We start from the raw sequence: 57,671 nt of genomic DNA on the forward strand, positions 1-57,671 counted from the left end.
GCCCGCAGCCTGAAGGCTGCGGGCGCTGTCTGTCAAACAGGCCTTGAGGCCTAGTTCGTGTAGCCGCCGACGAGCGTCGTGGTGGCATTACGGTTGATCGCCCAGCACTGCTCGTTGGACTGCGTGCAGGTCGGGTTTTCCTTGCCGTAGGACGTGGTGGAGATGCGCGAGGCATCCACGCCCTGGCTGATCAGATAGTCACGGGCCGCATTGGCGCGACGGGCGCCCAGGGCCAGATTGTATTCCCGCGTGCCGCGTTCGTCGCAATTGCCGGCGACGAGGATGCGGGCACCCGGATAGCTGGCCAGCCAGGCAGCCTGACGGCGCAGGGTGGCACGGGCTTCCGGTGTCAGGTCGTGACGGTCGAGGCCGTAGAAGACGCGGTCGCCAGCGGTGGCGACGAAGTGTTCCGGAGAACCGGCCGTCGGGCCTGCAGGCGTCGTGTCGACAACGTCATTGCCATGATCGGTGACCGGCGGCTCAATCGGCACTTCGGTGTCATCGGCCGGCGGCGTCGAGGCACAAGCGGTTGCAAAGGCACCGATAACCGCAACGGCAAACAGTTTGAATTTCATGATGTTACACCCTCATCCAGCCGCAGCCGTGACGGCTACTGGCATACTCCCAATCACGACTCGCGTGACGCAACTGAATAAACGACCCCCCCAATGGTGCCGCATTCCTGCGAAACGTTACGCAGAAATCCGTCACTCAATCAAGGGCGACCATGCCGGGTCGGATGCCATTCCACCCGTCGCCAACCGCCTCAGGTTGAAGCCGGCCAGATCGATGCTCCAGATTTCGTAACGCGTACCATCCGAACGCGGTTCGCCGCGCGTGAAGAGCAGAACCCGCCCATTCGGGGACCAGGCCGGCGTGTCGACGAAATAGCCCTCATAGAGAATACGTTCGATGCCCGAGCCGTCCGCCCGCACCACGCCTAGGGAAAACAGCCCCCCGCTCTGCTTGGTGAAAGCGATCAGATCGCCGCGCGGCGACCAGACCGGCGTGGTGTAGAGGCCTTCGCCGAAGGTGATCCGCTGCACGTCGGAACCATCCCGGTTCATCGTGTAGAGCTGGGAACCACCCCCGCGCGCGGACGAGAACACAATGCGTTCACCATCCGGAGAGAAAGAGGGTTCCACATCATCAGCCGGGTGCTGGGTCAGGCGCTGGAGGGCGCGTGTGCGCAGGTCGAACAAGTGGATGTCATGGCCGGAGCGGGTCTCGATCGACACGGCCAGCTGGCTGCCATCCGGCGTGAAACGCGCTGACAGGCTCTGCCCGTTCGGGTCCAGACCGGCTTCGCGCATGGCCTGGGTGAAGAGCGCTTCCTGGCGGCCGGTTTCCAGATTGTAGAGATAGGTCGTCGCCTGCCCGTTGAGGAAGGAGACATAGGTGATCTCCTGGGAGTTGGGCGAATAATTCGGCAGCAGCGCCATGTAGGAGCGATCGGTCAGGAAGGACGGATTGGCACCGTCCTGATCCATGATGGCCAGCTGACGCAGGGGTTCACCCTCAATGCCGCGGCCTTCGGCGACATAGACGATGCGCGTGTTGAAATAGCCGCTTTCACCGGTGAGACGCTGATAGACTTCATCGGCCACACGGTGAGCCACGCGGCGCCAGTTTTCCGGGGCGGTGCGGTATTGCAGGCCCAGAAGCTGTTCTTCCAGCCGGGTATCCCAGAGGCGGAAGGCCACGACGAGCCGGCCATCATCCTGGATATGGACACTGCCGACCAGCAGGGCCGAGGACCCGATCACGCGCCAGTCGGAGAAGCGCGGGCGCAGATCGATATTCTCGATGTCCTCGATATAGGCGTCCTGGTCGATCGGCGCGAACAGGCCGGACGAGGCCAGGTCATTGGTGACGACGCGCGTGATATCGGAGCCGCGCGACAGGGCTTCCTCGCTGGTGCCGACAAAGTCCGGCAGGGCGACGGGAAGCGGATCCAGATTGCCGCGGGTCACATCGACGCGGAGCGGTTCCTGGGCCTGGGCCATGGTGGTGACCATCAGTCCGGCTAGCAGGGCCGTGAAGACGGCAAGCAATCGGTTCATGCGGGAAACTCCGGCGGCAAACATCAGCGGTTATAAAGTTCCGGCGAAAAATTGACCTCAATTTGACGCCACTGGGAATAGGCTTCAGGCGGCAGCGGATACGGCGCGCATTCCACGGCCGCACGCATCGCCCGCTCTCCGGCTATCCGCAGATAGGGATTGGGGGAATTGAGAATGCGGCCCTGGTCGACCAGACGCGGCGGCGACGACAATTCACCATTCCGGCTCAATTGCAGCTGCAGGGTGACACCCAGCTCGTCCGGCTCCGGCGCGTCCAGCGAATTTCGCCAGCAGCGGGCCAGATGGCTGGAGACCATGTCCTGCAGCGTCGCCGTCGTGGCGCTGCCATCCCCGGCGGAACGGCGGATATCCCCCGTCTCCGGCGTGCCCGTGTCGCGGCGCACTTCGGCAACCTGGCGCTCGATATTGCCGAGCATGTCTTCCAGCGAGGGTTCGGCCGGGCGTTCTGGCTCGCGCTGCGGCGGTGTGCGGGGTTCGGGACGCTGCGGTTCGGGTTCCGGCTCAGGCTCGGGCTCCGGTTCGACCGGTTCCGGCTCGGGCTCCGGGGTGACCGGATCAGGATCGATAAGCTCCGGCTCGGGTTCCGGTGCGACGGGCTCGGGCTCCGGCGCGGGGGCCGGTTCCTCGATGGCATCCTCAACCGTCTCTTCCAGCGGCTCTTCCGGTTCCGGCTCAGGCTCCGGCGCGGCCGCACGCACATTCGTGCGCTCGGACAGTGCAACGAGCTGTACCGGCACGATCGGCGTGTCCTCCAGAATCGACGAGGCCTTGGGCAGATAGATCAGCCCGGCCGCGATGATCCCGGCATGGATGAGAAGAGAGACGAAAAGCGCACGCACAAGCCGGCCTCGCTATCGTTCGATCGGATCGGTCACAAGGCCCAGATTGGTGAAACCGGCGGCGTTGATATTCGCCATCACGCGCGCGACATCGCCGTAGGCGGCGCCATCATCGGCCCGAATGTAGATGCGGGCGTCGTATCCGGTTCCGGCAATCGCCACGAGACGCGGTGCCAGCTCGGCCAATTCGACTTCGGTTTCCTGCAGGAAGATCATCCCGTCGGCCGTGATTGTGATGGTCAGCGGTTCCTCATCACCCGGCAAATTGCGGGCCTCGGTCTCCGGCAGGTCGACCGGTACACCGGGGTTCAGAAGGGGCGCAGTGATCATGAAGACGATCAGCAGGACCAGCATCACGTCCACGAAGGGCGTGACATTGATCTCGGCCTTGGGCTTCCAGCGGGCCCGGCCGCGGCCACGGCCGCCGCTATCGAGGGAAACAGCCATGGCTAGAACGCATCCCGGTCGGCCAGGGCGGAGAGCTCATCAACAAACCCGTCCAGCTTGGAGCCGTATTTGGCGAGATTGGCGGACAGGGCGTTGAAGAAGATCACGGCCGGGATGGCTGCCAGCAGGCCCAGAGCCGTGGCAAAGAGGGCTTCGGCGATACCCGGGGCCACGACGGCCAGATTGGTATTCTGCGAGGCGGCGATGGCGCGGAAGGCATTCATGATGCCCCAGACCGTACCGAACAGGCCGACAAAAGGCGCCGCGGATGCGATGGTGGCCAGGATGCCCAGGCCCCCTTCGCAATTGGTCATCTGGCGGCCCGCTTCGGCCCCGGCGGCCTTGGAGACACGCCCGCCGGCATTCTCGCCTTCCCATTCGCGCAAGCCCGCTGCGAACACTTTGGAGAACGGCTCCTTGGCATTGCGCGTCAGCTTGTCGGCGAGATCTTCGAGCGGCTGGCCGGACCAGAATTCACGTTCGAAATGGCGGCCCTTGGCGTGCAGGCCCCGCAGATGGAAAACCTTGTCGATGGCGATGGCCCAGGACCAGATCGACATGAAGGCCAGGATGCCCATCACGCCCTTCACAACCCAGTCAGCCCGCATGAACAGATCGTAGAAGGAGAAACCTTCGACCGCCTGTGCGACTTCAACGACACTCGATTCCATGAAGCTGGCCCTCTGCTTCAAGCGCGCACACCGGTGCGGCCCATTTCACTACACACGCCCAATATCATGCATGAGCAATGCCTGAACCCCAGGCGATCACCCGTGATGGCACTCATGCATGGTGATTACGGCAAATTTGCGGGGGATGAGATAACAGTTGGGGCGCACATTCAAGCTTCATCATTGTGCGCCACGGTATGCGCCGCGACCGGTTCGACCACATCCCAATGCTCGACAATCTTGCCTTCGGCGAGCCGGAACAGGTCACAGGTGCGGGCATGTTGCCCGTCAAGGTCGTAAGCGGAGAAGACCGCAACGAAACTGCCCTCCCCGACCAGGTCATCAACACCGTGATAACGAAGGCCACTGCGCGGGCTGCGGCGGGAGGCATAATCATCCAGACGGTCAGGATCGATACAGCCGCCGGGTGTGTGGGACACGAAGACCGAGCGGTCGATGAAATCGTCCAACCGGTCCAGCCCGTCACTATTGGTGACCGCGTCGATGAATTCCCGAACCCGCTCCTTGTTGGCCGGCGTCTCCTCCGGAGATCCGTTGGGCAGGGCGCAGGCCGCCAGGGAGGAGCACAGGCAGTCCTGCTGGACATAGCGCGCGGAAATCTGGCGACGGACCGACATCATGCCGCGCTCATCGGCCCGGATCAGGCTCATCGTCAGCCAGGAGGCACCGCCGCCATCGGATTCGTTCACCGCTTTGATGAACATCGAATCCCCGTCCTGCAGGACGCGCGTGACGGAAAAGCCAAAGTTCGGGGGCCGGTCCGGCTCTGCCGGATTCCCAGGGTCAGTGCTCTGACGGGTTTGGCGCGGTGTGTCCAAACAGGCCCCCTTCCTGCCTACAGGGTAAGCGTGCAGGCAGGGCGTCGGCAAGCGGAATGACCGGCCAGTCCACAGTACCGTCCAGACGGTCTAGTCTGTTTCAATCACATAAGGCTGCCACAGGGCGGCCATTTCGCGCGGCGGTCGTTTGGCCCGTCCGGCAGCATCAATACACACAGCCTGGACGTCCACTTCGGCAATGAGTTCATCGCCCCGCAGGATGCGTTGCCCGATCATCAACCGGGCCCCTTTCTGGGGTTTGTAGAAGGTTTCCACCATCAGGATGTCATCAACCCGTGCCGCCCGGACAAATTCCACATTCATGCGCCGCACCGCGAAGGCCAGCGCATCCTCCTGTGCAGCCAGTTCGGAGTGGTGAATGCCCAGCGCCCGCAGGCTTTCCGTACGCCCGCGCTCGAAGAAGTGCAGATAGCGCGCATGGTAGACAATGCCGGAGAAATCCGTGTCCTCGTAATAGACCCGCACGGGCAGACGATGGATGCGGTCGGCCTGGAATTCGCCGGAAGCGGGCTGAAGAGTCTGGGTCATGTTAATCCAAAATCAGAGTCTGACGTTTATACGCAACTTTAGGGGATGAGTTCGGGGAGCGAACATGGGGTCACCCATGAAAGGCTTGAAAGCGTACATATGGCCTGCAGTCGAGGATGGCGACCATCTTCGCGCGGCGCAATTGCGCATTATCGGCGTCATCGCGCTGACCGTCGTGGTCTGCGGCGGCCTGGCAGGTGCCCTGAATTTCGTGGCCAATTACGAACGCTTTCCGCCCCAGGCCTGGATCGGACTGGTGACGCCACTGACGCTCGGCGCCCTGCCGGCCCTGGCCCGATCAAGGCTGAGCCTGCGGACGACCGGCCTGCTCACGGTGAGTTTTCTCTATGTCGTGCTGACGGGACAGGCTGCGAGCATGGGCGGCATGGCCTATCCGGTTGTCATCTATCTGCCCGGCCTGCCGATCCTGGCGGCCTTTCTGGTCGGCCCGCGTGCCGGCCTTGGCTTCGGCGTACTGGTCGGGGCCAGCATGGGCGGGCTTTTCCTGTTCCGCGACTGGGTGCCCACACCGGCCGACTGGGACATCAATTACTATTTGCTGGGCTGGATCACGATCACCCTGATCCTGCTCACCCTGGCCGCCAGCGCCGTCTGCGCGATCTTCGCGCATCAGATGGCGGCCGCCGGTGCGGCGCTGGAAGAGGCCCGCAAACGGTCCGATGCGGCCAATCAGGCCAAAACCGCCTTCCTGACCAATATCAGCCACGAGATCCGCACGCCCATGAATGCGATGCTGGGCATGGCGCAAGCCCTGCAGCAGGATGCTCTGGGTCCGGACCAGCGTGACAAGCTGGAGATGATGACCCGGTCCGGCGATGCGCTTTTGCGCCTCGTCAATGAGGTTCTGGACATGGCGCGGATCGAGGCCGGCCGGCTGGAAATCGTGCCGCAGAATTTCCGGCTGACCGACACGGTCGCCATGCTGGAAGGCCTGTTTGCCGCCCAAGCCCTGGAGAAGGGGCTGGATTTCTCCATCCGGCTGACCGGGGATGGCGAGCGCGTCTTTGTAGGGGATCCGGTGCGGATCGGCCAGATCCTCGCCAATCTGACGGCCAATGCGATCAAATTCACCCAGGCCGGCCATGTTCAGGTCAGCCTGCACGCCCACGCCCCCGATGATGAGGGCCAAGCCCGGATCACGATGCGAGTCGCTGACAGCGGGATCGGCATTGCGCCCGAGGACGCCAAGGGCCTGTTCCGGCCGTTCGCGCAGGCTGGTTCGGCGGAAATGCGGGCCTATGGCGGAACCGGCCTGGGTCTCGCGATCTGCCGGCAATTGTGCGAGCTGATGGACGGGGAAATCAGCCTTCAGAGCACGCCCGGCCAGGGCAGTACCTTCACAGCCAGCATCGCGGTCCGCGCCGCTGCGCCCGACTTGGTCATGGCCCGTCCGGAGCCGCAGCAACGAGACCTGTCGGCCTTGCAGCGCCTGCGCGTGCTGGCGGCTGATGACAGCCAGACCAACCGCCTCGTCCTGCGTGCCCTGTTGGACAGTCTCGTCGGCACGCTCTGCCTGGTGGAGAACGGACAGGAAGCGCTGGACCTGCTGGACGCGGAGAGTTTCGACATCGTCCTGCTGGACAGCCGAATGCCGGTGATGGACGGACTGTCGGCCACCCGCGAGATCCGCCGGCGCGAAGCCGGTTCCGGCCAACCCTCATTGCCGGTGTATGCGCTGACAGCGAACGTCATGCCGGAACAGGTCGCGGAATACGAGGCTGCCGGAATGGATGGCGTGCTGGCCAAACCCATTTCCCGCGACGCGCTGATTTCAACCCTGATGAGCCACGCCCTGCATGTCCCGGAAGACCGGGATGACCGCCCGGCCCGTTATCTGGCGGAATAGGCTATTTCCCGAACAAGCCGCCCTGCCCGCTGCCCGGCTGACCGGCCTGGCTTTGCGGCGGGGTCAGGCCGAGATGATCCCAGGCGCGCGGCGCCGCGACGCGGCCGCGCGGTGTGCGCATGATGAAGCCCTGCTGGATGAGGAAGGGCTCGACCACATCCTCAAGCGCATCGCGGGCTTCGGCCAGAGCGGCCGCCAGGGTTTCCACCCCGACCGGCCCGCCGGCAAAGCTTTGCACCAGCGCCTTGAGATAGCGGCGGTCCAGACTGTCCAGCCCCAGCGCGTCGACTTCCAGCCGCTTCAGGGCCCGGTCGGCGACCTCGGCAGAAATCACACTGGCCCCTTCAGCTTCGGCGAAATCACGCACACGGCGCAGCAAGCGTCCGGCGACGCGCGGCGTGCCGCGGGCGCGGCGGGCGATCTCGTGGGCGCCATCGGGTGAGGCATCGATCCCGAATTTGCGGGCTGCACGGGTGACGATGAAGCCCAGTTCGTCCTCGTCATAGAATTCCAGGCGGACAGGCACGCCAAACCGGTCACGCAAGGGCGTGGCCAAGAGGCCGGCCCGCGTGGTGGCGCCTACCAGGGTGAAAGGCGGCAGATCGATCCGCACGGTGCGGGCCGCCGGGCCTTCCCCGATTACCAGGTCGAGACAGAAATCTTCCATCGCGGGATAGAGGATTTCCTCGACGGCCGGAGCCAGACGGTGGATTTCGTCGATGAAGAGGACATCGCGCGGTTCCAGATTGGTCAGGATGGCGGCGAGATCGCCGGCCTTGGCGATCACCGGTCCGGATGTTGCCCGGAAACCCACGCCCATTTCGCGCGCCACGATCTGCGCCAATGTCGTCTTGCCCAGGCCCGGCGGGCCGGACAGGAGGACGTGGTCCAGCGCCTCTTCACGGCGGCGCGCAGCCTCGACAAAGACTTTGAGATTGGCGATCGCAGCCTTCTGGCCGACAAAGTCGGAGAATTGTTCCGGACGCAGGGCCCGGTCACGGCCGTCCCCGGCCTGTTGCTCACGGTCCACGAGGCGGTCTTCGCCGGAAGGATCAAAGGCGTCGGTCATCTCTCTTCCGCGTTTATCGTGATCCGCTCGCCGGCGTCCACGAGGACATGCCCTTCACCGAAATGGGCAACAGCGTCTTCACGGCTGACCGATGCGGGAATGTGCAGGGCAATGTGGATCGCATCTGCCCAGTCTCCATTCAGCTTGGCCTGCCCGCGCTCTGACTGGTCCCACCAGATCGGATACATGACGACATCAATATCGGTATCATCCCACACCGAAAGATCGGCTTCATCCGGGTTTGTATCGCCCAGGTGCAGCAGCGTGATCTCGCCGAAACTGACCGCATAGGTGAGGTTGTCGATACCGTTCATGTGGAACATGGGGCGGCTGTCCAGATCGAACCCATAGCGCTGGCGCTGCGCGGCGGTGAACGTCCCGCCAACCGGTTCCGTCTGCGCCTCCGGGTCACCATTTGCGTGCATCGCCAGCACATCAGCCGGCCCGATAATCCGGCCACCGCCTTGTTGCCCGGTCGCCATGCGAACCAGGTCTGCGTCGAAATGGTCGCCATGGCTGTGGGTGAACAACATCAGCGTGCCACGCGGGAACTCGCCGCTACCCTCGATCATGGCCAGGCGGTCAGCCTCGACCGGTATTCGGAAGCGTCCCTCATAGGCATCGGTGAACAGCGCATCGATCATCACCCGGTTCTCGCCCCGGGAGATCAGGACGCCCATATTGGCGATCATGCGGATTTCGACCGGTTCGGGGTCATTCGCCCGGCAACCCGGCGCCAGGCTCAGAGCGGCGGCGAGAATCAGGGCGAGACGGTTCACGGGGCCAACTCCTTCAGGGACAGGCGGATCAGATCGTTCAGGCCAGGTGCGTCGCCGTCCTGGCGCAGCACAGTAGCGACGGCCTGGCGAGCATGGGTCTCGTGATAACCCAGGTTCAGCAAAGCCGAAACGGCGTCCTCCCGAAGGCCGGACGATGTGTCCGAAGGCGCCGGAGCCGAGGCCGGCACGGCGGCTGCGGCGGATGGCGTTCCGGTCTCGTGGACCGGCAATCCGATCGAGAAACTGCGCCCCTGGGGCGGTGCCTTGTCCTTGAGCTCGGTGGCAATGCGGGCCGCAAGTTTGGGGCCGACCCCCTTGGCGCGCGAGAAGGTGGCCTTGTCGCCCAGTGCGGCCGCATTGGCGATCTCGCTGACCGGGCTGGTATCGAGGATGGCGAAGGCCGCCTTGGCGCCGACACCCTGGACGTTCTGCAGATGCACGAACCAGGCGCGCTCCACATCATCCAGAAAGCCGAACAGTTTGAACGCGTCCTCCCGGACATAGGTCTCGATGTGCAGGGTGACACTCTGTCCCGGCTCCAACCGGGAGAGCGTGCCGGAGCCGACGCCGACCAGATAGCCGACCCCGTTCACATCCAGCACGATCCCGTCAGGACCGAGCGCAGCGACTATGCCCTTGAGCATTCCGATCATGCGACACTCCCCAGACTGGCCGAACGGCGATGATGGGCATGGCAGATCGCCACAGCCAGTGCATCCGCCTCGTCGGCCTTTGCCTTCGTGCCCGGCAGGAGCACGCTGATCATGGCGGCGACCTGGTCCTTGTCGGCCCCGCCGGTACCGACCACGGATTTCTTGACCAGGCGGGCCGCGTATTCTGCCACTGGCAGACCCGCCCGCGCCGGCGCCAGAAGGGCGGCCGCCCGGGCATGGCCCAGCTTCAGGGCAGAGGCGGCATTGGCCGCCATGAAGGCTTCCTCGATCGCCGCTTCGTCGGGCCGGTATTGCGTGACAAGATCGGTAACCGCCTGGAAAATATGATCCAGCCGGATCGAGAGCGCGGCATTGACGGGCGGCGTGACCACGCCATGCCCGACGGCCGACAGGCGTGTACCGTCGATACGGATCATGCCCCAACCCATTCGCCGCAGGCCCGGATCAATACCGAGAATCGTGACCGGTGCTGTCATCTCGCCCCCTTGTTGTTTCCAGTGTTAGCACCAGGACGGGCAGCAGAACAAGGCGTGAACACAAGCCGTAGCCAGTTGCAACTCAGTGTCAGAAACAATGCCAGTTGCGACCCGCTCGCATCATGTATGCGAGGCAGTCTCATCTTTGCCCGCAACCCCTTGTTTTTGAAGAAAAGAATATTTTGAGAATAGGTTTGATCGGCTCAGGGCTGAATCATAAACTCTTGATGCATCTTCAAAAACTGGCCTGAGCCGATTTTGGGAGAGCAGAGGGACATGCCGAATCCTTGGGGAAGGGTTCGTGCCATCACATGGGAGGTCCGGATGGCCAAGAAGGGGACGCTCAGCCGTCGCTCATTTCTGACTCGGGTTGCTGGCGCCACGGTTGCGACCGGCGCAGGTGCCGTAATCACGGGTGCCAGTGAAGCCCAGAACTACACAGGACAAACCGATGCCGACACCGGCTCCTATGCCGACCGTGTCGGCTATGGCCGCACCGGCATCACCGACAGCGACTCCGGCGGCAATGCCGACCGCGTCGGCTATGGCCGCGGCGGTGGCCGCACCAGCGGCATCACGGACAGCGACACCGGCGCCTATGCCGATGCCGTCGGCAATGGTCGCGGTGGCCGCACCTCGGGTCTGACAGACAGCGATACCGGTTCCTATGCGGACCCGGTGGGCAATGGCCGCGGCGGCCGCACCAGCGGCATCACAGACAGCGATACCGGCTCCTATGCGGACCCGGTCGGCAATGGCCGTGGCCGTTCCAACTATACCGACAGCGACAGTGGTGGCTGTTCGGACCCGGGTGGACGTGGACGCGGTCCGGTGCGTCCGGGCACGACCGACAGCGATACCGGCGGATGTTCCGACCCTGTGGGTCGCGGCCGTCCGGGCTATTGATCCGCTGGAGGGCTAGACCATGGCGAAACGCGGCAAGCTTTCCCGGCGCTCTTTCCTGACGCGGGTGGCCGGTGCGGCGCTGACCACAGGTGCCGCCGGCACAGTCGCGGGCTGCGCAACCACCGGCTATACGGACAGCGATCCCTATGACCCGGTCGGTGGCGGCCGCGGTGGCGGCGGTTATACCGACAGCGACCCCTATGACCCGGTTGGCCGGGGCCGTGGACCGCGCGGCAATACCGGTGTGACTGACAGCGATACCGGCCGTTATGCGGACCCGGTAGGCAATGGCCGAGGCGGCGGAATCACCGACCGCGACACCGGCGCCTATGCGGACCCGGTCGGCGGCGGTCGTGGCGGTGGCGTCACGGACAGCGATACCGGCTCCTATGCCGACCCGGTCGGTCGCGGACGCGGCAGCTCCGGTGTCACCGACAGCGATACCGGCTCCTATGCAGACCCGGTGGGTCGTGGTCGGGGCGGCGGCTATCGCTCCGGCGTGACCGACAGTGATAGTGGCCGCTATGCGGACCCGGTCGGCAATGGCCGCGGTGGCAATCGCGGTTCCGGCATCACGGACAATGACCCCTATGATCCGGTCGGCAATGGCCGCGGCGGACGCCGGGGTTCCTGCACCGACAGCGATACCGGCTCCTATGCCGATCCAGTCGGACGCGGACGCCGTTGCTGATTTCCTGATCCAGGCGGGCCGGGCATCGGATGTGTCCGGTCTCCGGCCCGCCTCTTTCCTTCCTGTTGACCCTGCGTGACGGCCCGCTCCCCGCGTGCCCGAACCCTCCCCGTTTCGAGACCTGCCGACATGACCGAACCGCTCTGGCTGACCGACCCGATGCGCTGCCTCATCGACCCGATCGATGCGAAGACCTTCTTCGACGACTATCATGAGAAGAAAGCGCTGATTGTTCACCGGGAGGATCCGGGCCGGTATCTGGACCTGCTCAGCATCGAGCGGATCGACGACATCGTCGCCAATCGCGATTTGCGCTCCGGACAGCTGGACATGGCGCGCTCGGAACCGCCCGTCTCGCCGGAGCAATACACGTTCGAGACCGGCTATATCGATCGCGGCGGCGTGGCCGAACAATACCGCCAAGGCGCGACCATCATCCTGCCGCAACTCCACATGAATGATGCCGTGCTGGGCGAGTTCTGCCGCAATATGGAGAACCTGCTCTCCTGCCAGGTGCAGACCAATATCTACCTCACCCCGCCGCACAATCAGGGCTTCCGCACGCATTATGACGATCACGACGTCTTCGTGCTGCAGGTTTCCGGCGAGAAATACTGGCGGCTCTATGACACGCCGGTGGAGAACCCCTATCGCGGCGAAGGCTTCCGCCCGGAAGACCATGCCGTGGGCGAACCGGTGGAGGAATTCGTCCTGAAGGCCGGCGAATGCGCCTATGTACCCCGCGGCCTGATGCATGACGCCTCGACGCATGGCGAGGAAGCCTCCCTGCACATCACGCTGGGCCTGATCGTGAAGACCTGGGCGGACCTCATGCTTGAAGCCGTGTCCGAAGTGGCGCTCAATCACTCCGCCTTCCGCCGCGCCCTCCCCGTGGGCTTTGCCCGTCCGGACTTCGAGCGCGACCAGGCCGAGACCCAATTCAAGGAATTGCTGGGTGTGATCGCCAAGGAGGCCGAACTTGAATCCTCCATGGACCTTTTCGTCGACACCTTCATCCGGTCGCGCATGCCCGCCACGGCCGGCACAATCGCGGACTTCAATCTCCCCAAACGCGAGGGGCAAGCCTTCAAACTGCGCCGTTTTGCGCCCTGGCGTCTGGCCGGAACCGACAAATCCGTGGTGATCATCACGGCCGGTGGAGAGGTCCATTTCCCGCTGGCGGCCGAGCCCGCCCTGCACACCCTGCTGGATGGCGGCGTGGTTTCGAAGGCGGACTTCACGGAGATTTCCGACGAGGAAGCCAACGAGGTCATAGGCAAGCTCTATGCCTTCGGTCTCATCGTTCCGGCCGACTGACAATTACAAGTAGTTATAATTCAAAACCGGGCGATGCCTTGCGAGCCGCCGCCCGGAAGGCCTACATCCGCGTTTGAAGCCAGCCGGACTCTCCGGCAGGCAGGGAATCTTTTGCTCCCGACGCGAGATCTGATGCTGTTACGCGCCCTGACATTCTGTTTCGGCCTGGTGGCCGTTTTCGGCCTGTTCTGGGTCATGTGGCCATCCTCGATCCAGCCGGCCTACTGGAACGAGCCGAGACCGCCGGCCATGACCGGCGTGCTGGCCCGCAATGGCGTTCTGGATCAGGCCCGCCGATATGCGATCGGAGAACCGGGGACGGCGACCGGCCTCACCCTGGCCGCTGATGGCAGCGTCTATTTCGGTACACCGGACGGCCATATCCACCGCTTCATTCCGGGGCGTCCGGAGAACCCGGTCCAGGAAATTGCCCGTATCACCGACACGCCGATCTATGGATTGGGCTGGGCGGAACCCCATGTGCTGGCCATCGCCTCGCAATCCGGCCTCTACGCCCTCGATCTGGTCAATGGCAGTGTTGATCGCCTGAGCATAGGCGTCGCCGCCCACCCGTTCGGCTTCGTCAACGATCTGACCGTCGCAGCAGACGGCACCATTTTCTTCACCGACAGCTCGGCGCGCTGGCAGTTGATGGACCGCGAGTCCCGCTATTTCCGGGAAATGCTCGAGAACCGGCCGACGGGTTCCATCTATGCCTGGAATCCCGCGCTGGACCAGACCGTCCTGGTCCGGGACCAGCTGCACTATCCCAATGGCATCGTCATGGCCCCCGGTGGGGATTCGCTTCTGTTCTCGGAGACCTTCCGGCATCGGATCATGCGCTTATGGCTGCACGGCCCGGATGCCGGAATGATGGAAGTCGTGGCCTCCAACCTGCCCGGCTATCCCGACAGCCTGACCCTCGATCCGCAAGGCCGGCTTGTCGTGTCGATGCTGACGACGCGGGATCCGGCGCTGCGCACACTGCACCGCCACCCGGCCCTGGCCAGCCTCTACACCAAGCTTCCCGCCTGGCTCCGCCCGAACCTGCGGCCAGCGGAGGGTTTCATCCTGGTCCTGGATCCGCGGACCGGTGCCATGCTGGACTCCCTGCATGCCAGCGATGACCGGTTTTGCCTTCTGTCCGATGCCGAAATCGGCCCGGTGGGAGGCGTCTGGATCGGGTCGATCAATTGCGGCTATATCGGCCGCCTGCCCGGGCTGGACCGGCCTCATGCCGACCACCCGGACAATCGCGACCGCATCGCCCCGATAGCCGGGGTCGACGCGGATATCCCGAACTAGGCTTTTACCCGCTCGCGAGCCGCATCGGCCACAGCCTTCGCCGTGATGCCGAAATGCTCGTAGAGTTCCGGGGCCGGTGCACTGGCCCCGAAACCGGTCATGCCGACAAAGCCACCCTCAACACCGATCAGAGCGTCCCAGCCAAAACGCAGGGCGGCCTCAACGGCGACGCGCGGCGTACCGGCCGGCAGGACGCTTTCACGGTAGCCGGCATCCTGGGCAGCAAAGCGTTCCAGGCACGGTGCGGACACGACGCGGGCGGCGATACCGTCCTTGGCCAGCATCTCAGCCGCCTCGACAGCCAGGCTGGTTTCCGTACCCGTGCCGATCAGGACGACATCCGGCGTGCTTTCCGTATCAACGAGCGTATAGGCGCCCTTCTCGGACCGGTTGTCGCGGCCATCATCATCGCGCAGGTGCGGCACTTTCTGACGGGACAGGGCCAGCACGGTCGGGCCGTCCAGGCGCTTCAGCGCCAATTCCCAGGCCTCTGCCGTCTCCAGCGCGTCGGCCGGACGATAGACGTCTACATTCGGGATGGCGCGCAGTGACGCCAGCGTCTCCACCGGCTGGTGCGTCGGACCGTCTTCGCCCAAACCGATGGAGTCGTGGGTCATTACATAGATGACCGGCTGTTCCATCAGGGCGGAGAGACGGATGGACGGGCGGCAGTAATCGGCAAAGACCAGGAAGGTCGCCACGTGCGGGCGGAAGCCGCCATGCAGGGACATGCCGTTGGCGCAGGCCGCCATGCCATGTTCGCGGATACCGAAATGGATGTACTGCCCGGCATAATCGCCGGCTTTGACGATGCCGACATCCTTGGTCTTGGTCAGGTTGGAGCCCGCCAGGTCCGCGGAACCACCGGCCAGGGTCGGCCAGTCCTGGATGATCGCGTTGAGCGTCTCGCCAGAGGAAGCACGCGTCGCCAGGGCCGGCTTGTCCTCGGCCACTTTCTGGCGCCAGGCTTCCAGCGCGGTCAGCTCGCCCTGGCCCGGTTCACCGGACAGCATGGCGACGAGGTCATCGGACTTGTCAGAAGCCGCCAGGCGCTCGGTCCAGGCCGCATGTTCGTCGGCAGAACCGCTGGCACGCCAGGCCTCGATGATATCGGCCGGGATTTCAAACGGCGGGGAGGTCCAGCCCAGCGCCTTGCGGGCACCGGCGATTTCCTCTTCGCCCAAGGGCGCGCCATGGCTGGAGGATTTGCCGGCCTTGGTCGGCGCGCCAAAACCGATGGTCGTCTTGCAGGCGATCAGGACCGGCTTGTCGCTGGACTTGGCAGCCTCGAGCGCGGCATCGATGGCGTCATAATCATGACCATCAATGCGCGACACGGCCCAGCCGGCAGCGTCGAAACGCTTCAGCACATCAGTGGATTCAGCCAGATCGGTCGGTCCATCGATGGAGATGTCATTATCATCCCACAGCACAACGAGGCGGTTGAGCTTGAGGTGACCGGCCAGCGAGATCGCTTCATGGCTGATGCCCTCTTGCAGATCACCATCCGAGGCGATCACCCAGGTGCGGTGGTCGACGAGGTCGTCACCGAAGCGGGCATTCAGCATGCGTTCGGCCAGCGCCATGCCGACGGCCATGGAAATGCCCTGCCCCAGCGGACCGGTGGTGGCTTCCACGCCGGGCGTGTGACCGTATTCCGGGTGACCGGCGGTGAGCGAACCGAGCTGACGGAAGCGCTTGATCTCGTCCATCGTCATGTCCTCGAACCCGGTCAGGTGGAGGAGGGAATAGATCAGCATGGAACCGTGACCGGCGGAGAGGACGAAACGGTCGCGATCCGCCCAGCCCGGCGCGGCCGGGTCGAACTTCATGTGGCGCGACCACAGCACCGTGGCGACGTCGGCCATGCCCATCGGCATGCCGGGGTGGCCGGAATTGGCCGCCTGGACGGCGTCCATGGACAGAGCCCGGATGGCATTGGCCATCGCGGACAGCTCGGTTCCGTTCGGTGCTTTCATTCGGCGATCTCCTGCGCATTGCCGAGGCCCGGCGCGCGGGCGGGCATCAGCCCCCGATCAGTCCCGTTCGCGCCAGCAATTGCTTTGTGGAGGCGTCATACTCGGTAATCTCGCCATCCAAAATCCCCTTGGTCAGAACTTTTCCAAGTTCGACGCCCCATTGGTCAAAGGGATTGATGCCATACATCACGCTTTCGACAAAAACCTTGTGTTCTTGCAAGGCGATAAGCGCGCCAAGCGTTGACGGCGTCAGATCATCAAGAATGAGCGTTGCCGAAGGCCGACCACCCGGCATGGACTTGTGCGCGGCCAGTTCCGGCTCTTTTGCCGGGTCGACTCGCCGTCCATCAAGCAGGGCCGCGCCCTGGGCCGCCATATTGGCCGCCAGCGCCCGTTCGCGCGGATCCGCGCTGGCGAAATGCCGTCCGATCCCGATGAAATCGACAGGCACGATATCCTTGCCCTGGTGCAGCCACTGGAAAAAGGAGTGCTGGATTTCGGTGCCGCTGCCTCCCCAGACGAGGGCCCCGCCCGGTGTCTGGCCCGGCTGCCCGCTGGTGGTCACGGACTTGCCGAGGGATTCCATTTCCAGCTGCTGGAAATAGTCGGCCAGCTTGCCCAGCCGTGCCGAATAGGCGGCCACGCAACGGCTGGGATAGCGCAGGGCGACGCGATTCCAGACATCGATCAGCCCTTTGAGGATGGGCAAATTCTGTTCGATCGGCGCTTCCGCGAAATGCTTGTCCATCGCCTGGGCGCCATCGCGGAAAGCGGCGAACACGTCCGGCCCGAGCCCGATCTCCAGCGACAGGCCCACAGCCGACCAGACGGAATAACGCCCGCCCACCCAATCGGGGAAATCGAAGACGCGTTCCGGATCAATCCCGAAGGCCTTGGCCTTGTCCGGTGCCGCCGAAGCGGCGGCGAAATGCTCGCCCGCCTTGTCGGCGCCGATCTCGCCGGCCAGCCAGTCCCGGGCGGCTTCGCCCGACATCAGGGTTTCCTGAGTGGAGAAGGATTTGGAGGCGATGATGAAGAGCACGGCTTGCGGGTCGCAGCCGGCCACGGCGTGTTTCAGGTCAGACGGGTCCAGGCTGGCGACAAAGCGCATCTCCGGCCCGCCTTCGGCATGATCAGCCAGCGCGTCGGCAATCAGGCGCGGACCAAGATCCGATCCGCCAATGCCGATATTGACGACACGGGTGATCGTCTTGCCGGAAGGCTGGAAAGCGCCGCTGCGAACGGCTTCCGCAAAGGCACGGGTCTGGGCCTGGGTCCGGTCGACCAGTTCGGCTTCCGGCGAGCCGGGAATATTCGCGCCATGCCGGTAAGCCATGTGCAGGGCCGGACGGTGCTCGGTCCCGTTCACGATTCCGCCCGACAAGAGCGTGTCGCGCTTCTCTTCCAGGCCGGCATCGCGGGCCGCACCGATCAGCGCATCCAGCGCCGCCACATCCAGGCGCTGTTTGGTGGCATCGAACTCGATCCCCGCCACAGAGTGGATCAGGCGGTCAGAGCGGGCCTTGCCCGCATCCGCCAGCGTCCGCAGGCTTTCGGATTTCAAACGTTCGGCGTGATTGAGATTTTCAGTCGTCAGCACAGTGTCACCCAGCGCAAATCATTGGTAGCAGGAGCGTAAAGTTAGCGCTCCCACATGACAATCGCTCTACACCGTAGAAGTAGGCTTCTCTTCGGCGCCCACAGGCCCACACGACACTTCACCGGACATATCCGTACTGTGCAGCCCTGCCAGTTCGATCAAGCTGCCGACAAGATGATAGAGCGTACTTCCCGGCATGTTCGCTGATCGGCTCATCCCCTCGCTGTCAATTGCATCAGCCCATCCGCCCGCAACCGCTGGACCCAAATGGTGTTTGAGCAACCCTTCACAGGACAGCTCGAGCAACTCAGCCGCCAACGGGTTTCCTCGCTTCAGTTCAACAGAGGCTGCCCGCACCCATTCTGTCTGCATCCAAGTCCTGGAGCCCGCGTCGATTGGTTGCCCCGACGTATCCATAGACGTGTAGAGAAGTCCGGTCCTTGAATTTCGACCTCGTGCCATCGCATTGGCAAAAAGGGCTGCCCCAGCCTCGCCTGCCGACCAACCTGTCAAGCGCTCACACTCGGCCAACAACCAGACCCATTCGCAAAAATGCCCCGGCTCAAGAACATGTCCTTGTTGGGGATGAGGTAGCCAATCGTCGGTAAAAAACTCCAAAAGTTGGCCGCAATCGGATTGATAAAAAGTCCCATCGAACAGATTTCTCAGCCCGGCGATACGCGGCAAGAGATCTGGATCGTCAGTCGTTTCGTACAGCGCCATAAGCGCTTCCAGCAAATGCATGTGCGGATTCTGTCGGCGCGGTTGGAGAGGAGCGCCGATCCCCTCGATGAAACCACCTTGCTCGGACGCCATCTTCGTCTCAACAAAATCGAGGGTTTCAAAAGCAAGGTCACGGTAAGTAGAATCGCCACTCGCCTTGAACACCCAGGCGCAGGCGAGAATGATAAAGGCGTGATCATACAAATCCCGCCGCGCATCAATTACCTGCCCCTGATCATCCAGAAGGTGAGACCATCCGCCCATACCCCCTGCCTGCCAAGCATGTGCCTTGAGACGCTCCAGGCCTTCGACGGCTTGTTCAGTTTCATTCACCCAGCCCGCCAAGGTGCAGCGCGCAAAGACATAGCTCTGTCGGGCCTGCGCCCGGACCCGGCGCGGAATTCCGTTCAGCCCCCGTCCTGACATGTCCAGCGCTTCGAAAAAGCCACCATTCCGCGCGTCCCAGGCTCTCTCGGCCCAGAAAGGCACAACCTGGCACACCCCGTTTTCCAAAAGCTGCCTTGAGTTTTGCATCCTCTCCCCCGACAGGCTGCAGGCGCGGAAAGCTAGCCTAGGGCAGCCATGTCCTCATCGGAAACATCGAAGTTCGCGTAGACATTCTGGACGTCGTCGCAATCTTCCAGGGTTTCCATCATCTTCATCAGCGTGGCGACCTTGTCGCCGGTGACTTCGATGAGGTTCTGCGGACGCCAGATCAGTTTCGCAGACGCTGGGTCTTCGAACTGTTCAGCCAGCGCACCGACAACATCCATCAGGTCCTCGCGGGCCGTGAAGATGACGTGTTCGCCTTCATTGTCCTCATCGCCCTCTTCGGAGGCCACATCCTCGGCACCGGCCTCGATGGCAGCTTCCATCATCGTGTCTTCATCCGCCTTGGAGAGCGGGTAGCGGATCTCGCCGACATTATCGAACATGAAGGCGACCGAACCAGTTTCACCCATATTGCCGCCATTCTTGGCGAAGGCCGTGCGCACTTCGGCAGCCGCGCGATTGCGATTGTCGGTGGACACTTCGACGATCACGCCGACGCCGGCCGGGCCGAAGCCTTCATAGCGGATGTCCTCATAAGCCTCGCCATCACCGCCAGATGCCTTGTCGATGGCCCGCTGGATATTGTCCTTGGGCATGGACTGGCCCTTGGCGTTGGCGATCGCCAGACGCAGGCGCGGGTTCGCATCAGGGTCGGGACCACCCATTTTCGCGGCAATGGAAATTTCCTTGGACAGGCGCGAAAACAGTTTCGAGCGCAGCTTGTCCTGGCGCCCCTTACGGTGCTGGATATTGGCCCATTTGGAGTGTCCGGCCATGGTCGGGATCCCTCTTCCTGCGGATTCAAGGCGCCTTCAATACCCAGAATGCCCGCCCAAGGCCACTGGGCAAGGCAGATCGGCGACTGCGATCAGAGCAAGTCGAGACGACCATCATCCTTGAGGCGATTAACGATAGTCTTCACGTCCTGGCATTGCTGACGGTGTGTGACGAGAACAGAATCTTCTGTCGCCACGATCACCAAGTCTTCGACACCAATCACACCGACTTTCTGGCCGGATGAGAACACGTAGGAATTGTGCGCGTCGACAAGCTCGACATCACCACGCACGACATTCCCGTCCGAGTCCTTCTCTCCAATTTCCCAGAGCGCACCCCATGCGCCCACATCGGACCAACCAATATCTGCCGGAACAACAGCGGCCTGTTCGGTGGACTCCATAACGGCGTAGTCGAATGAAATAGACGGGCACGCTTCGAACGAAGCTGCGTCGAGCACCACCTGACGATCTTCCGTCACAGCCTTTTCCAGAGCTGCGCGACAGGCTTTGGCCACGCGTGGGCAGTGAATCTCCATTTCCCGACGAACGCTTGACGCCCCGAACAGGAAAATCCCGGCATTCCAGTAGTAACGACCGTCATCTAGGAATCCTTGCGCGGTTTCCCGATCGGGCTTTTCGGTGAAAGCCGATACCGTGAAACCGCCGCCAAGTGACTCTCCGCGACGAATATAGCCATAGCCCGTTTCCGGCCCATCAGGCATGATCCCGAAAGTTACAATATGTCCGCCCGCGGCCAGCTTGGCGGCTTCAGCGATAGCGTCATGGAAGGCTTCGACATTGCGAATATGGTGGTCCGCTGGCAGGAGCAGTATAAGGGCGTCATCCCCGTATTCCCGGACAACCAACTCAGCGGCGACGGCGGCAACTGGGGCAGTGTTCCGCCCCATCGGCTCGACAACGAAATGTGAGGGCATCACGCCCAGCGCCTCGAGCTGAAGCCGGGCCAGATCATGCTGAGTCTCGTTCAGCACGACCATGGATTCAGCAAAATCGAACGCGCCCGCCGAACCCGTCACACGAGCGACGGTTTCCTGCACCATACTCTGCTCAGTCACAAGCGCATGTAACTGTTTTGGATGCGTCTTCCGGGAGAGCGGCCACAGTCGCGTTCCAGATCCGCCCGACATGACTACAGGAACGATTTTGGTCACGGATTCCCCCTTAAAAACTTGTCAGGATTGTCCGAGGAGAGTCCGGGCAAATCAAGCGATCCCAGCACCAGCGCTTCGACTCATCCGCATGGGGATCATTGTCCTGCTCGCCACCTGCCGTAGCCAAAACTACATCTGGAGCGCGAAATATTGAGGCTCGTTCCGCGGCATCGGCGGAAACCCCCGCAGCGTGAGGAAAGACAGAAAGCTGCCGAGCAATTCGGCACTATCCGTTTGCACGATCCGAATGAAAGTCTGCTCTTCCTGCAGATGGGCGGTAAACACGCATGCTTTCGGCTCACTGATCGTGCCTTCGTCGCACAATCTGAGAAAATCGATCATGTGCTGATCAAACACCAGGGCTTCCTGCTCGTTCTCGAACCGAATGGTTTGCTTGAACATGCTTCCCCCAATCAGATTCCCGGAACCGGAAAACATACACCCCTAAAAGCCGCCTCGCGTCCTCCTGATTGAACGCAGAGCACGAACGTGCGGCGCCCATTCATCGAGCACCCAAGACCAAGAGCGGCGACAATCCTCGACCGCCACGCGATGTTAAACGAAACGTTAAACCCAGTTTGGGGTCGATCAAGCGATCAGGCACCGCGCCTTGACGGAATCATGACGCACCGCAACATTTTTGCCACATCTGGTCTTGATTTGATGTCAGGCGGGGATGGTTTCAGACAATTGGCCGCCGATCCGGATCGGCTCGGCCCGTACCGCCAGACCGGTCCGGTCGTCGGTTTCCACGAAAACACCGCTGAGTGTCGCCTCGCCCGTGGCCGGTTCGAAGCGGCCGGACCGCATGCGCGTGGTGAAGCGGCGCAGGGGCTCTTCCTTGTCCATGCCGATGACACTGTCATAGTCGCCACACATGCCGGCATCGGTCTGGTAGGCGGTACCGCCCGGCAGGACACGGGTATCGGACGTGGGGACATGGGTATGCGTGCCGACGACCAGGCTGGCCCGTCCGTCACAGAATACGCCCATCGCCATCTTTTCGCTGGTCGCCTCGCCGTGGAAATCGAGGATCACGGCATCAGCCACCTCGCCCAGCGGGGCCGAGCCCAGCTCGCGCTCGACCGCCGCGAAGGGGTCGTCCAGCGTCTCCATGAAGAGATTGCCCATGGCATTGATCACCAGAACCCGGCGGCCATCCGGCGTGTCGTAGAGATTGGCGCCCGCACCCGGCGTCGAGCCGACCGGGTAATTGGCCGGACGCAAGAGGCGTGGTTCGCGATCGATATAGGACAGGGCCTCGCGCTGGTCCCAGGCGTGATTGCCCAGGGTGAGCACATCCACGCCGACATCGAAGAGCTGGTTGCAGATCTTGGATGTGACGCCGAAACCGGCAGCGGCGTTCTCCGCATTGACCACCACAAAATCCAGCGACAGGCGTTTGCGCAGGTCCGGCAGATGGTTCTCGACGGCAGTCCGTCCGGTCTTGCCGACAATGTCTCCGAAAAAGGCCAGGCGCATGAGGCGTCAACTCCAAACTCACGAACCGGTGGATATGGCCCATCCGCCCCGCAAAGTCCAAGTCATAGCTGATAAGGCCGCCGCTCAGTCCGCACCGGGTGTGTAGTCGAGAATGGGTGCCAAGGCCCGTTCCGCCTCCGCCAGGGTCCAGCCCTTGCGGTCCGCGTAGTCTGCGACCTGATCCTTCAAGATGCGGCCGACCGCGAAATAAACGCTGTCTGGATGCGACAGATAGAGACCCGAGACAGACGAGGCCGGCGTCATGGCAAAGGAATTGGTCAGGCCAATCCCGGTCCGCTGGGTTGCCTCGAGCAGGTTGAACAGGGTGCGTTTTTCGGTGTGATCCGGCTGGGAGGGATAGCCCGGCGCCGGACGGATACCGGCATAGGCTTCCTCGATGAGTTCCTGATTGGAGAGGGCCTCGCCCGGCGCATAACCCCAGTATTCGCGGCGCACCTTTTCATGCAGCCATTCCGCGGCAGCCTCGGCGAGACGGTCGGAGAGGGCCTTGAACAGGATGGAGTTGTAGTCGTCCTTCTCGGCCTCGAAGCGGGCCAGAATGTCCGGATTATCCCCTGCCGTGACCGCAAACCCGCCGATCCAGTCCTCCACACCTTGTGGTGCCAGGAAGTCAAACTGGTTGAGATGCGGGTTGTCATTCGATTTGGCGGCCTGCTGGCGCAGACCATGGAAGGTCTCACGGATCGTCGTGCGGGTGTCATCGGTATAGAGGACCGCATCATCACCGACACGATTGGCCGGCCAGAAGCCAAACACGGCGCGCGGCTCCAGCCATTTTTCCTCAACGATGCGCGCCAGCATGGCCTGGGCATCGTCAAACAGGGACTTCGCCGCCGCGCCACGATGAGGGTCATCAAAAATGGCGGGATAGCTGCCCTTCAGCTCCCAGGTGAAGAAGAAGGGGGTCCAATCGATATAATCAACCAGGGTTTCCAAAGACGGGCGCAGATCCTGAACACCCAGCTGTGCCGGCCGCTTGGGTGTATAGGCCGACCAGTCGCAATCCCAAGCCTTTTTGCGGGCATCCTCCAGCGACAGACGGTTCTTGGCCGCTCGTGCCGCCAGCCGCCGCTCCCGGATCCTGGCCAGATCGGCTTTCACATCGGCAGCATAGGCATCGCGCTGATCGGAGAGGAGTTTGGACACCACACCAACGGCTCGGCTGGCATCGAGCACGTGGACAACGGGGGCCACGGAAATGGCTGGATCGATCTTCACAGCGGTATGAGCCGGCGACGTGGTCGCCCCGCCGATCAGAAGCGGGATATCGACCTGTTTGCGCTCCATTTCCGAAGCGACAAACACCATCTCATCCAGCGAGGGCGTAATCAGGCCGGACAGGCCGATAATGTCGGCCTTTTCCTTGCGCGCCGTCTCCAGAATGGTCTCACACGGCACCATCACGCCCAGATCGATGACTTCATAGCCATTACACTGCAGCACCACGCCGACGATATTCTTGCCGATATCGTGGACATCGCCCTTCACCGTCGCCATCACGACCTTGCCCGCAGAGGAATGGGTCTGGCCGGCCGCTTCCTTCTCTTCCTCCATGAAGGGGATGAGATGGGCGACAGCCTGTTTCATCACCCGGGCCGATTTGACGACCTGGGGCAGGAACATTTTGCCATCGCCGAACAGGTCGCCGACGACATTCATCCCGTCCATCAGCGGACCTTCGATGACATGAAGCGGCCGCTCGAAGGACTGACGCGCCTCTTCGGTATCCTCGACGATGAATTCATTGATGCCATGGACGAGGGCGTGGCGGATGCGATCGGCCACCGGCGCCTCGCGCCATTTCAGATCACGCTCCTTGGCCTTGCCGCCCCCCTGGCCGCGCCAGGCTTCGGCGGCTTCCAGCAGGCGGTCGGTCGCATCATCGCGGCGATTGAGGATGACGTCCTCGACCAGTTCGCGCAGTTCCGGCTCGATATCGTCATAGATGTCCAGCTGGCCCGCATTGACGATCCCCATATCCATGCCCGCCTTGATGGCGTGATAGAGGAAGACCGAGTGCATGGCCCGCCGAACCGGTTCATTGCCGCGGAAGGAGAAGGAGATGTTCGAGAGCCCGCCGGAGACGTGACAGCCCGGCAAGTTCTGACGGATGCGGCGCGTCGCCTCGATGAAGTCGACGGCGTAATTATTGTGCTCCTCGATCCCGGTCGCCACGGCGAAAATATTGGGATCGAAGATGATGTCTTCCGGCGGGAAACCGATCTCGTTGACGAGGATTTTGTAGGCCCGCTCGCAGATCTCGTATTTGCGATCCGCCGTATCCGCCTGCCCGGTCTCGTCAAAGGCCATCACGATCACCGCTGCGCCATAGGACAGACAGGCCTCAGCCTGCTGGCGGAAGATGGCTTCGCCTTCCTTCAGGCTGATCGAATTGACCACGGCCTTGCCCTGGACATTTTGCAGGCCGGCCTCGATCACCTCCCATTTGGAACTGTCGATCATGACCGGAACGCGCGCGACATCCGGCTCACCGGCAATCATGCGCAGGAAGGTGGTCATGGCCTCGACGCTGTCGAGCAGGCCCTCATCCATGTTCACATCGATGATCTGGGCACCATTCTCAACCTGTTGCCGGGCAACGGACACGGCCTCGGCATAATCACCCTCAGTGATGAGTTTGCGGAAACGGGCCGAGCCCGTGACATTCGTCCGCTCGCCGACATTGACGAAACTGGGTACCGATTGGGTCATGAAGTCCGGATCTCAGGCTGAGAGCTCAAAAGGTTCCAGGCCGGACAGGCGCATGGCGCGGTTCCGGCTGGCGGGGCGTCGCGGCTGCACGCCGGTCACGGATTGCGCAATGGCCCGGATATGGGCCGGCGTCGTGCCACAGCATCCACCAAGAATGTTCACCAGACCGTGCTCGGCCCATTCCGACACGAAGCCGGCGGTCTGGCCGGGCTGTTCGTCATACTCGCCCATATCATTGGGCAGGCCGGCATTGGGATAGGCGATGATGCGCGTGTCCGCCAGCCGGGCAATCTCGGCGATATAGGGCCGCATCTCCTCAGCCCCCAGCGCACAATTGAGACCGACAGCCCAGGGACGGGCATGGCGGACCGAATACCAGAAAGCCTCGGCCGTCTGGCCCGACAGGGTGCGGCCGGACCGGTCCGTGATCGTGCCGGAAATCATCACCGGGATGGTCTCTCCCGTCGCAGCCCGCAGATCCAGCAGCGCCTTGATCGCCGCCTTGGCATTGAGCGTGTCGAACACGGTTTCGATCAGGAAGAAATCGACAAACTCCGCCATTGCCGCAGCCTGGTCGTAATAGGCTTGGCGGACGGCCGCGAAATCAATGTCGCGGAAGCCCGGATCATTGACGTCCGGGGAGATGGACAAGGTCTTGTTGGTCGGGCCGATCGCGCCAGCCACCGCCCTCGGCGTGCCGGTCTTGGCTTCGAATTCGTCAGCCGCTTCACGCGCCAGGCGCGCGCCTTCACGCGCGATCTCGGCGGCCAGGTCCTGCATGTCGTAATCAGCCTGGGCGATCGTCGTCGCGGAGAAGGTATTGGTCTCGACAATGTCCGACCCGGCTTCGAAATAGGCCGTATGGATCGCCTTCACCGCATCGGGCGCAGTGAGATTGAGAATGTCGTTATTACCCTTGATGGGAGAGGGCCAGTCGGCAAATCGAGCGCCGCGATAGCCGTCCTCATCCAGTTTGAGATCCTGGATCTGGGTGCCCATCGCCCCGTCGAGGATGAGGACACGGTCCTGCGCCAAGGCTTCGAGAGCCGCAATTCGTTCCTGCCGGACCATGATCAGGCCGCCCGCGCGGTCTTCGGCTTGGCACCGAGAAGATGGCAGGTGGAAAGCGCCAGACCGGCGCGGTTGAGCGTGTAGAAGTGGAATTCGCGCACGCCCTGATCCGCCAGTTTCTGGCACAGTTCCGCGGCGACATTCGCGGTGATGAGCTCGCGGGTCTCCGCATCCTCGTCCAGGCCTTCATACAGATCGTGCAGCCAGGCCGGCAGGGTGGCACCGCACAGGCCCACAATCTTTGTCAGACCCTTAAAATTGGGCTGGAGCATGATGCCCGGCACGATCGGGATGGTGACCCCGCCAGCCCGCGCGCGTTCCAGGAAGGCGAAATAGATCTCCGGTTCGAAGAAGAATTGCGTGATCGCGCGGTCGGCTCCGGCATCCTGCTTGGCCTTGAGATAGCTGATCTCGGCGTCCCAGCCCTGGCTCTCCGGATGAAGTTCCGGATAGCAGGACACGGAGACCTCGAAACACTTGCCCAGTTCCGGACGGTGTGCCCGCAAACCGGCGACCAATTCCACTGAATTGCGGAAGCCGCCCGGATGGGGCTCAAAACGCGCGCCCATGCCTTCGGGCGGATCGCCACGCAGGGCGACGATGTGCTTCACACCGGCCTGCCAGTAATCCTCAGCCACGGCGAGGACTTCCTCCTTCGTGGCGGACACGCAGGTCAGATGGCCGGCCGGACGCAAATTGGTCTCCTGGGCAATCCGTTTGACCGTGTCGTGCGTACGTTCCCGTGTGGAGCCGCCGGCTCCGTAGGTGACAGAAACAAAGGCCGGGTCGATCGGCTCGAGGCGTTGCACGGTTTCCCAGAGACGCTCTTCCATCTTCTCCGACTTGGGCGGGAAGAATTCGAAGGAAACGGTCAGTCCGTTTTCATGGTCAAAGGTCTGGTCAACGGCACTCATGGCGCAATCCGGTGGCTTGTTTTCAAAAGGCTCTGCTCGAACCCGAGATAAACATTAAGACATAAAGATATCTTTATGTCATCGAAATTCCCAGTCCCGTCAATGCATTTTGGCTGCGCCTCTCGGGCGAAAGCCGAAGACGCTTGCATCTGAGCCGCGTATCTGGTCTACCCGGGCCACGATATAAAGCGATCTTTATATGAGGTTACGCCTGTGAGCAGACCATCTTATATCTTCACCTCTGAAAGCGTTTCCGAGGGCCATCCGGACAAGGTATGCGACCGTGTCTCCGACACGATTGTCGATCTCTTCCTGTCCAAGGACCCCGAAGCGCGTGTGGCCTGCGAAACGCTGACCACGACGAACCAGATCGTGCTGGCCGGTGAAGTGCGTTGTGCCGCCGAGATCAATGATGACGAGATCGAGCAGGCTGCTCGCGACGCCATCCGCGACATCGGCTATGAGCAGGACGGCTTCCATTGGCAGAAGTCCAACTTCCAGAACTTCCTGCACGAACAATCCGCCCATATCGCCCAGGGCGTCGATGCCTCCGGCAATAAGGATGAGGGTGCTGGCGACCAAGGCATCATGTTCGGCTATGCCTCGGACGAGACGCCGACCCTGATGCCGGCGCCGATCCAGTATTCCCACGAAATCCTCAAGCGCATGGCCGCGCTGCGCAAATCCGGCGAGCGCCCGGAGTTCGAGCCGGACGCCAAATCCCAGGTGACGCTGCGCTATGAGAATGGTGTGCCGGCCGGCGTGACTTCCGTGGTCGTGTCGACCCAGCACAAGGAAGGCCTGACCCAGGCCGACATCCGCGAACTGGTCCGTCCGGTCGTGCAGGGTGTGCTGCCGGAAGGCTGGTTCCCGCCGGAAGAGGAATTCTACGTCAACCCGACCGGGACCTTCGTGATCGGTGGCCCGGACGGCGATGCCGGCCTCACCGGCCGCAAGATCATCGTCGACACCTATGGCGGGGCGGCCCCGCATGGCGGCGGTGCCTTTTCGGGCAAGGACCCGACGAAGGTGGACCGCTCGGCGGCCTATGCCTGCCGCTATCTGGCCAAGAATGTGGTTGCGGCCGGCCTGTCCAAGCGCTGCACCATCCAGGTCTCCTATGCGATCGGCATTTCCAAACCGCTCTCGCTCTATGTGGACCTGCACGGCACCGGACAAATCGACGAGGCCAAGCTGGAAGACGCCCTGATGGACATGGTCGACCTGACACCGCGCGGTATCCGTACGCGGCTTCAGCTGAACCGTCCGATCTATGCGCGTACTGCGGCCTATGGCCATTTCGGCCGCACGCCGGACAGCGAAGGCGGCTTCTCCTGGGAGAAGACGGACCTCGCCGACGAGCTCCGCAAGCTCGTCTGATTTGAACATTTTCCGGGGCCGGTCTGACCGGCCCCGTCCATAAACAGCCCCCTAGACGACACAGAGGACCTGAAGGTCATGACGCAATTTGCTGCGGACAAGCCGTACATCGTGAAAGACATCTCGCTGGCCAAATGGGGCCGGACCGAGCTGGATATGGCCGAGATTGAAATGCCGGGCCTGATGGCCCTGCGCGAGGAATTCAAGGACAGCCAGCCGCTGAAGGGCGCCCGCATCGCCGGCTCCCTGCACATGACGGTTCAGACGGCCGTGCTGATCGAGACGCTCACCGCACTGGGCGCGGAAGTGCGCTGGGCCTCGTGCAACATCTTCTCCACCCAGGACCACGCCGCTGCCGCCATCGCCGAAACCGGCGTGCCGGTCTTCGCGACCAAGGGCGAGACGCTGGAAGAATACTGGGATTATGCCGACGCCATCTTCCATTGGCCGAACGGCGAAACCGCCAACATGATTCTGGATGATGGCGGCGATGCCACGCTCTACCTCATCCTGGGCGAAAAGGCCGAAGCTGACCCGTCCCTGCTGGACCATCCGAAGTCGGAAGAGGAAACCGCCCTCTTCGCGCAGATCAAGAAGCGCTTCGAAGCGACCCCGGGCTGGTTCACCCAGGCCAAGAACGCGATCAAGGGCGTGTCTGAAGAGACAACGACCGGCGTGATGCGCCTCTACCAGATGTCCAAGCGCGGCGAACTGCCCTTCCCGGCCATCAATGTGAATGACAGCGTCACCAAGTCGAAATTCGACAATCGCTATGGCTGCCGGGAAAGCCTGGTTGACGCCATCCGCCGCGGCACCGATGTGATGATGGCCGGCAAGAAAGCCCTGGTCTGCGGCTATGGCGATGTCGGCAAAGGTTCTGCGGAATCGCTGGCTGGTGCCGGTGCCCGCGTCTATGTCACCGAGATCGACCCGATCTGCGCCCTGCAGGCCTGCATGGATGGTTTCGAGGTTGTCCGCCTGGAAGACGTGGCCGGCGAGATGGACATTTTCGTCACCGCGACGGGCAATAAGGACATCATCACGGTCGACCATATGCGCGCCATGAAAGACATGGCGATCGTCTGCAATATCGGTCACTTCGACAATGAGATTCAGGTCGAGAGCCTGAAGAACTTCAACTGGACGAATGTGAAGCCGCAGGTCGATCTGGTCGAATTCCCGACCGGCAACCGCATCATTCTGCTGTCGGAAGGCCGCCTGGTGAATCTGGGCAATGCCACAGGCCACCCGTCCTTCGTGATGTCCTCCTCCTTCACCAACCAGACGCTGGCCCAGATCGAGCTCTGGACGAAGGGCGAGAACTACAAGAATGACGTCTACATCCTGCCCAAACATCTGGACGAGAAAGTCGCCCGCCTGCACCTCGACAAGTTGGGTGCCAAGCTGACGGAACTCTCCAGCGAGCAGGCCGACTATATCGGCGTGCCGCAGGCCGGTCCGTTCAAGGCCGAGCACTATCGCTACTAGGCGATACCGCATTGCGAACATGAAAAGGGCGCCTCAAGGGGCGCCCTTTTTCCATGCCGGCCTGCCGCGTTCAGCGATCAGGGGCCGCATTGATCCAGCCCAAGGCTTCGCCGAGATCCGTGAAGGCCTTGACGCGGCGGCCAGAGGAATGCGCCACCGTCGTGACGATCATGGACACGACGCCCTGATCCTCTTCGCGAGAGACAAAGGCGAGCCGCGCGCCTGGCCGCAGATCATCGACCAAGGCCTCAACATTGACGATGATCTCGACCGGTTCCGCCTGAATCTGGGCATTGAGGATATCGATCAGCGCGCCCTTGGCATTCTGGGCATTGGCCACACTTTTGAGATCAAGACGCGAGGCCTTGATCTCGGCCGCGTCGACGGGACCGTCATGAGTGAGCACGGAGGCATTATGCCCGGCTTCATGATGAACCTTGTAAACCATACCTGCCCACAAACCGCTTCAGTCGGGTTTCAATCTGATACCAAGAAATCCGCTATCCGTGACCACTGCGTCAAGGGCTTCATCGTGCGGATCGGCAGGAAGTGTCTCCAGAACCTGTTCCGTATAGGCCAAACCAATCGCCAGAACCGGCCCTTCCGCTCTCAAGCGTGCCAGCGTCCGGTCATAGAAGCCCTTGCCGAAACCCAGCCTTGTCCCCTGCAAGTCCGCCCCGACCAGAGGCACCAGGACGATGTCCGGTTGGACCATTGCCGCATCCCGCAAGGGCTCCTCGACACCGAATGCGCGACGCTCGAGCGGATCACCCGGCGCATAGGCATGAAAATCCAGGGCGGCCTCCCCCTCCCTCATGACCGGCAGCGCAAGCCGCGCCCCGGCTTCCAGAAGCGTTGTCATGAGCGGGGCCGGATCCATCTCCCCCGGCAGCGGCCGGTATCCGGCCACCACACGACCGCTGACGAGAAGACTGACCGGCCAGTGCATGACCAGTTGCGCCGCTGCATCCGGGCGCGCCCGGGCGGCTTCAAGCCGGGCTGCGACAAGGGACCGTCGCAGCTGGGATTTGCTGTCAGGAGAGGACAAGGTGTGGCGGCTCCACTTGCGCCGTCAGCGCGTGTGAATCCCCACAGACCCGACAAATCAGGTGGGCACCGCTTATCAGGGACCACGGTCCCAAACAGAGGCAGTTCCCTCGTGGAGAGTTACGGTCAGCGGGATTTACGCCCCAGTCGCACGCAGCAGATGACCGCCACATCCCTATGTGGCGCTTATCCGTGCGGTTCTCAAGCGCGGGCTTCTGCAAGATCTGCACTGGAGCTGACATCCGGGCCGGCATCGCTGCCTTCTTCCAGACTGTCGGCGAAGGCATCAAGCCGCTCGGCAATGCGCAGGACATGGCGGGCGAGACGGTCGCGGTCGGCCGCCTGGACGGACGCGCTGCCATTGCGTTCACGGCGCAATTGATCGACATGGGATTCCAGCGCCTCGACGCGGCGCTCGGCATCTTTCTGCTCGTCGACGAGCATCAGGGCGGCCATGAGCAAAAGGCGCAAATCGCCGATCTGGCCAACCTGGGATGCAATCGTGCTGACCCGACGGTCCAGCGTCTGGGCCAGTTCCTTGAGATAGGCTTCCTGCCCGTCTTCGCAGCCAATGGTGAATTCGCGGCCGTTGAGGATGACGGAGACTTTCGACATCAGTCGGCCTCCGCTTCCATCATCAGGCGCAAATCGCCGATGGCGCGGTCCAGCGCGTCGGAGGCGTCCTGGGCCGCTTCCTGAAGGGCGGCCTCCCGGCCCTGCGCTTCATCAAGCGCAGCCGCGAGACGCGAACGGTCATCATCGGCATCGCGGGACTGCGCCGCTTCCAGCTCAGCCCGTTCCGCGCGCGCACGCAATTGACCCGCCAGCCCTTCGACACGCGACATCGCCCCGTCGAGACGGGAGATCGCCGCCTGTAGCGGGTCCTCGGTGACATCAGAGCGCACGTTCATACGTCCAGAATCCACTGCGTCGCCCCAAAGTTCAAGCAAACTCTCAACTTCATCCACGGAGTGCCTGACTCTATGGCATATGAAACGGGTGAAAGAGGGCAGGAATGAGTCCGGCGCGCCGATTGGCGGAACAATGGACGCTGGCTGATTGACCTGAGCGGCTGCGCAGTCCAAACAGCGATATCGCCCGCAGCCGTTTTCTGACCGGATTCCTGATGTTCAGCCTGCCCGATTGGGCCTTTTATCCCATCGCCGCCGCCGCTTGCGCCGCCATGATTGCCGGCGCGCTGAGCCTGGGTGAATCCACCTACCGGACGCCGGAGGATATTCGCACGCAGGGCCTCACCTTCGAGGGTGACCGGCTCAATGGCGTGACGACGGGCAATGGTCTGACCGTCGAATTTCTGGCCGAGGGCGAGACCCAATTCCTGCGCATCCAGGCCGAACGTGGTCCTTTCGACGGCATCCAGTCCGCCGGTGCCTTCTTCGCCCTCACCCCGGATGAACTGACCGCCCTGTCCGGTCACCGCGTCCGCATCGTGATCCGCGCCCGCCAGGCCGGCACACAGCCGGCAGAAGGTTTGCGCGTCAATTTCTTCGTGCCGGGTATCGGGCAGGATTCCTGGCAGCGCGAAACCCTGTCAGGCGACTTCACAGAGATCGTCTTCGATTCCGCGCCGGAGCAGTGTGACTGGCAATTCGGCTATATCGGACTGTGGCCGGACTGGGCCTTTGAGGCGAACACGGTGGATGTTGTCAGCGTCGATCTCACCGCACTGGAACCGCTGAGCTGCTAGTCGGGCGTCACTGATTCCTTGTAGGAACGAATGTCTGGCTCGCGAGTCAGCAGCTGCCGGGATCGCCAGCTCATCATTCTGGCGACCTGCAGCACCGAAACCTTACGCTCTGCCTGCACAGCACGCCGCGCCCGCATGATCCGCGGCCAGTCCTTCAAGCCGTCCCAGATAGCGCGCGAAAACAGACCGAATTGCTTCGACTTCATCGCCGCAAACCACAGACAAAGCGTCGCGAAAGCATGAACGGGCAATAACAGCCAGAACAACCAACCAGGAACATCCTTCAAAAAGACCCAGAGCCGGTTTCGAACACCGTAATAGGTTGCGAAGTCTGACCGCCGACCGGATGATCCATATCCGGCATGATCGACCGCCGCATAGCGCAATTGAATCACGCGCTGCCCAGCCAGCCGGGCCCGAAAGGCCAGGTCCACATCCTCATTGTAACAAAAAAAGCTTTCATCAAACCCGTTCAGAGCCCGAAACAGGTCCGCCTTCACAAAGGCTGCCGCTCCGCAAGGCGCAAAAACCTCTCCTTCAATCGGCAACATTGACACCGGGCGCAGATAAGCGCCCCGATAGGCCAAGCCTGCCGCATGATAGACGTCACCCGCACCATCGAGCAGTTCCGGTTTTTCCGCACAATATTGCGTCGATCCGAACAGCGAAATCTCCGGGTATCTCTGTGTCGCGGCCCAAAGCTGTTCCAGCCAGTCCGGATGGGCAAAGGCATCCGGATTGAGCAGGGCCAACCACTCACCCTTGGCGCGTTCAGCGAGGCGGTTATTGCCCGCCGCATAGCCCAGGTTTTCCGGACTCTCGATGAACTCCACCCAGTCGGGCACCTCCCCGGCCTGGATGCGCTGCCCGTCCGGAGATCCGTTTTCCAGCAGGATGACCTCACGTGGCCTGACGGTCTGTGCCGACAGCGCTTCCAGGCAGCGCGGAAGCGTGTCCCGGCTGGCATAAGCCACGATCAGAACTGAAATATCGACCTGTTCAGGCACTTACATCCCCTGCATAGATTGGCAGCCTGTACGACCTAGCGTATCCAGTCGAGTCTGTGCAGCTGCACAAAGTGCGCAAGTCCGAGCAATTGCAGCGCGAATCTGCCAGGCAGGTGCACGGCTGAGGGGGAAAGACATGCAATCCGTTCTGGATGCAGCCTTGGTGCTGGGCCTTGGAGCCCTGCTTATCTCGGGCCGTCTGTCGACGGCCCGAAGCTTTGCCCTGTTCATCATCGCCGTGCTTGCCACCGGACGGATCGGATTTGATGAAGCCGTGGACCGCCTGGTCACGCCGGCCATCATCGCCGTGACCAGCCTGGTGATCATTGCCAATGCCCTCACCCGCATTCCCGGCCTGCCTGTGCTGTTCTTCGGAAGGCGCCGGCGCGGCCTGCGCGCCACACTCGCTCGGTTTCTCGGTCTGACGGCCGTCGCCTCTTCAGTGACACCCAACACCGCTGTTGTCGCCGCCCTGCTGGGTCCGGCTGCCCGCCGCCCGAACCTGGACCCCCACAGCCTGCTTTTGCCCTTGTCCTACATGGCGCTGGCCGGCGGCATGCTGACCCCGTTCGGAACATCGGCCAGCCTGATGGTGACCGGAGAAGCCGCGCGCCACGGCCTTGTCCTGACTGTGATGGACTTCGCCCTGCCCGGATTGGCTGTTGTCCTCGCCGTTTTCGCCGGGCTTGTACTGGCCGCCCCCATTTTGCTCAAACCACGCCGGGACACAGCGGAACTGGCCGCAGACATCTTTCATGTCGAAGCCCGGCTGGAACCGGATTCACCCCTGATCGGGAAGGCAGTCAGCGCCAACAGGTTGCGCCATCTGCACAGTTTCTTTCTTGCGGAAGTGGTGCGCGGCGACCGCCTCATCACCCCGGTCTATCCCGGCCTCGTCCTGCTGGAAGGTGACCGGCTGATCTTTGTCGGCGATGTCAGCCATATCGACGAGCTGCAATCCATTCCCGGCCTGACGATCAATCCGGAGGCCCGGTCCGGCCCACCGGGCGAACTCTTCCACGCCGTCATCAGCGCGCAGAGCCTGTTGCGCGGCAAGACGCTGCGCGAAGCCGATTTCCGGGCCCGCTTCAATGCCTCGGTGATGGCGGTCCGGCGGGCCGAAGGGCGCCTGTCCGGCAAGCTGGGCGATATCCGGCTGCGTAGCGGGGATGTGCTCATCCTGGCCGCCGGACCGGATTTCGGCAGCCGGGACAATGTCCGGCCGAACCTGCACATTCTAGACACGGACAATCCCGCATCGCAGCCCATGCGGCCCCGCGACGCTTGGGCCCTCAGCCTGTCCTTCCTGGTTTTCCTGGGCATCGCCCTGAGTCAGGTGATCCCCTTCCACATCGCCGCCATGGGACTGGCCACTGTCACGGTCGGACTGAATTGGGCTTCGCCGCGCGAGGTCAGGCGCACCTTCCCCTTCGACCTCATCATCGCACTCTGGGGAGCGGTGCTGCTGAGCCTGTTGCTGGAACGATCCGGCGCGGCCGCGATCGCCGGCACTTTCATCGGACAGATCACGACAGGTCTGCCCCCTGTCTTCGCCCTCGCCGCGATCTTCCTGTTCGCCTGGGGAATGACGGAGCTGTTCTCCAATGCGAGCGCGGCTCTCACCGCCCTGCCCATCGGACTGGCCACCGCCACCCAGCTGGGATTGCCGGGTGAAGCCTTCGCCCTGGCTTGCGCCTTCGGTGCCAGCGCCAGCTTTCTGATGCCCTTTGGCTATCAAACCCACCTCATGGTGCTCACACCGGGGCAATATCGGCTTTCTGACTTCCTTCTGCTCGGCGGGTCTGTCTTTATCGCCTATGCCGTGGCCTCATTGAGCGCACTTTCCCTGATTTACCTCTAGACGAAGAGTACAGTCCCATGCCCGCACTCGACGACAAAAACGCCGTCGCCTTCGAATTCGCCCGGATCTGCAGCCTGGCCAGCGTCAAGATCATGGAGATCTATGAAACCGACTTCGAAACGCGCGGGAAGGATGACCGCTCGCCGGTGACCGATGCGGACGAGCTGGCCGAGGCCATCATCCTGGCCGAGCTGGAAACCGCCTTCCCCGGCACTCCCGTCCTGGCCGAAGAGAGTTTCGCAGCCGGCTTCCGGCCGAAAACCGATGGGGCCTTCATCCTTGTCGACCCGGTCGACGGCACGAAGGAATTCATCAACAAGAATGGCGAGTTCACGGTGAATATCGCGCTGGTGGAAAACCGGGCCCCGACTGCGGGCTGTGTCTATGCCCCCGCCCGTGAGCGCATTTTCATGGGCGGCACCCAAGCCTGGGCCGGACCGCTGAAAGCCGGGGAAAGCGTGTCCCGGGACGCGCTGGACGCGATCACCACACGGCCCCGTCCGGAAGGCGGCATGACCGCCGTGATGAGCCGCTCCCATGCGGACGAGAAAACCATGTCCTTTGCCGAAGCCCAGGGTGTGACCGAGAAGGTCTCCGCGGGGTCCTCGCTGAAATTCTGCCTCGTCGCCGAAGGTAGCGCCGACGTCTATCCGCGCTTCGGTCCGACCAAGGAATGGGACACCGGAGCCGGTCACGCCGTGCTCAATGCAGCCGGTGGCTGCGTCCTGACGCCGGAAGGCACCCCCTTCCTCTACGCCAAGGAAGACACCGAATACCTCAACGGCGCTTTCGTCGCCTGGGGAAAGACGGGCTAGGTCAGTCCTGCTGGACCCATAAAAAAGGCCGGGCATCCCCGGCCTTTTTCATTTCTGTCCTGTGAGGACTACCCCAGCCGTCCCAGCTCCCGCAGCTTGGCGATCACCTGATCAGCGGCTTCCTCGGCAGAAATCGAGGTTGTATCGACACGAATTTCCGGTGATTCCGGCGCCTCATACGGGCTGTCGAAACCGGTGAAATTCTTGATCTCGCCAGCCTGCGCCTTCTTGTAGAGACCTTTCGGGTCGCGCTCCATGCAGACTTCCAGAGGCGTATCGACGAAGACTTCGATGAACTCACCTTCGTCCACAAGCTCGCGAACCATGCGGCGTTCGGAGCGGAAGGGCGAGATGAAAGAACAGGTCACCAGGAGACCGGCATCCACAAAGAGTTTGCCGACTTCACCGATGCGGCGGATGTTCTCGACGCGGTCTTCATCGGTGAAACCGAGATCCCGGTTGAGACCATGACGCACATTGTCACCGTCCAGCGAATAGGTGTGGTGGCCCGCCGAGGCGAGTTTGCGTTCAACGATGTTCGCGACCGTCGACTTGCCGGCGCCGGACAGGCCGGTGAACCAGAGAATGGCCGGTTTCTGGGCTTTCAGCTGGGCCCGGTCGGCCTTGGTCACATCCATGGCGTGGTGGTGGATATTGGACGCGCGGCGCAGACCGAAGCTGATCATGCCCGCACCCACCGTCTGGTTGGTGAAGCGGTCAATCAGGATGAAGGCACCCATGTCCCGGATCGTGTGATACGGGTCGAAGGCGATGGGACGGGCGGTCGACACATTGCACATGCCGATACCGTTCATCTCCAGCTTGCGGCTGGGCTTCTTTTCATAGGTGTTGATGTCGACCTTGTGCTTCAGCGCCGAAATGGTCGCCGGCGTGGTCGCCGTCCCGATCTTCAGGAGATAGGAGCGCCCCGGCAGAAGGTCATCTTCAGCCATCCAGAGGAGTTCCGCGGCGAATTGGTCCGACACTTCGGGACGTTCCTCGGCCGCAGCCAGCACATCACCGCGTGAAATGTCGATCTCATGGTTGAGCACCAGGGTAACGGCGTCACCGGCCTGGGCGATTTCCAGGTCACCATCAGCCGTCACGATGCGCTCGACATTGGCCGCCAGACCGGACTGGGACACGACAATGGCGTCGCCGGGCTTGACCTTGCCCGACACGACCGTGCCGGAATAACCCCGGAAATTCAGGTTCGGACGGTTCACCCACTGAACCGGCATGCGGAAGGGCTCACTTTCGATATCGGTCGTGATGTCGAGCTCTTCCAGGTGTTCCAGGAGCGTCGGACCCTTGTACCAGGACATGCTTTCGGAATGGCGGGTGACATTGTCGCCATAGCGCGCCGACATCGGGATCGGCGTGATGGTCTCGAAGCCCAGCTCCTCGGCATTCTTCATGTACTCGGCCACGATTTCATGGAATCGCGTCCGGCCATGTTCAACCAGGTCCATCTTGTTGACGGCCAGGACGATGTGGCGAATGCCCATCATGCGCGCGATATAGGTGTGGCGCAGGGTCTGCACGAGCACGCCCTTGCGCGCATCGATCATCATCACCGCGGCATCAGCCGTGGATGCACCCGTCGCCATGTTGCGCGTGTACTGTTCGTGGCCCGGCGTATCGGCCACCACGAATTTCCGCTTTTCCGTTGCGAAGAAGCGGTAGGCCACATCGATCGTGATGCCTTGCTCGCGCTCGGCTTCCAGACCGTCGAGGAGCAGTGCGAAGTCGATCTCGTCACCGGCGGTGCCATGCTTGCGGCTGTCGCGCTCGAGCACATTGATCTGATCTTCGAACAGCAGCTTGCTGTCATAGAGAAGGCGGCCGATCAGCGTCGACTTGCCGTCATCCACGGAACCGCAGGTCAGAAAGCGCAGCACGCCGTGCTGGCCGGACTGGGTGAGACGTTCCATGACGTCAGCGCGCGAAGTCTGCGTGTCCATCAGAAATACCCCTCGCGCTTTTTCTTCTCCATGGATCCGGCTTCGTCGTGATCGATCAGTCGGCCGGAGCGTTCAGACGTGCGGGCTGTCAGCATTTCCAGCACGATTTCCTCGAGCGTCTGGGCGCTGGATTCAACAGCGCCCGTGAGCGGATAGCAGCCGAGGGTCCGGAAGCGCACCATGCGCAGATCCGGCTTCTCGCCGTCCTGCAAGGGCAGACGTTCATCATCCACCATGATGACCTGGCCATCACGCTCCACCACCGGACGGTGGGCGGCGTAGTAGAGCGGCACAATCGGAATGTCGTCTTCCAGGATGTATTGCCAGATATCCAGCTCGGTCCAGTTGGAAAGCGGGAAGACCCGGATGGATTCGCCCTTGCGGATCTTCGTATTGTAGTTCCGCCAAAGCTCAGGCCGCTGGTTCTTCGGATCCCAGCCATGATTGGTGTCGCGGAAGGAGAAGATGCGCTCCTTCGCGCGGGATTTCTCTTCGTCCCGGCGGGCACCGCCAAAGGCCGCGTCATAGCCATGCCGGTTCATCGCCGCGCGCAGCGCTTCGGTCTTGAGCAATTGGGTGTGCAATTGCGACCCGCTGTCCCAGGGATTGACGCCGCGATCCACGGCTTCCTGGTTGATCTCGACCCGCATCTCCAGTCCGAGTGCCTCGGCCAGCGCATCGCGATAGGTGATCATGTCCCGGAACTTGAATGTCGTGTCGACATGCTGAAGCGGGAAAGGCGGACGCGACGGGTAGAAGGCCTTCAGGGCCAAGTGCAGCATGACAGCGCTGTCCTTGCCGATCGAGTACAGCATGACCGGATTGGCAAACTCGGCCGCCACCTCGCGCATGATGTGGATACTCTCCGCCTCAAGCGCCTTCAGGTGAGCCGAAAGCGGGCGCTCCCGCAGCTTTGCCGATTTGAACCGTTCGGCATAATTGCGAACGCTTTCCTGAATATCAGCCATACAACCTCCGGCGCTCGTCCATCTCATTTACGCATTTACGCGCGCGTCATAACTCTGATGGGCGATGTAGGACACGAAGATGGGAAATGCCACCCAACAATCACGTGTGTGACACAGAAGGGCACGACCGCCTCGATCCGTGCGCCTGTGCGCGAAAACCCGTCACCGCCGCGATCACGCGATTGACGTCGGCATCGGGCATATCAGGGTGCATGGGAAGCGATACGACATTCTTTGCGGCAGCTTCTGTCACCGGAAGGCCTCTCGGCGGCAGGGGATAGCCCGCATAAGGCTCATGCATGTGCAGTGGAATCGGATAGTAAATCGCACTGGGCACGCCTTGCTCGGCAAGATGAGCGCGAAACGCATCGCGACCTTCCACCTCTACCGTGTATTGGGCCCAGGTCGACTGGGCTCCCGCGATCACATGCGGACATTTGACGGCATTGCCCATGCCGGCAGCATATTTGTCGGCAACAGCCTGGCGCATCTGAATTTCTTCAGCAAAGACCTCCAACTTGGCCAGCAGGATTGCAGCTTGAATAGTGTCGAGACGAGAATTGAGGCCAATGCGCGCATATTCGTAACGCTCTTTGCCCTCACCATGAACGCGAACGGACTTCATGACGTCGAAAAGTGCATCATCCCTACAAAGCACGGCGCCACCATCGCCATACGCTCCTAATGGCTTGGCCGGATAAAAGCTCACGGTCAGTGCATCAGCCCAATGCAGGGAGGCCTTGCCATTGAGCGTGCAGCCATAGCCTTGGGCGCAGTCGGAAACGAGCTTCAGTCCGTGCTGTCGAGCGATAGGTTCCAGAGCTGGGTAGTCGGCAGGCTGACCAAACAAATCAACCGCAATCACGGCTTTCGGCGTCAGTTCGCCCGCAGATTTCACCGCCTCAATGGCCTCCGACAGGCTTTCAGGCGCCATATTATACGTGTCGGGATCGATATCGACGAAGACTGGTGACGCCCCCGCCAACACCACGACTTCCGCTGTGGAGGCGAAGGTGAAGCTGGGGACAAAGACCGCGTCGCCGGGACCAATACCCCATGCCATCAAAGGGATCAGGATGGCGTCAGTGCCGTTGGCGCAGCTGAGCGCTCGGCCAATCCCGGCAAACTCAGCCAAACGCGCTTCCAACTCGCTCACTTCGGGACCGAGAATATAGCGCCCTTCACCGAGGACTTTCATGACCGCGCTTTCAACTCGGTCCTTGATCCGAGCCTGTTGAGCCAGAAGGTCAATGAAGGGAATCATATCAGCCATGACGGAGCCGCATCCTTTGGAAGAAAGCCTGGAACAAGAAGCATTCCAGCCAGCATTCAAGCGGCTATAGCGAGTATCCTCCGCCTCATAAAGTCACGAAACATTTCGTTATTCTACCGTCACCGACTTGGCCAGATTGCGCGGCTGGTCGACGTCCGTGCCTTTGTGGACCGCGATGTAGTAGGCCAGCAATTGCACCGCCACGGCGGAAATAATCGGTGCCGTCATCGCGCCATTCACCGCAGGCAGTGACAGGACAGTATTCACTTCACCCTCCAGCTCTCGGGCGCCGACCTCGTCGGTAATTGCAATCACATTGGCACCGCGGGCACGGACTTCCTGGATAGAGGATCGCGTCTTGGAAAAGAGCGCATCATGCGGCGCAATCACCACAACATCGACACCGTCCTCAATCAGAGCAATCGGCCCGTGTTTCAGTTCGCCGGCGGCATAACCCTCGGCGTGAATATAGCTGATCTCCTTCAGCTTAAGGGCCCCCTCCAAAGCCATCGGAAACAACTCATTGCGCCCCAGATAGAGCACGATGGAAGCATGCGCGAGCTCGCTGGCCAAGGAGTCGATCTTGGATTCTGTTGCCAGCGCGCTATTCATCAGTCCAGGCAAAGCCATGAGATCAGCCACACGACTTTCTTCCGCAGCATCATCCAGCTGCCCACGCTGCACACCGGCTTGAACCGCCAGCGCTGCCAAGGCTGTCAATTGACAGGTAAAAGCCTTGGTCGACGCCACACCAATCTCTGGACCGGCTAGCGTCGGAACGACGACATCTGCTTCACGAGCCATGGAAGAATGCGGCGAATTCACAAGCGCGATTGTCTGGAGGCCAGCCTTTTTACAGAGCCGCAGCGCCTCCAATGTGTCCGCCGTTTCCCCTGACTGCGAAATAAACAAGGCCGCATCACCCGTGAGGAATGCAGGATCGCGGTAGCGAAATTCGGAGGCGATATCGACCTTCACAGGAAGCCCAGCGAGTTTTTCAAACCAATACTCAGCAACTTGCCCCGCGTAAGAGGCCGTTCCGCACCCAACGATCAGGAGGCGGTTTATCTGCGCGAAATCGACTCCATTCCGGGCTGACACTTTGCCGTCTTCCGTATCGATATACGCAGCAAGAGTTCGGCCCACGACCTCTGGCTGTTCGTAGATTTCCTTTTGCATGAAGTGGCGATGATTGCCCTTCTCTGCCATGGTGATAGACCGTGGCGCGGCCACCAGCTGGCGTTCAACGGGTTTGCCTGTGGCACTCACGATTTCAATGTTGTCAGGCCGAACGAAGACGATATCCCCCTCGTCCAGATAAACGACAGACTCGGCTTTTCCAGATATCGCCATGATATCGGAGGCCAGAAAGCCCGCCCCTGCTCCGCTGGCAGCAACCAGGGGAGCGCCTCGACGGGCCCCGAAGACAACGCCAGGCTCGCCCTCTACCATCGCAGCCAATGCAAACGCCCCGTCCAGGCGCGACAATGTGGCCAGCCAAGCTTCGCGGAGCGGCCGTCCGCTCTGGATCAGATGATCAAAGAGCGCAGCAACAACCTCAGTATCCGTGTGGCTGGAAAAGGTGCGGCCAGCTGCTACCAGTTCCGCTCTGAGCGTTTTGAAGTTCTCGATTATACCATTGTGCACCAAAGTGACGCGCCCGGCTTGGTGCGGGTGCGCATTGGCCTCATTTGGCACGCCATGCGTCGCCCAACGCGTATGCGCAATTCCTGTACTGCCTGCAATCTTCGGGTCGAGCAGAGCTTCCAAACCCACCACTTTGCCTGGCGCGCGCCAACGATGAACCCGGCCATCTTGCCCCTGCAGCGCGATTCCAGCTGAGTCATACCCCCGGTATTCGAGCCGCTTGAGCCCTTCAAGCAACAAGGTCTGGACGTTCTTTACACCTGTCCCGGCCACAATTCCGCACATGTATCGCCTCCAAGGCCCGGGCTTTAGCCGGCAATCTCTTTCAATTGTGCGCTCTGGTGCGCGTAAAAAGGCTCACCCAATTTCTGCGCCCAATTCGCCGTATCAAAACGCACTGCTGCTGCCGCAGCTATCTCATGGGATCGGTCGTTCGGCTTGTCGTCTAACACTTGGCGAAGCAATCGTGCCGCATCTTCACAATCGGGCTCCGCCCAACGATTGCCCCGACTTCGGTAAATCCCTGACCGATCCTCTACGGGAACGAGTTCAAATTCGATGCCATGATGACCCGGAAGATCTGAGAAATCCGTATTCCCTGACCAATTCGTCGCCACGACGCTAGAACCTGCCAACAGGAATTTGGCGAGCATAAGGCCGTAACCTTCGCTGCGGTGGGGCGACAAATAGACATCGCAGTTTGCGATGAGGCACTTCATGTGCCAATCCGACAGCGTTTCCGTTGCCATATGGATGCGTGGGTCCCCCCCGATCGCGTTCTCCAGAAGTCGGCGGGTTTCATTACGCCACTCCAAGCCAGAGACTTTGAGCAGAAGTATCGCATCATTTCGCCCCTCACACGCAGTCTTGAAGACCCGGATCGCGGCCAATGGATTTTTCCGGTCCATGGACGACCGAGCATCAAAAGCGTGAAGGATTATGGACTGACCACTGGGTGCGAGCTTTTTCACGAGACGGGATTCAGCTTCGACACACTGATCGAACGCATCGAGCGCATACCCGACAGGCCGAACCGGAACTTTCGCGCCTGCGCTTTGAACGGACATGGCGGTGAATGTGCTGGGCGTCCAGATTTCGTGGACAAACTGCATCCAGGGCCGCCATTCTGTCGGGAGCTGCTCAAGCTCCCAAGCCCAATACGCGATGCGCAGACGGTCACGAAGTGCCGGCCCTCCAAGGGCTGACAAAGCGAACGGGAGCTCTGGCGCATTGAGGTGAAAGATCAACGGCCCGGAGCTGTCATCTGCCGCGTGGTCGTTCTCAAACGCCCAATCCACTCGCGCACTGTTAGGTGCCAAAAGGTCCGTGAGATCCACAGCGGATGGATTGAAGCCGCTTTCGCGCATCGCGCGATAGAGCAACCGTGCGCCACTCCCAATCCCGGATGCAGAACGAAACAGGCCAACCACAGCCGGACGACCAACCAAAGTCGGCACATCGTCACGCAAACTGTGCAATTTCTGCCGTTTCAAGAAACGCAAAACCGATTGCACGGTCGACTGCATCGAATTCCCTCGCCTAGCGCCCCGGCTTATGGTTCCACCGGTCAAGTCTGCTCGCACTCGCTTCAGTTTCCGTGTTTGGGGCGCACGCTCAAGCGGAGGCTTCAGCAGAAGACAAGGCCTCCAAGACCGACTGCAGACTATCGCGCCAATGGGGCGCGCGGTACCCAAACTGCATTTCAAATCGGCTGGAGCTGAGACGGGAATTGGCAGGTCGTTTGGCCGGAGTCGGATAAGCATCGCTGGAAATGCGCTTGACCAAAGGCCGCCGCCCCATCCGTGCTTCGCTCATCTCGAAAACGGCATCGGCCAGATCAGCCCAACTCGCCTCCCCGGTACCTGCAAGATGGTATAGCCCGCCCACCCGGTCAGAAACTGGCACATGGTCGATGACAGCGAGGATGCCGTCAGCGATGTCATGCGCACTTGTTGGGCAACCAAGCTGGTCATCCACTACCCCAAGCTCTTCCCGTTCGGCGCCGACACGCAGCATCGTCTTGACGAAGTTCTTGCCATAGGGCGAGTACACCCAAGCCGTTCGCAGAATAACGGCGTTCGGCAGCCCCTCCAGCACGGCGAGCTCGCCCGCGCGCTTTGTTTTCCCATAAACACCTTGCGGGTCGGTGGGATCGTCTTCGACATAGGCGTCGGACTTGTTGCCGTCGAACACATAATCGGTCGAAATATGGATGAGCGGCAAGTCGCGTGCCGCACAGGCTTGCGCCATGGCTCCCGGCGCTCGTGCGTTGATCGCGAGCGCTGCCTCTTGATCTGTCTCTGCCTGGTCGACCGCCGTATAGGCTGCAGCATTGACGACGATCGCATTATCGGGCGCAGAAGCGATGGCCTCGGCAATAGCCTTCTCATCCATCAAATCTACGTCCGCCCGCGATAGCGCCGTGATTACATGTCCGGTTGTTGCGACTCGGTCCAGCAGGCAACGCGCCACCTGCCCGGTCGCGCCAAACATGAGAATCGTTGCCATTATTCAGCGGCACTGCTGGTCATTTGCCCGATACGCTCCAGCGTGTGGCCGCGATCCAAAATGGCTTTCCACCAGTCCTCATTGTCGAGATACCAACGCACCGTTTGCGACAGACCTTCTTCAACGCTCACAGACTGCGTCCACCCAAGTTCATTCTTGAGCTTGGTAGCATCGATTGCATAGCGGAAGTCATGGCCGGGGCGGTCCTTCACAAACTCGATCAGTCGCTCGGAGGATTCTGTCCGGCCGAGCTCGCGGTCAACGATGCCGCAAATCATTTTTACCAGTTCGAGATTGGACACTTCGGCATCACCGCCAACATTGTACAACTCTCCAATCCGGCCTTTTTCCAAGATGGTGAGAAGAGCTTCGGCGTGGTCATCCACGTAAAGCCAGTCGCGGATGTTCGCGCCATCTCCGTAGACCGGGATCGGGCTCTCGCTAAGCGCTTTCATCGTCACGACAGGAATAAGCTTCTCAGGAAACTGGTAAGGCCCGTAATTGTTCGAACAATTGGAAATGACGACCGGCAGGCCATAGGTTTGCCCCCACGCCCTAACCATCATGTCCGAAGACGCCTTGCTCGCCGAATAGGGGGAGTTCGGCTGATACCGACTTGTTTCGGTGAACAATCCATCAGGGCCCAGAGAGCCATAAACTTCATCCGTAGAGACGTGATGAAAGCGGAAACTCTCCCGACGTGCACCATCGAGCTTATCCCAATGCTCGCGGGCAGCCTGAAGCAGGTTCACAGTGCCGACCACATTCGTCTCAACGAAGGCCAGCGGGCCGTCGATAGAGCGATCAACATGGGACTCGGCAGCCAGATGCATCACGGCATCCGGGTCGTGCTTAGCGAACACCCTGGAAACGGCTTCGCCATCACAAATATCGACCTTTTCAAATGCATAACGCGGATCATCGGCAACCATTTCCACGTTTGCTGGGTTGGCAGCGTAAGTCAGGACATCGAGATTGACCACAGAAAAGCCACGCTCCTGAATCGCCCGCCGAACGACCGCTGAACCAATAAAGCCCGCGCCGCCCGTCACCAAAACCTTCATGTTAACCCCTCGCATTGTGTTGCGGCCCCAAGAACCTGATCACGCCTTGGTGGAGCCAACATAGTCGAAAGGCGACTGAAAATCTTGCCAACTTACAGCGTTGGCATCCTTCTCAGACAACACCGCCGCACTGACATCATAACCCCAATCGATACCCAACGCAGGATCGTCAAATCGCACAGCCCCGTCTGCTTTGCTCGAATAGTAGTTGTCGACCTTGTAAACGATGTGTGTATTCGCCTCCAGAGTGAGAAATCCGTGCAGAAATCCAGGGGGAACAAATATTTGCTCGCCACCTTCTGAGGTTAGCTCCGCAGAAGCAGACCGCCCAAAGGTAGGAGACCCTTTTCGAATGTCCACTACAACATCCAACACTCGGCCAGTGATAGCTCGAACAAGTTTAGCCTGAGCGAAAGGGGGTGCTTGATAATGCATGCCTCGCACGGTTCCTTTTGCTTTGGAGAATGAGTGATTGTCTTGAACAAACACTGTGCCAATCCCGGCCTCTGTAAAAGTGCGGTCATTGTAGGCTTCCGTGAAAAAGCCGCGATCATCGCCGAAACGCCGAGGCGTAAGCACAACCACACCCGGAATCGCTAACTGTTGCACGTCCATGTTCACTCCTTGCTAAAAAACAGCTCGTCGCTTAAAGCGGTGCAAATGTCAGACCGCCAATCAGGGCACCTTGGCCAAAATCGGCGCCCTAATTGACGGCCCAGACATCAAAAAGCAACCTTATGGGCGGACTTCAAGTGCGTGGTATCATTTTGGCTGGAGGAAGCGGGACACGGCTCCACCCTGTGACGATCTCCGTTTCAAAGCAATTACTACCGGTTTACGATAAGCCGATGATTTTCTATCCGCTTTCGGTGCTGATGCAGGCACAGATTCGGGATATTTTGATTATCACAACCCCGGAAGATCAAACCGCATTTAAGCGAGTATTGGGTGATGGTTCACAATGGGGCGTAACGATAGAATACGCCGTCCAACCATCACCTGACGGGTTGGCCCAAGCGTTCATTATCGGTGAGGATTTCATCGGCGCTGATAGTGTCTGCCTAGTGTTGGGCGACAATATCTTCTATGGACATGGCCTCCCAGTATTGTTGCAACGAGCAGCCAGTTATGATTCCGGTGCGACCGTGTTTGGTTATCATGTACATGACCCGGAACGCTACGGTGTCGTTGAATTTAACGATAGTGGGGCAGCAATCTCTCTAGAAGAAAAACCCTTGGCACCCAAGTCGAATTACGCGGTCACGGGGCTGTATTTCTACGACAATGATGTCATCGACATTGCGAAAAATGTCGCCCCCTCGCCCCGCGGGGAACTCGAAATCACTAGCATTAATCAAACTTATCTTGAGCGCGGCGATCTGCGTGTCGAATTAATGGGGCGCGGGTATGCCTGGCTCGACACTGGCACTCCGTCTTCCCTCGTTGAAGCCGCGGAGTACGTCCGCTTGCTCGAACAGCGCCAAGGCCTTCTGATATCATGCTTGGAAGAAATCGCGTTCAGCAACAAGTGGATCAGCTTGGAACAACTCGAAGCTCAAGGTGAGCGATTTAAAAAGTCAACATATGGCCAATACATTGGCAACATCGCTAACCAATTCAAGACTAAGTGACAACCTATACTCCAATCAAGCTTGAGCGCGTGACGCAAGATTCTTGTCGCGTAACCTGAACCAAATCGCTCAATATTTAAGGGACTCAACGAGAATCGCGACTTGTCTCCGCGTCGTAGGCGTCGAATAGTTCTCCTACGTCGCCCGTGGCTCGGATTGCCCCCTCTTCGAGCCAAATAGCCTTGTTACAATTTTCAACCAGCAGCTTCCTGCTGTGCGAGGCAAGTATCAGAACGCCTGCCTTGCCAACGAATTCAGCCATTCGTGCGGTAGCTTTAGCCTTGAAAGCCGCGTCACCGGCACTCAGCCATTCATCCAAAATAAGAATTTCTGGATCGAAGGCTGTGGCAATCGCAAAATTCAACCGCATTCGCATGCCTGCAGAATAGGTTTCGATCGGCATATCCAGAAACTCTCCAAGTTCTGAAAACTCTGCGATATCCTGTCTGCGACGCTCAATCTCGTCTCGCGACTGCCCCGCAGCCAAACCACGAAGAGTAATATTACGATGCCCCGACGCCTCTACCTGCATGCCAAGATTGATATTTATCAGGTTGGTTGAACGACCGCGAATATTTACACAGCCCTCATCGGGGGGAATAATTCCCGATAGAACTTGCAGAAGAGTGGTTTTTCCGGATCCGTTTTTGCCAATTAGCGCCAGTCGGTCACCACTTTTTGCTTCGAACGATATGTTTTCAAGCGCCTTGACTCCAAGGACCCTGCCATCATTCGCTAGAATTAGACGGTCATCATGCGGAGCATCCGAACTCATTCCCTGCACTTGCGCACGTGAATATAGCGGGAAGACGAGCGAAACATTTTCTGCAGAGACATAAGCCATTACTAAACCCACAATGGTAGTCGGCGCCGCATAATGGATGCCAAAAAGATAGCAACAACCCACCCCCCGACAGTCCAACTTGCAACGTGGTACCAGCTTTCCAATGGAACTACATCACCAAGCACTGGCGCCCGGAAGATCCTCAGGAAGTGCGTCAAAGGATTAATAGACGCGACTTGTCGAACGATCCCGGTGCGCTCTTCAAAGACCCAGAGGATTGGCGTTGTGAAAAACAAAACCCGCGTCAAGGCGCCAACCAAATGAGCAACATCCCGCCAACGCGCAGCGATTAGACCAAAAAATAGCTGAATCCAGATGGCATTTAACAAGAATACGGCCAAGGCAGGCACAGCAAGAAGCCCACTCCAATGCGGCCGCCACCCGAAAAACGCCATAATTACCAAGGCCGTGGCGATCTGAATGATGAACGGGAAAAAAGACCTCGCAATGCTCTTATAGATGTAAATCGAGTATGGCAGAGAAGAACTTTTGATCCATGTTGAGGCGCCACTGAATACCACACACCCGTCGGTTACATTCCCGATCAAAAACCCAAAGACTGCATATCCCACCGCAACATAGGCGACGAAACCACCTGATTGCATCGAAGAAAACCCGCTAAAAAACAAGGTAATTGCAAGCACGAAGATAACGTATGAGATAACGATCCAAGCGAGCCCCAAAGTGCTTCTTCGGTACCGGTGCTGGATTTCATCCCAGGCGAAGGCTCTCCAGATCGAACCCCGCTTCAGTCCTTCCCACAAATCCTCGACAGCAGATGCAATGCCGCCTTTGGTTTGTGCCGAGTAAACCTTAGTGGGCTCTGAAGCCACTGTTGCATTAGGGTGTGCATCCATAGTCACAAATAGCCCTTGCCGCTACTGATGAGGTATAACAGAAGCCAAGCTGAACAACGGCTTCTCGTTAGCGCCAACTCGGCAATGCCTTAGCGTCATTCACCCAAGGCTTGTCGAAGACGTATCCACCATTAAGGTGGGTAAGTCTCTGGGTTGCAAATGCATCCGGATACATGTGCGCCTTGGGATACGCATCCAAAGACGTGTAGTGGGTCACATATGACTTGCGGGTCAGATCGGGATTGCGCGTCTTTGTTCCTTCGTGCGCCAACCAGCCATGCCAAATCAGTACGTCACCCTTCTTGGGCAAGAATACACTCGGTTTAAGTCCAGAAAGATTGAGTTGCTGCTGGAGGTATGGCGCTAGCTCGGCCGCTGATCGCTGACTATCCGGCTCTAGAACGACACTACCATCTCCCCAGTCAAAGGGACGCACTCGTTCAGGTTTGTGAGACCCTGGATAGTAAGCCAAAGGGCCAGCGTCTGGATGAATATCTTCTAGCGGGACCCAACTCGCCGCTAAATGTGACAACTTCGACTGCGTGCGAACATAAGGGTAATCTGTGTGAACCGGTTGATTACTTCCACGCCAAAAAGTTAGTGACTGCAGCACCACTGGAGACGCTTGGAATACATGCGCCAAAAACTCGCAAACGAACTTGTTCAGACTAAGCTGACGGGCCGCCTTAGAAATATTCTCCAGACAATTGAATTTCACACCTGTGTCGGACAGGGGATTGAAGTCTATCTCCGCCAAGCGATGCCGCTGGCCACGCGACTCTATCTCCAGGTCAAATGCGCCTGGATTTCCGCACAGACTTTCGATGTCCCCCAGAAAATCATCCAGTTCATCAAAACTCACCACGCCTTCAAACGTGGCAATGCCTGTATCCATCCAGGACTCTATCTGGTGTCGCAGATCAAAATCCATCGGGCTTGGCGCTTTGGCCAGGTACGCGTCCAGGTCGAAGCCGACTCTGTCGAACAACATGGCAGATTCATGAAAATGGGTGAGATCAACGACTGCCATATCAATGCTTAAAGCTCACGACCACCTCTATGTACTCCGCTCGAATTCCCGATGAAATGTCGTCTATTTGAATAACGACAGAAGGCATGCCAGTTTCTGTCAGAATGAAAGAGGCGATATCATAGCCCCAATTCATGGTGACCAATGACCCCTCCGGGTCAACCGGGTTGCCATGGTATTCTGGCTCAAAGAAGTGCCGAATTGACCCGTCGTTCAATCTCTGTGCTCGGCGCTGGGAGGGCTTCGCCTTGTTCACGAGAGGAGCGGTAAAAACATGAGCGCCCCCCGGTTTGAGAACTCGCGCGATCTCCCTGAACGCTGCCGCCGGCTCAAAAATGTGCTCCATCACATCCTGAGAAATCATCAAATCAATGGTTGAATCAGCGAAAGTCAATCCCTCTAGATTCTCGCAACGCTCACCTCGAGTTGGATGCAGCGCCCCCGGTGCCACATCATCAAAATAGTGCGAGTAAGAATAGTTGCGACACTCTCTACCGAGCTTAAGCGACACGCCACGCCCTCCTGGGGACGACTCGTGCACAACAAGATCACGGTAGTTAGGGAAAAATTCTTGGAGAACACGCATCAATGCACGTTCACGAGGTATGGACGCGCATCCGGAACAAACCAAGTGATCCCGAAACCACTCATACTGGGACGAGAATGTCGACGGAGCGTCACAAATTGGGCAGTAGCCCTCTTGAGAGAAAACTATTTCTGTCACGCCAAATTCTCTGTCCACTAGATCCATACCAATTCGCAACAGGAAGGGCTGCCTGTGAACCCGCTTCTGCAATACGGGTTCTCTTGGCCTGATCCTGCTGCTAAGGATGCCCCGTTCGACACTAGAGCCCCCAACCTAAGCCTCCCTTTTTAAGCTAGTTATTTCAATGCCGCGATATGGAATTGTTTCGCTCTTGCAGCGCCCGAATCCCGCCAACTTCTCTGACTTTTCGCATCTGTATCAAGCGTTAGGATGCAACACTGGGAATTTGCTTTTTACAAACGCCGTTTGGCGGCAGGTCGGCGGCCAGAAAACCCGTCTCAATTTCGTTTTTGACGCCGAAAAGGCGAATGAAGAGTATGATGCGATAATCATTCCAGCCGCAAACTGGATCAACGCAAATGTCGACTTCGGTCACGTTGCCGAACCTCTCGAAAAGCTGAAAATTCCAGTCGTTATTATCGGCCTAGGGGCGCAGAATGAGGGCTACGATACGGCGATTCCGCTCAAGGATGGAACGAAACGTTTTCTTCGCGCTGTTTTCGATCGCGCCACTAGCGTCTCGGTGCGTGGCGAATTTACGCAAAACGTGCTGCACCGCCTCGGTTATCGCGATACTCGCGTGACGGGTTGCCCCTCTCTTTATTGTGACTTTCGCCAGTTTCAGTCACCACGACTAGAGACCTTCGATTTGTCTCGCTGCTTGCTTCACCCCACACGATATTCAGCAAGCCATGCGCCCTACGCCCGCGAAGCTAGCCCAAACCGGGACATCTTTCGGTTTGCTTATTCCCACCGCCTGGACCTTCTCTTCCAATCGGAACTAGAAGAACTAGCCTTGTTGCTGGGCTTTGAAAACGAACCCGAAATGCACAATGAGCGAACACTGATGCTCATCAACGAGATTTACAAATCCTCCAACTGGCAAGAGCTGTCTGAATACCTACGCCAAAAAGGCAAAACCTTCTTGGATGTAGACGCTTGGGCTGATGCCATGCCAGCGTACCAATTCGTTTATGGAACCCGGCTGCACGGCACGATCATGGCGCTGAACTCCGGAACACCCGGCATGCTACTGTATCATGACAGCCGCACACGCGAGATGGCCGAATTCGCCGGGATACCACACATCGACGCCAACAAAGCCGACATCTCAAAGCGCGGCATAAGGAAAGCCTATGAAAAACTTAACCTCTCAAAATATTACCAGAAACGGGCCAAGAATATAGATTCATACATTTCATTCTTGAAAGAAAACAACGTAGAAACGCCATTGAGTGAATAGCACCATATTTATAGGACAAATTGCCGGCGAAATCTTTTATTGCTTACTATTAATGGCCTCAAGTTTTAACTTGAAAAGACGTTCAACATATTCAGAACCACTCGCGGGATCGATGTAAGGCTTGGAGGCAAGTTCCCAATCGTCCAAATACCCAGCCCGTTTCATCGACGCGGCCAATACAGGCTTAAACAACTGGACGTCTGAATCCGTGAACCACTTATTCCAATCACCGTACGCCATTCCACGCCGAACGCGCTGGTGACTACCCTTGACCTCTGCTGGTGTTACAGGGAATCCAACATGAGTGGAAAGCCCGTCCCAACGTCCATCAATCATGTCTTCGTATCGCATTGTGTAAAAACCATCGAGGCCATCGGCATTGATAGTTGAAAGGGCATTCTCGGCCGCCATTTCCCAAGAGAAACTAAAGCCCATAATGCGACCAATTTCGGAATAGAGCTCAGACACGCTGACGCTAGATGGATCCCTCTCTTTGGACTGAATTAAATCGACAATACTCTGAACTTTTGGACCACTATCCTCAGTGAAGAAATCTCTCATTTGATACAACATTCGACTGACAATCGTATCCCTCGGATCTCTGACTATCAAAATCCTAGTACCAAAGTGATCGATAAAACCCTTGTCACTACAACGATTAAATCTCTCCATAAGCATTTTCACAACACAGGGATGACTGAAACTACCCCTGATGTCTGCCTCAGTCCGAGGTTCAAATACGCCTTTATAGGGACCGAAGATTCTCTCGGCGCTAGATTTGAGCGAGTAATACAGTAGCGTGGTTCCTGTCTTCGCCGTCCCCATAATAAAAATACTTTTAGGATCTTTAGAACTCATCTCAATCCCCTACCATTTCCGCAAGCAAAAACCTAAACAACTTCTCATGCTCTACGGACCATCCGGCCCAGTCAACACCACGCATGGTCTTAGTCAAAGGCATCCGCTGCTCTACGTGCTTAGATGCCAGATCCAAAATCACTTTCTTCAACGCCTCAACATCTCCCGTGGGGTAAGAAATGTGAGGGAATTGCGGGACAACACCGATTTCGGGAGCGATGCTCATTGTTCCACATGCCAAGGCTTCCATAAATGGAACGGGCCCTCCCTCGAGGCGGCTAGGAACGAGCAGATAGTCAACTGCGCGATAGAAATCAGCAGGGTCATCAAATGACCAAACGGGCGACTCCCAGCCTTCCTTCGCAGCCACGATCCTTACATGCTTCACGACCTCGGGATCGCTTTGCAGTGACTTGATGATGTCTTCTCCCTTGCGGCCACCAGGGTAGACGCGTCCGACTACGCCTAGAGTCAACAGAGGCTGAAAGTGAACATCGGCACCGACGACAATTACCGAGATTTTGTCGTCGGGCACGCCCATACCGCGCAGAACATCGGCGGTTGCCTCGGAAACGGCAATGCAGTGGTCGACCTCATGCGCCACTTGCTCAAACTTGTCGGCAAGGTGATCGGGATCGTAGTGAGTGAAGTTAGCTACTGTAATCCCGTGCTTTGGCTTCGCCCGAAAATATCCGTAGTTAATGTAGTAGTGGATTTCCGCGTCGGACCAATCCTGATTGATGCGGACATTTTTTTCACCAAAGTGACGCTGAATCTCGGCGGCCTTGCGATGCATTATCCAACCGGGCTTTTCTGTGACAATGCGCACTTTGGGTCGACGCACTTCCGTCAACTGGCACCCCGCCTTTTCACGCCGCGAATAGGACAAGATTCGTTCCATATCCTCAGCTGGCGTCTTAGTCTCGCCGGTTTTCTTTCGCGTTGCGTTCTCGACATGCACCGCGGTCGCGGTGGCGACATATAGTATTTCTCGGTCAAATCGCTCCCGATAGGACAAGTTCAGAGCAATGTCTTCACCACAAACGTTGAAGGCCTCATCAAAACGCACGGCATTGAACTCTGCTGCCCGCATCATGATGAAGGCACCCGTTACACAAGGCACAAACTCATCAGCAGCAATACTAGGATCGTCCCACTTAACCTGGTGCTTTAGACGGTGAAACGGTTTGCCATGTTCGTCAAAAAATACGCCAGCATGTTGAAGGCGGTCATCCTGGTAACGCAAATTGATGCCTACCATTCCGACTGTCGGGTCTTTAATTGCACACAGCGCCGAGCGAATGGCACCTTCGTCTGCGATCACGTCATCATTGAGGAACAGCAAGTATCGCCCACGCGCCTTAGCAGCTAAACCATTATTATTTCGGGCAAAATTATAAGGTCGCTGCTCAATAAGACGAAAGTCCATTCCGGCTGGAATATCTATGTCATTTGCGGATTCTGTGTCTCCATTCCAAGAGCACAATACTTCGAACGGAGCAGACAAACGTTCGCGATTAATGGTCTGCAGGACGCGACTCATATTTTCAGGCGTACGTGAGATCACCAGAATTGAAAGTTGATGAGAGTAAGCCTCCGGCGCAACATCATCAGCCGGACTCCGAGGATCTGATTGATGTGATGGGCGCCCTTCTTTGGTTGCCAGCAAGCGGCGGTAGACCCCCTCATACGCGGCTAACATTTGCTCGTAATTATTCAACACCTTCAAACGGTCATGCGCGGCCCGCGCAAAGTTAGCGCGACGCTCATCATCATTCACAAACGAGCCGATATGGCTGGCAAGTTCATCTGCATCACCCTCTTCATAGAAGAGAGCGCTTTCGCCATCTACCAACTGCTCCTTCACGCCAAAACAGGGAGTAGATACGACGGCCAAACCAAACTCCATCGCCTCCAATACAACACGGGGATAACTTTCAATCCTGGAGCTAAGAACAAATACATCCGACGCCTTGTACAGTTCCGCGACAGACTTCCGCTGCTCATCGGACCGTGACTCTTCAATCGCTATCGTGCGAATTCCTTGCGCCTCCAGCGCTTCCATTTCGCTCCGTACAGTTCTTGAATATTCGCTGGCGTTAAGACCAACGATTGCCAAGACGACTCGGGACTTCGCCTTGTCATCAAGTCTGGCGATGGCAGCGGTAATATCCTGCTGCCCTTTGCGCGGGATCACGGTTCCCACGCAGAGGACAACTACATCGTCGTCTTCTATCCCGTAGGATTTTCGTATGCTCCTTCGATCAGCCGAGTGCACAAATTTCTTCAGCCGGTCAGCATCAATACCATTCAGAATAGTCTGGCTTTGAGCCACCCCCTGCAGTTTGGGCAGCCACAACTTTCGAGTCGCGTCAGCGACAAACACGACAGTCGAAACCTTATCGAATGCCGAATAAGCCATCTCCCTTAAATCTTCGCTCAAATAATCATAGTAGGTTTCAGGGTCTTCACTTTCCCTGACATTCCAAACCGATGGAATTCCGGCACGATCCGCGGCCAAGATACAGTGAAAATTCTGAAGCGTATTGACGTGGACGACGCTTGCATTGATTTCCTTATATAAATCCGCAAGCTTTTGAATGAACCCGTCACGCAAAGACGCGTCTTTCATGCGATTTTGAGACACGCCATGCGCGACAAATTGGATACCCTCACGATCGTAAAGCTCTGACAACGGGCCAGGCTCATTAGCCATCAGGACCGGCTGGAAGTGCCGACGAGAGTGGACACCTTTGGCAATCTCAAAAAGGCTGTTGGGTGCACCCTGCAATTTGAGATTGTGACTCTCGTACACCACAACGGGGCAGCCTATCGCCGCGCCCAAATTGGGTTGCCCTGGCTTGGATTTGGGGTCCACCATCGGAACCGCTGTCCGGCCCTCATAACGTCCGGTGTGGATGTAGTGCGCCAACGGGTTCAGCTTAGCGCGCTCGATGTCGTCATTTTCTTCAAGATAGAACTGGGTGTCAAAACGCTCCGATGTCGCGCGCCCTTCTTTCCATCCGTGGCTCAAATAGTGCACCAGCGGGTTTATTCCGGCTTTGGCAACGTCCTGATGGCTTTTCAGATACCACCGGACATCAAAATAAGCGGACGGGTTTCGGTTTTCTTTCCAGCCCAGTTCTACAAAGTGAACCAACGGGTTCAAACCTGAAGCAGCCACGTCTGGGTACTCGTTGAGATACCAAGCGGCATCGAACAACGGATGAGGCGAGCTTTTTTCTGCGGCTCCATATTGGAGGTAATGGGCCAGCGGGTTCGCCCGCGCTGCCGCCGCATCACCACAGTGGTCCAAGTACCATTTCGCATCAAACAAGGGATGCGTAGCGACCCCCTTGCCAAGGCCTTTTATGATGAAGTGCTTTAGGGGATTTTCATCAGCACGAAGACCTGCAGCTTTTGAGTAAGCGTCAGGATCGAACAAGGGGTTGGGCCAACGACGCTCGCCCCCTCCGGAACACACGTAGTGTACCAATGGATTCACCCCAGCCCGGGCAACGTCATCATATCGAGACAAATACCATTTCGCGTCGAATAGCGGGTGCGGCTGCCTGTGCTCAATGGCGCCTCGCGCCAAGTAATGAGCCAGAGGATTCACATTTCGCTCGGCCAAGTCTGTATATTGTTCCAGATACCACTTCCCATCGAATAGGGGATGAGGGGCAAAACCTTGTTTTGCTCCCTCTAAAATATAGTGCTCAAGCGCGCCAGCAATACCCGACAATCCAGCCTGAACTTTGTACCACTTCGGATCAAAAAGAGGGTTCGGCGTACGCCCTTCCGCAGCACCCGCAGAAAGATAGTGTGCCAGCGGGTTAATCCCCGCTGTGACAACGTCTGGATTTCGCTCCAAGTACCAGCTGCTGTCAAACAAGGGATGCGGGTTTCGCATCTCTTTTGCCCCGGCTCCCACATAGTGAACAAGAGGATTAAAGCCGGCCTCTGCTACGTCCGGATAAGCGTCAAGATACGCATCATTGTCGAACAAGGGAGACGGATTTCGTCCTTCAGCCCATCCAATGCGCAAGTAGTGCGCAATCGCAGTGGCTTCGTCTGCACCCACATCAGGATTGCTTCGGATGTAGTATTCAGCGTCAAAAATTAACGCAATATCCGCCGAGACGCCTTTCTCCCTAAACTCGGAAAAACGGTTCACAACGCCAACCACCGCGC

At 59.6% G+C, this 57,671-nt stretch carries 52 protein-coding genes and 1 other RNA gene (1 of these 53 only partly in view); 12 read left to right on the forward strand and 41 right to left on the reverse strand.

What is annotated here, in order from left to right; translation table 11 throughout:
* Positions 1-50: 50 nt before the first annotated feature.
* From pal to ybgC, 7 genes are all read right to left on the reverse strand, one after another.
* A complete protein-coding gene (gene pal / locus I0K07_RS12145; RefSeq protein ID WP_203293791.1) occupies positions 51-575 on the reverse strand; it encodes a peptidoglycan-associated lipoprotein Pal in 525 nt (174 codons plus the stop codon).
* A 132-nt stretch (positions 576-707) separates the two neighbouring features.
* On the reverse strand, positions 708-2,063 hold the full coding sequence (gene tolB / locus I0K07_RS12150) for a Tol-Pal system beta propeller repeat protein TolB (RefSeq protein ID WP_203293793.1): 1,356 nt from the start codon (positions 2,061-2,063) through the stop codon (positions 708-710).
* A 23-nt stretch (positions 2,064-2,086) separates the two neighbouring features.
* Positions 2,087-2,923, reverse strand: coding sequence for a hypothetical protein (locus tag I0K07_RS15895; protein ID WP_275297538.1), 837 nt, complete (start codon positions 2,921-2,923; stop codon positions 2,087-2,089).
* A gap of 12 nt (positions 2,924-2,935) precedes the next feature.
* Complete coding sequence (locus tag I0K07_RS12160) at positions 2,936-3,370, reverse strand: ExbD/TolR family protein (RefSeq protein ID WP_203293795.1); 435 nt, start codon at positions 3,368-3,370, stop codon at positions 2,936-2,938.
* A 2-nt stretch (positions 3,371-3,372) separates the two neighbouring features.
* A complete protein-coding gene (gene tolQ, locus I0K07_RS12165; RefSeq protein ID WP_203293797.1) occupies positions 3,373-4,041 on the reverse strand; it encodes a protein TolQ in 669 nt (222 codons plus the stop codon).
* 170 nt (positions 4,042-4,211) lie between these two features.
* Positions 4,212-4,766: a nuclear transport factor 2 family protein gene (locus tag I0K07_RS12170; protein WP_203293799.1), complete on the reverse strand. Its 555-nt coding sequence runs from the start codon at positions 4,764-4,766 to the stop codon at positions 4,212-4,214.
* Between the two features lie 204 nt (positions 4,767-4,970).
* On the reverse strand, positions 4,971-5,429 hold the full coding sequence (gene ybgC / locus I0K07_RS12175; RefSeq protein WP_238934824.1) for a tol-pal system-associated acyl-CoA thioesterase: 459 nt from the start codon (positions 5,427-5,429) through the stop codon (positions 4,971-4,973).
* 76 nt (positions 5,430-5,505) lie between these two features.
* Here ybgC and I0K07_RS12180 point away from each other — a divergent pair, with 76 nt between their 5' ends.
* Positions 5,506-7,296 carry an ATP-binding protein gene (locus I0K07_RS12180; protein WP_238934825.1) on the forward strand — a complete coding sequence of 597 codons (1,791 nt, stop codon included), beginning with the start codon at positions 5,506-5,508 and terminating at the stop codon, positions 7,294-7,296.
* Between the two features lies 1 nt (position 7,297).
* On the opposite strand, the gene ruvB is transcribed toward I0K07_RS12180, so the two are convergent.
* From ruvB to ruvC, 4 genes are read right to left on the reverse strand one after another with little or no spacing between them, the layout of a single operon-like run.
* Positions 7,298-8,365, reverse strand: coding sequence for a Holliday junction branch migration DNA helicase RuvB (gene ruvB, locus I0K07_RS12185; protein WP_203293803.1), 1,068 nt, complete (start codon positions 8,363-8,365; stop codon positions 7,298-7,300).
* Positions 8,362-9,144: an MBL fold metallo-hydrolase gene (locus tag I0K07_RS12190; RefSeq protein WP_203293805.1), complete on the reverse strand. Its 783-nt coding sequence runs from the start codon at positions 9,142-9,144 to the stop codon at positions 8,362-8,364. Before I0K07_RS12190 ends, ruvB begins: the two co-directional genes overlap by 4 nt.
* On the reverse strand, positions 9,141-9,797 hold the full coding sequence (gene ruvA / locus I0K07_RS12195; RefSeq protein ID WP_203293807.1) for a Holliday junction branch migration protein RuvA: 657 nt from the start codon (positions 9,795-9,797) through the stop codon (positions 9,141-9,143). The genes I0K07_RS12190 and ruvA overlap by 4 nt, the downstream gene beginning before the upstream one ends.
* Entirely contained in the window at positions 9,794-10,294 is a 501-nt protein-coding gene (gene ruvC / locus I0K07_RS12200; protein ID WP_203293809.1) for a crossover junction endodeoxyribonuclease RuvC, read from the reverse strand. The genes ruvA and ruvC overlap by 4 nt, the downstream gene beginning before the upstream one ends.
* 324 nt (positions 10,295-10,618) lie before the next feature.
* Between ruvC and I0K07_RS12205 the strand changes: the two genes are divergently transcribed.
* The 4 genes from I0K07_RS12205 to I0K07_RS12220 all read left to right on the forward strand — a co-directional run bounded on the left by I0K07_RS12205 (position 10,619) and on the right by I0K07_RS12220 (position 14,513).
* On the forward strand, positions 10,619-11,200 hold the full coding sequence (locus I0K07_RS12205) for a hypothetical protein (protein ID WP_203293811.1): 582 nt from the start codon (positions 10,619-10,621) through the stop codon (positions 11,198-11,200).
* 19 nt (positions 11,201-11,219) lie between these two features.
* Entirely contained in the window at positions 11,220-11,891 is a 672-nt protein-coding gene (locus tag I0K07_RS12210) for a hypothetical protein (RefSeq protein WP_203293813.1), read from the forward strand.
* Between the two features lie 129 nt (positions 11,892-12,020).
* On the forward strand, positions 12,021-13,208 hold the full coding sequence (locus I0K07_RS12215) for a cupin domain-containing protein (RefSeq protein ID WP_203293815.1): 1,188 nt from the start codon (positions 12,021-12,023) through the stop codon (positions 13,206-13,208).
* 132 nt (positions 13,209-13,340) lie between these two features.
* The gene (locus I0K07_RS12220) at positions 13,341-14,513 is read left to right on the forward strand and encodes an SMP-30/gluconolactonase/LRE family protein (protein WP_203293817.1); all 1,173 of its coding nucleotides are present in this window, start codon (positions 13,341-13,343) and stop codon (positions 14,511-14,513) included.
* Here I0K07_RS12220 and tkt read toward each other — a convergent pair.
* The 10 genes from tkt to metF form a co-directional block, all read right to left on the reverse strand.
* Positions 14,510-16,492, reverse strand: a complete 1,983-nt coding sequence (gene tkt / locus I0K07_RS12225) for a transketolase (protein WP_203293819.1) — start codon at positions 16,490-16,492, stop codon at positions 14,510-14,512. The two genes, I0K07_RS12220 and tkt, sit on opposite strands and share 4 nt — an antisense overlap.
* A gap of 46 nt (positions 16,493-16,538) precedes the next feature.
* On the reverse strand, positions 16,539-18,092 hold the full coding sequence (pgi, locus tag I0K07_RS12230; protein ID WP_203293821.1) for a glucose-6-phosphate isomerase: 1,554 nt from the start codon (positions 18,090-18,092) through the stop codon (positions 16,539-16,541).
* A 66-nt stretch (positions 18,093-18,158) separates the two neighbouring features.
* Positions 18,159-19,304, reverse strand: coding sequence for an AGE family epimerase/isomerase (locus I0K07_RS12235; RefSeq protein ID WP_203293823.1), 1,146 nt, complete (start codon positions 19,302-19,304; stop codon positions 18,159-18,161).
* A gap of 77 nt (positions 19,305-19,381) precedes the next feature.
* A complete protein-coding gene (locus I0K07_RS12240; protein WP_203293825.1) occupies positions 19,382-20,143 on the reverse strand; it encodes a YebC/PmpR family DNA-binding transcriptional regulator in 762 nt (253 codons plus the stop codon).
* 92 nt (positions 20,144-20,235) lie between these two features.
* Positions 20,236-21,318, reverse strand: a complete 1,083-nt coding sequence (locus tag I0K07_RS12245; RefSeq protein WP_203293828.1) for a mannose-1-phosphate guanylyltransferase/mannose-6-phosphate isomerase — start codon at positions 21,316-21,318, stop codon at positions 20,236-20,238.
* 129 nt (positions 21,319-21,447) lie between these two features.
* Positions 21,448-21,720, reverse strand: a complete 273-nt coding sequence (locus I0K07_RS12250; protein WP_203293830.1) for a hypothetical protein — start codon at positions 21,718-21,720, stop codon at positions 21,448-21,450.
* A 264-nt stretch (positions 21,721-21,984) separates the two neighbouring features.
* Positions 21,985-22,800 carry a TIGR00282 family metallophosphoesterase gene (locus I0K07_RS12255; protein ID WP_203293832.1) on the reverse strand — a complete coding sequence of 272 codons (816 nt, stop codon included), beginning with the start codon at positions 22,798-22,800 and terminating at the stop codon, positions 21,985-21,987.
* 84 nt (positions 22,801-22,884) lie between these two features.
* Positions 22,885-25,533, reverse strand: a complete 2,649-nt coding sequence (metH, locus tag I0K07_RS12260; protein ID WP_203293834.1) for a methionine synthase — start codon at positions 25,531-25,533, stop codon at positions 22,885-22,887.
* 12 nt (positions 25,534-25,545) lie between these two features.
* The gene (locus I0K07_RS12265) at positions 25,546-26,604 is read right to left on the reverse strand and encodes a homocysteine S-methyltransferase family protein (RefSeq protein ID WP_203293836.1); all 1,059 of its coding nucleotides are present in this window, start codon (positions 26,602-26,604) and stop codon (positions 25,546-25,548) included.
* A 2-nt stretch (positions 26,605-26,606) separates the two neighbouring features.
* Entirely contained in the window at positions 26,607-27,518 is a 912-nt protein-coding gene (gene metF / locus I0K07_RS12270; protein ID WP_203293838.1) for a methylenetetrahydrofolate reductase [NAD(P)H], read from the reverse strand.
* A gap of 213 nt (positions 27,519-27,731) precedes the next feature.
* Between metF and metK the strand changes: the two genes are divergently transcribed.
* Both metK and ahcY read left to right on the forward strand, forming a co-directional pair.
* Positions 27,732-28,898 (forward strand): methionine adenosyltransferase, encoded by a 1,167-nt coding sequence (gene metK, locus I0K07_RS12275; protein WP_203293840.1) that lies wholly within the window; start codon positions 27,732-27,734, stop codon positions 28,896-28,898.
* A 78-nt stretch (positions 28,899-28,976) separates the two neighbouring features.
* Complete coding sequence (ahcY, locus tag I0K07_RS12280; RefSeq protein WP_203293842.1) at positions 28,977-30,386, forward strand: adenosylhomocysteinase; 1,410 nt, start codon at positions 28,977-28,979, stop codon at positions 30,384-30,386.
* Between the two features lie 70 nt (positions 30,387-30,456).
* On the opposite strand, the gene I0K07_RS12285 is transcribed toward ahcY, so the two are convergent.
* The 5 genes from I0K07_RS12285 to I0K07_RS12305 form a co-directional block, all read right to left on the reverse strand.
* Positions 30,457-30,834: a hypothetical protein gene (locus tag I0K07_RS12285; RefSeq protein WP_203293844.1), complete on the reverse strand. Its 378-nt coding sequence runs from the start codon at positions 30,832-30,834 to the stop codon at positions 30,457-30,459.
* 18 nt (positions 30,835-30,852) lie between these two features.
* Positions 30,853-31,434 carry a 5-formyltetrahydrofolate cyclo-ligase gene (locus tag I0K07_RS12290; protein ID WP_203293846.1) on the reverse strand — a complete coding sequence of 194 codons (582 nt, stop codon included), beginning with the start codon at positions 31,432-31,434 and terminating at the stop codon, positions 30,853-30,855.
* Between the two features lie 5 nt (positions 31,435-31,439).
* A non-coding RNA gene (ssrS, locus tag I0K07_RS12295) (6S RNA) lies at positions 31,440-31,599 on the reverse strand.
* Positions 31,600-31,634: 35 nt separating this feature from the next.
* Entirely contained in the window at positions 31,635-32,048 is a 414-nt protein-coding gene (locus I0K07_RS12300; RefSeq protein WP_203293848.1) for a cell division protein ZapA, read from the reverse strand.
* Positions 32,048-32,344: a DUF4164 family protein gene (locus I0K07_RS12305; protein ID WP_203293850.1), complete on the reverse strand. Its 297-nt coding sequence runs from the start codon at positions 32,342-32,344 to the stop codon at positions 32,048-32,050. The genes I0K07_RS12300 and I0K07_RS12305 overlap by 1 nt, the downstream gene beginning before the upstream one ends.
* 215 nt (positions 32,345-32,559) lie before the next feature.
* Here I0K07_RS12305 and I0K07_RS12310 point away from each other — a divergent pair, with 215 nt between their 5' ends.
* The gene (locus tag I0K07_RS12310; protein WP_203293852.1) at positions 32,560-33,141 is read left to right on the forward strand and encodes a hypothetical protein; all 582 of its coding nucleotides are present in this window, start codon (positions 32,560-32,562) and stop codon (positions 33,139-33,141) included.
* On the opposite strand, the gene I0K07_RS12315 is transcribed toward I0K07_RS12310, so the two are convergent.
* A complete protein-coding gene (locus tag I0K07_RS12315) occupies positions 33,138-34,148 on the reverse strand; it encodes a glycosyltransferase (protein WP_203293854.1) in 1,011 nt (336 codons plus the stop codon). The genes I0K07_RS12310 and I0K07_RS12315 overlap by 4 nt on opposite strands.
* Positions 34,149-34,284: 136 nt before the next feature.
* Here I0K07_RS12315 and I0K07_RS12320 point away from each other — a divergent pair, with 136 nt between their 5' ends.
* Positions 34,285-36,009, forward strand: coding sequence for an SLC13 family permease (locus I0K07_RS12320; protein ID WP_203293856.1), 1,725 nt, complete (start codon positions 34,285-34,287; stop codon positions 36,007-36,009).
* A gap of 17 nt (positions 36,010-36,026) precedes the next feature.
* Positions 36,027-36,824: a 3'(2'),5'-bisphosphate nucleotidase CysQ gene (gene cysQ / locus I0K07_RS12325; RefSeq protein WP_203293858.1), complete on the forward strand. Its 798-nt coding sequence runs from the start codon at positions 36,027-36,029 to the stop codon at positions 36,822-36,824.
* Positions 36,825-36,892: 68 nt separating this feature from the next.
* On the opposite strand, the gene cysN is transcribed toward cysQ, so the two are convergent.
* From cysN to rfbC, 8 genes are all read right to left on the reverse strand, one after another.
* Positions 36,893-38,788 carry a sulfate adenylyltransferase subunit CysN gene (gene cysN / locus I0K07_RS12330; RefSeq protein WP_203293860.1) on the reverse strand — a complete coding sequence of 632 codons (1,896 nt, stop codon included), beginning with the start codon at positions 38,786-38,788 and terminating at the stop codon, positions 36,893-36,895.
* The gene (gene cysD / locus I0K07_RS12335; protein ID WP_203293862.1) at positions 38,788-39,756 is read right to left on the reverse strand and encodes a sulfate adenylyltransferase subunit CysD; all 969 of its coding nucleotides are present in this window, start codon (positions 39,754-39,756) and stop codon (positions 38,788-38,790) included. Before cysD ends, cysN begins: the two co-directional genes overlap by 1 nt.
* A gap of 100 nt (positions 39,757-39,856) precedes the next feature.
* Positions 39,857-41,029, reverse strand: a complete 1,173-nt coding sequence (locus tag I0K07_RS12340) for a DegT/DnrJ/EryC1/StrS family aminotransferase (RefSeq protein ID WP_203293864.1) — start codon at positions 41,027-41,029, stop codon at positions 39,857-39,859.
* Between the two features lie 108 nt (positions 41,030-41,137).
* A complete protein-coding gene (gene glmS / locus I0K07_RS12345) occupies positions 41,138-42,961 on the reverse strand; it encodes a glutamine--fructose-6-phosphate transaminase (isomerizing) (RefSeq protein WP_203293866.1) in 1,824 nt (607 codons plus the stop codon).
* A gap of 23 nt (positions 42,962-42,984) precedes the next feature.
* Positions 42,985-44,202 (reverse strand): glycosyltransferase family protein, encoded by a 1,218-nt coding sequence (locus I0K07_RS12350; protein WP_203293868.1) that lies wholly within the window; start codon positions 44,200-44,202, stop codon positions 42,985-42,987.
* An 88-nt stretch (positions 44,203-44,290) separates the two neighbouring features.
* Entirely contained in the window at positions 44,291-45,184 is an 894-nt protein-coding gene (rfbD, locus tag I0K07_RS12355) for a dTDP-4-dehydrorhamnose reductase (protein ID WP_203293870.1), read from the reverse strand.
* Positions 45,184-46,248, reverse strand: coding sequence for a dTDP-glucose 4,6-dehydratase (gene rfbB, locus I0K07_RS12360; protein ID WP_203293872.1), 1,065 nt, complete (start codon positions 46,246-46,248; stop codon positions 45,184-45,186). Before rfbB ends, rfbD begins: the two co-directional genes overlap by 1 nt.
* A 39-nt stretch (positions 46,249-46,287) precedes the next feature.
* The gene (rfbC, locus tag I0K07_RS12365) at positions 46,288-46,863 is read right to left on the reverse strand and encodes a dTDP-4-dehydrorhamnose 3,5-epimerase (protein ID WP_203293874.1); all 576 of its coding nucleotides are present in this window, start codon (positions 46,861-46,863) and stop codon (positions 46,288-46,290) included.
* 137 nt (positions 46,864-47,000) lie between these two features.
* Between rfbC and rfbA the strand changes: the two genes are divergently transcribed.
* A complete protein-coding gene (gene rfbA, locus I0K07_RS12370; RefSeq protein ID WP_203294025.1) occupies positions 47,001-47,879 on the forward strand; it encodes a glucose-1-phosphate thymidylyltransferase RfbA in 879 nt (292 codons plus the stop codon).
* An 85-nt stretch (positions 47,880-47,964) separates the two neighbouring features.
* On the opposite strand, the gene I0K07_RS12375 is transcribed toward rfbA, so the two are convergent.
* The 4 genes from I0K07_RS12375 to I0K07_RS16000 all read right to left on the reverse strand — a co-directional run bounded on the left by I0K07_RS12375 (position 47,965) and on the right by I0K07_RS16000 (position 51,121).
* Positions 47,965-48,723, reverse strand: a complete 759-nt coding sequence (locus I0K07_RS12375; protein ID WP_238934826.1) for an ABC transporter ATP-binding protein — start codon at positions 48,721-48,723, stop codon at positions 47,965-47,967.
* Between the two features lie 2 nt (positions 48,724-48,725).
* On the reverse strand, positions 48,726-49,580 hold the full coding sequence (locus I0K07_RS12380; RefSeq protein ID WP_203293876.1) for an ABC transporter permease: 855 nt from the start codon (positions 49,578-49,580) through the stop codon (positions 48,726-48,728).
* A gap of 67 nt (positions 49,581-49,647) precedes the next feature.
* Positions 49,648-50,610: a phytanoyl-CoA dioxygenase family protein gene (locus tag I0K07_RS12385; protein WP_203293878.1), complete on the reverse strand. Its 963-nt coding sequence runs from the start codon at positions 50,608-50,610 to the stop codon at positions 49,648-49,650.
* Between the two features lies 1 nt (position 50,611).
* Positions 50,612-51,121, reverse strand: coding sequence for a methyltransferase domain-containing protein (locus tag I0K07_RS16000; RefSeq protein ID WP_203293880.1), 510 nt, complete (start codon positions 51,119-51,121; stop codon positions 50,612-50,614).
* A gap of 379 nt (positions 51,122-51,500) precedes the next feature.
* Here I0K07_RS16000 and I0K07_RS12395 point away from each other — a divergent pair, with 379 nt between their 5' ends.
* Complete coding sequence (locus I0K07_RS12395) at positions 51,501-52,619, forward strand: polysaccharide pyruvyl transferase family protein (protein WP_203293882.1); 1,119 nt, start codon at positions 51,501-51,503, stop codon at positions 52,617-52,619.
* Positions 52,620-52,655: 36 nt separating this feature from the next.
* On the opposite strand, the gene I0K07_RS12400 is transcribed toward I0K07_RS12395, so the two are convergent.
* Positions 52,656-53,477, reverse strand: coding sequence for a hypothetical protein (locus I0K07_RS12400; RefSeq protein ID WP_203293884.1), 822 nt, complete (start codon positions 53,475-53,477; stop codon positions 52,656-52,658).
* A gap of 1 nt (position 53,478) precedes the next feature.
* A protein-coding gene (locus tag I0K07_RS12405; protein ID WP_203293886.1) for a glycosyltransferase crosses the window boundary here: on the reverse strand, positions 53,479-57,671 show its 3' portion. Its footprint extends 4 nt past the window's final position; only the last 4,193 of its 4,197 coding nucleotides appear in the window; the start codon falls outside the window, past its right edge; the stop codon is at positions 53,479-53,481.

This window comes from Maricaulis parjimensis (assembly GCF_016817355.1).
Taxonomy (GTDB): domain Bacteria; phylum Pseudomonadota; class Alphaproteobacteria; order Caulobacterales; family Maricaulaceae; genus Maricaulis; species Maricaulis parjimensis.

Excerpts from the sequence above, each read along its gene's own strand:
- I0K07_RS12305 (WP_203293850.1), bottom strand. The coding sequence starts at position 32,344 with ATGAACGTGCGCTCTGATGTCACCGAGGACCCGCTACAGGCGGCGATC.
- pal (WP_203293791.1), bottom strand. The coding sequence starts at position 575 with ATGAAATTCAAACTGTTTGCCGTTGCGGTTATCGGTGCCTTTGCAACC.
- I0K07_RS12395 (WP_203293882.1), top strand. The coding sequence starts at position 51,501 with ATGCCGCGATATGGAATTGTTTCGCTCTTGCAGCGCCCGAATCCCGCC.
- cysQ (WP_203293858.1), top strand. The coding sequence starts at position 36,027 with ATGCCCGCACTCGACGACAAAAACGCCGTCGCCTTCGAATTCGCCCGG.
- ruvA (WP_203293807.1), bottom strand. The coding sequence starts at position 9,797 with ATGATCGGAATGCTCAAGGGCATAGTCGCTGCGCTCGGTCCTGACGGG.
- I0K07_RS12170 (WP_203293799.1), bottom strand. The coding sequence starts at position 4,766 with ATGTTCATCAAAGCGGTGAACGAATCCGATGGCGGCGGTGCCTCCTGG.
- I0K07_RS12250 (WP_203293830.1), bottom strand. The coding sequence starts at position 21,720 with ATGTTCAAGCAAACCATTCGGTTCGAGAACGAGCAGGAAGCCCTGGTG.
- ahcY (WP_203293842.1), top strand. The coding sequence starts at position 28,977 with ATGACGCAATTTGCTGCGGACAAGCCGTACATCGTGAAAGACATCTCG.
- I0K07_RS12300 (WP_203293848.1), bottom strand. The coding sequence starts at position 32,048 with ATGTCGAAAGTCTCCGTCATCCTCAACGGCCGCGAATTCACCATTGGC.
- I0K07_RS12160 (WP_203293795.1), bottom strand. The coding sequence starts at position 3,370 with ATGGCTGTTTCCCTCGATAGCGGCGGCCGTGGCCGCGGCCGGGCCCGC.
- I0K07_RS12215 (WP_203293815.1), top strand. The coding sequence starts at position 12,021 with ATGACCGAACCGCTCTGGCTGACCGACCCGATGCGCTGCCTCATCGAC.
- I0K07_RS12255 (WP_203293832.1), bottom strand. The coding sequence starts at position 22,800 with ATGCGCCTGGCCTTTTTCGGAGACATTGTCGGCAAGACCGGACGGACT.
- I0K07_RS12265 (WP_203293836.1), bottom strand. The coding sequence starts at position 26,604 with ATGGTCCGGCAGGAACGAATTGCGGCTCTCGAAGCCTTGGCGCAGGAC.
- cysD (WP_203293862.1), bottom strand. The coding sequence starts at position 39,756 with ATGGCTGATATTCAGGAAAGCGTTCGCAATTATGCCGAACGGTTCAAA.
- I0K07_RS12210 (WP_203293813.1), top strand. The coding sequence starts at position 11,220 with ATGGCGAAACGCGGCAAGCTTTCCCGGCGCTCTTTCCTGACGCGGGTG.
- tkt (WP_203293819.1), bottom strand. The coding sequence starts at position 16,492 with ATGAAAGCACCGAACGGAACCGAGCTGTCCGCGATGGCCAATGCCATC.
- I0K07_RS12205 (WP_203293811.1), top strand. The coding sequence starts at position 10,619 with ATGGCCAAGAAGGGGACGCTCAGCCGTCGCTCATTTCTGACTCGGGTT.
- I0K07_RS12180 (WP_238934825.1), top strand. The coding sequence starts at position 5,506 with ATGAAAGGCTTGAAAGCGTACATATGGCCTGCAGTCGAGGATGGCGAC.
- I0K07_RS12340 (WP_203293864.1), bottom strand. The coding sequence starts at position 41,029 with ATGGCTGATATGATTCCCTTCATTGACCTTCTGGCTCAACAGGCTCGG.
- I0K07_RS12220 (WP_203293817.1), top strand. The coding sequence starts at position 13,341 with ATGCTGTTACGCGCCCTGACATTCTGTTTCGGCCTGGTGGCCGTTTTC.
- I0K07_RS12380 (WP_203293876.1), bottom strand. The coding sequence starts at position 49,580 with ATGGATGCACACCCTAATGCAACAGTGGCTTCAGAGCCCACTAAGGTT.
- tolQ (WP_203293797.1), bottom strand. The coding sequence starts at position 4,041 with ATGGAATCGAGTGTCGTTGAAGTCGCACAGGCGGTCGAAGGTTTCTCC.
- I0K07_RS12310 (WP_203293852.1), top strand. The coding sequence starts at position 32,560 with ATGTTCAGCCTGCCCGATTGGGCCTTTTATCCCATCGCCGCCGCCGCT.
- tolB (WP_203293793.1), bottom strand. The coding sequence starts at position 2,063 with ATGAACCGATTGCTTGCCGTCTTCACGGCCCTGCTAGCCGGACTGATG.
- ruvC (WP_203293809.1), bottom strand. The coding sequence starts at position 10,294 with ATGACAGCACCGGTCACGATTCTCGGTATTGATCCGGGCCTGCGGCGA.
- I0K07_RS12385 (WP_203293878.1), bottom strand. The coding sequence starts at position 50,610 with ATGGCAGTCGTTGATCTCACCCATTTTCATGAATCTGCCATGTTGTTC.
- I0K07_RS12285 (WP_203293844.1), bottom strand. The coding sequence starts at position 30,834 with ATGGTTTACAAGGTTCATCATGAAGCCGGGCATAATGCCTCCGTGCTC.
- rfbC (WP_203293874.1), bottom strand. The coding sequence starts at position 46,863 with ATGGACGTGCAACAGTTAGCGATTCCGGGTGTGGTTGTGCTTACGCCT.
- ybgC (WP_238934824.1), bottom strand. The coding sequence starts at position 5,429 with ATGACCCAGACTCTTCAGCCCGCTTCCGGCGAATTCCAGGCCGACCGC.
- metH (WP_203293834.1), bottom strand. The coding sequence starts at position 25,533 with ATGACCCAATCGGTACCCAGTTTCGTCAATGTCGGCGAGCGGACGAAT.
- cysN (WP_203293860.1), bottom strand. The coding sequence starts at position 38,788 with ATGGACACGCAGACTTCGCGCGCTGACGTCATGGAACGTCTCACCCAG.
- rfbD (WP_203293870.1), bottom strand. The coding sequence starts at position 45,184 with ATGGCAACGATTCTCATGTTTGGCGCGACCGGGCAGGTGGCGCGTTGC.
- rfbB (WP_203293872.1), bottom strand. The coding sequence starts at position 46,248 with ATGAAGGTTTTGGTGACGGGCGGCGCGGGCTTTATTGGTTCAGCGGTC.
- ruvB (WP_203293803.1), bottom strand. The coding sequence starts at position 8,365 with ATGACCGACGCCTTTGATCCTTCCGGCGAAGACCGCCTCGTGGACCGT.
- I0K07_RS12350 (WP_203293868.1), bottom strand. The coding sequence starts at position 44,202 with ATGCAGTCGACCGTGCAATCGGTTTTGCGTTTCTTGAAACGGCAGAAA.
- I0K07_RS12320 (WP_203293856.1), top strand. The coding sequence starts at position 34,285 with ATGCAATCCGTTCTGGATGCAGCCTTGGTGCTGGGCCTTGGAGCCCTG.
- I0K07_RS12375 (WP_238934826.1), bottom strand. The coding sequence starts at position 48,723 with ATGGCTTATGTCTCTGCAGAAAATGTTTCGCTCGTCTTCCCGCTATAT.
- glmS (WP_203293866.1), bottom strand. The coding sequence starts at position 42,961 with ATGTGCGGAATTGTGGCCGGGACAGGTGTAAAGAACGTCCAGACCTTG.
- I0K07_RS12400 (WP_203293884.1), bottom strand. The coding sequence starts at position 53,477 with ATGAGTTCTAAAGATCCTAAAAGTATTTTTATTATGGGGACGGCGAAG.
- metF (WP_203293838.1), bottom strand. The coding sequence starts at position 27,518 with ATGAGTGCCGTTGACCAGACCTTTGACCATGAAAACGGACTGACCGTT.
- I0K07_RS12240 (WP_203293825.1), bottom strand. The coding sequence starts at position 20,143 with ATGGCCGGACACTCCAAATGGGCCAATATCCAGCACCGTAAGGGGCGC.